Origin of the sequence: Pseudomonas sp. NY15435 (assembly GCF_048068295.1) — a bacterium.
Classification (GTDB): domain Bacteria; phylum Pseudomonadota; class Gammaproteobacteria; order Pseudomonadales; family Pseudomonadaceae; genus Pseudomonas.
The window spans coordinates 284,211-341,881 of the sequence record NZ_JBLUQA010000006.1 but is presented as its reverse complement, the minus strand read 5'-3'; the positions used below and the strand labels follow the sequence as shown (position 1 = coordinate 341,881).

Below are 57,671 nucleotides of genomic sequence, written 5' to 3'. Positions count from 1 at the left end.
GGCGCAACTGCTCGAAGTCGCCCGAGACAGCAGCGACACCTCGCTGGTGGAAAAGCTCAGCGACGCCCAGAACCGTCCCTGCCTGGAAACCACCGAATGGCTCTCGCGCCACGACCAGGCCGCGGCGTTGCAGAAACTTCAGCAGTGCAAACCTGCTGACGACCCGAAGACCTGGCTGGTATTGGCCCAGCGCCTGGACGCCACCGACCTGCTGGAAAACACCCGGCTGCCCGAACCCTGGGATACCGCCCGGCGTGACCAATTGGTGGACTCCTGGCGCCGCCAGGGCCGCAGCGACCTGGCGCTGGCCTGGCTGTCGCGCCAGCCGCAGACACCCGACACCGTGCGCCAGCGCGCCGAACTGCTGCAGGCCCGTGGCCGCACCGGTGAGGCGGCGGCGCTGTGGGAGCAGCGCTACCGCCAGACCGGCGACCTCAAGGCGCTGGACCAGGCCAGCTACCTCGCCCTCAATGCCGGGCGCACCGAGCGCGCCAAGCAGTTGCTGGAGAGTGCCTACGACCGCCGCGGCGGCAATCTGCCGCCTGCCCTGCTGCAGCGCCTCGCCAGCATCCACGCGCGCAGCGACACGCCGCTGGATGTCGCGCGCATCGAAGCCCTGCTGCCCAAAGCCGACCCGGTCTCGCGCGGCTACCTGCTTGGCCGCCTGGCCGAGGCCGGGCGCTGCGACGCCCTGCAGCGCTACCTCAGCCCGGACTCCAACACCCCCGGCGAATTGCGCGCCCTCGGGCGTTGCGCCATGCCCGCGCGCCCCGGCGAAGCAGTGGTCTACTACCAGGCCGCCATCGCCCACGGCGACAAGGACAGCCAGTTGCCGCTGGCCTATGCCCTGGAAGCTGCTGGCGATCCTGCCGGCGCGCTGAGCATCTTCAACGCCCTACCCGCCGGTGAACTCAACGACAACGCCCGCCTCACCGCCAGCCGCGCCGCGCTGCTCACCGGCGACAACGCCGCTGCCGAGCGCTACTGGCAGCAGGCGAAGAAAGGCAGCGCGGACGACTGGGCACTGGGCGCCAACATCGCCGATGCCCGTGGCGACTATCCTCTTGCCCTTACCCGGCACCGCGAGGCCCTCCAGCACGAACCCAACGGCCAGCACTTCTACAACGCCGCCGGCAGCGCACAAAAGGCCGGCGACAAACAGCAGAGCAAGCTCTGGCTGGCCGAGGCAGTCCGGCGCGAACCCAACAACCCGCGCTTCCGTGCCGACTACGGCATGCGCCTGGCCGGCACCGACACGCCGCAAGAGCGCCGCACCGCGATCCCCTATCTGGAACGCGCCACCCGCGACTACCCCGAGGACTTCCGCCTGGGCGAAACCCTGGCCTGGCGCTACGACGAAGCCGAGGACAGCTTCGCCGCCCGCCGCGAACTGCGCCGGGTGATCGACCTGGAACAGGACCCGGTGGCAGCCGACGACGAGTACGGCAGCCTCGAAGCCCGCCGCTACCGTCAGCGCCGCGCGCACCAGGTGCTGTCCCAGCGCGACAACCTGACCATCGCCAGCACCTGGTCCCCCGCGGGCGTGACCACCGTGCCGATACTCAATGGTGACAACCACACCGGCGACCGCCGCCGCGCCCAGTCGCAGAACCTGCAGACCTTCATCTGGGACCACGCCCTGGGCGAGGAACCGACCCGCAACGGCAGCACCCTCTCGGTCTATGGCCGGGCAATCGCCGGCAACGAAGGGCGCAAGCAGTACACCCAGACCCTCGCCGCCGGTTTCGGCCTGCGCTACAAGCCCTTTGGCGACTACAACCTCAATCTCTACAGCGAGCTGTACAAACAGAACACCGTGAACGACGACGGCGACTCCGACTACGCCTTCGACGGCATTCGCCTGCACGAGATCGGCACACCCGAGAAGTTCGAACGCTACGTGCGCCAGCGCGACAAGTACGGCCAGACCTCCACCGACTTCCTGCTGCGCGCCACCGCGTCCTTCCTCGACCAGGGCGAATACCGCAACGACTGGCGCGTGGACGAGAGCGACTGGGACGAGCGCTTCCTCTACACCGACTTCGCCTGGTGGACCCACGCTGGCGATCACCAGTGGGTCTCGCGCTACCAGCAGGGCCACACCTGGAAGCTGCCGGTGGACTCGCCGCAGACGATCATGCCGTACGGCTTCGCCGAGTTCTCCGCGCAGGACCCGAGCAACGACTGGCGCCAGGACCTGCGCAGCGGCGTCGGCCTGCGCTGGCAGTACTGGTACGGCGAGGACCGCTACAACGCCTACCGCGCCCACGTCACCGTGCGCACCGAGTACCAACTGGGCATGGCGGGCAATCTCTATGAACAGGCCAACGGCTGGCTGGTGGGACTCGAGGTGAACTTCTGATGCGCCGTCTGATGTTCGCCCTCGCCCTGCTCTTCTCTGCTGTCGTGGCGCACGCCGATGACCGCCTGTTCTATCAGCCGCTGAATGTCGACGCCTCGCTGAGCGACGCGCAGTGGCAACAGCTCTGGCGCGCCAGTGCGGCCCAGGGCGCGAAAACCCTGATCGTGCAATGGACTGCCTACGGCGACTCCGACTTCGGCGGCGCCAGTGGCTGGCTCGCGCGCTCCCTGAAAAGCGCCCACGACAGCGGCCTGCAACTGGTGCTCGGTCTGTACATGGACCCGGCCTACTACCAGCGCCAGAGCGAGCTGGACACGCCCGGCCTGGAAGCCTACTGGCAGCACCAGTTGGGCCGCTCCCTGGCGCAGCAGCGGCAGGTGAGCGAGCAGTGGAAACTGCCGGTCGCCGCCTGGTATCTGCCGATGGAATTGGACGACTGGAACTTCCAGGCCGTCGAACGCCGTCAGGCCCTGCAACATCAGCTCAAGGACTTTGCCGGGCAACTGAAGGCGCCGCTGCAACTGAGCGCCTTCTCTGGCGGCAAGCTTTCGCCCCAGGTGTATGGCAACTGGCTGGGACAGATCGCCGGGCTGGGCGTACAGGTCTGGTGGCAGGACGGCGCGGGTACCGGCGCGCTGCCTGAGCGCGTGCGCCAGGCTTACGCCGCCGCCCTGCCCTGCTCGGTCGGCATCGTCCGCGAAGCTTTCCGCCAGACCAGCGCCGCCGGCCAGCCCTTCCACGCCGAGCCTGCCGCGCCTTCCAGCGCGTCCACCGGCTGCCACCCCAGTGCCGTCTTCGAGGTGCGCTACCGGCCCTGGGGCAAGCCCTTGCTGGATAACCAGCAGGCACGGGCCGGCATCTCCCTCCACCCTTGATACCAACCCCCGCGCGCAACCTGCCGATGGCCGCGCGGGGGTATGAGAGTTCGTCTATGCTCGCGCGAGCGATCCCGCCCCCGTACAGGACCGTTCATGTTCAAGACCATCGAATCGGAAGTCGTGAAACAGCACGTTTCACCTGAACTGCGCGCCGAGTTTCTGCAACATGATTTCGAGCGGCTAAAAGGCTTCAGTCTGCTGGTATTCGGCATCAGCATCGGTATCTGGCTTCTCTTCGACCTGATCGTCAGCTTCCAGACCGGCCAGGGTTTCAGCTACATCTCGCTGCTGTTCCTCGCCGCCTTCCTCGTCCTCTTCGCCCTCGCCGCAGTGGCCCGCCGCGCCCTGCACTTCTACCTGATCAACTTTGCCTTCGTCGTGACTTTCGCCTGGGGAGCTCGCCTGCTGATCGAGGGCATACCCAGCGACGTTCGCCAGGCCTGGCTGGTGATCTGCGCCTCCACCGTGCTTTACAGCGCGACGGTACTGCCGCTGAACCGCCCGGCCTTCTTCGCGGTATTGCTCGTCACCTGGGTACTGCTCAACCCGTTCCTGGGAAACGTGCCCGAGTTCAACGTGCGCCACAGCATGCTGATCTGCTACCCGGTCTTCATCAGCGCGCTCACGGTGTACATCTTCCACCACCTCAGCCAGGCCAAGCTGCATAACTACGCCATGGCCCGCCTGCTGCTGGACCAGGCCTACATCGATACCCTCACCGGAATTCCCAACCGCCGCTCCTTCATGGCCCGCGTGGGCAAGCGCCTGGAGGAGGACGGCGAGCAACGCTACCTGGCGATGATCGACATCGACCATTTCAAGCGGGTCAACGACACCTACGGCCACGACATCGGCGACGAAGTGCTGACCCGCGTCGCGCTGGCGATCAAGCATCAGATGGGTGACTTCGAATTCGCCCGGCTGGGAGGCGAGGAGTTCGGCCTGTACCTCTGGGGCCTGAACGCCGACCAGGCGCAGGCGCGGGTCGAGCAATTGCGCCAGGCCACCGCGGACCTGCCCGGCCACCCCAACGTCACCATCAGCCTCGGTCTCGCCCACCTGAGCCTGGAGGGCAGTCTCAGCGATGCGCTGATCAAGGCTGACAAGGCGCTCTACAGCTCCAAGCACAATGGCCGCAATCAAACGACCTATTCGCCCTGAGTGAAACGAAAAAGGCCCGCGAATGCGGGCCTCTTCATGCTGGTGTCCCGGAGAGGGGTCGAACCTCCAACCTTCCCCTTAGGAGGGGGACGCTCTATCCAATTGAGCTACCGGGACAATCGGGTCGGCATGTTAACCACCGACGGGCGTTTTGTCATGCCGCCGCCACCAGCCCGGTCCATAATTTCGTCGTCAGCCGGAGAAACACCATGACCACAGACGACGGTGCCCTGCCCGATTCCCCGTTCGCCACCTTCGATGTGCGCGTCGCCACGGCCGATGATGCGGCGGCCCTCGCTCCGCTGCTGCAGCAGTTGGGCACGCACGATCCGCTGCCCGATATTGCACTGCTCGCGCTTGCTCTAGACAACCAGCAGCCATCGCGGGTGACACTGATCGCCGAGCGCGATGGCGTATTGCTGGGTACTTGCACCCTGCACCTGATCGAGCACATCGCCCACGGCTTTGCGCGCTCGGCGATTCTCGAAGACATGGTGGTGGACAGCCGTGCACGCGGTCAGGGCATTGGCCAGGCGTTGATCGGCCGGGCCGTGGAATGGGCGCGGGACTGGAAGTGCTACAAGCTGGCGCTCTCCAGCCACCAGGACCGGGAAATGGCCCACCGTTTCTATGCGGCGATGGGCTTCGCGCCCCACGGCGTCAGCCTCTCGCTGAGCCTGGACTGACCTCAGCTGGCCTGGGCGTCCGGCGGGGCGAGCAGATCCAGCAGGTGGCCCACAGTGACATCCAGCGACACCGAGTTGTCCAGCTCCACCAGCGGCCCAGGCAGGCCATCGGCGAAGTGCGCATTGCGCGCCAGGCGCTCCTCGATTTCCGCCGGCGTCTCGCGACCGCGCTTGAGCAGGCGCTGGCGCAGTACCTCGGTTTCGACCTTAAGCAACACAGCAATCAGCTGCGGATAACGACGGCGCGCCTCGGGCAGGTACTTGCGTGAGCCATTGACCAGCACGTCATGGCCTGCGGCGAGCCAGTCATCGATCTCTCGCCCAATGCCGTAATGCAGACCATTGGCGCGCCAGCTCATGGCGAAGGCGCCGGCGTGTTCCAGGCGAATAAACTCCTCGACGCTCACCGAATGGGCTTCTTCCCCGCGCGCTTCGGCGGAACGGGTGATCACGCGCCGGACTATCCGGCAATCCATCGCGGCCAGGGGAGCGCTGGCGGCCTGCAACACGCTGTCCTTGCCAGAACCCGAAGGGCCCATCAGGAAAATCAGTCTGCCTGGGGTCATAAGACTCTCGGTGCACCCGCGGCTCGGCGCTACTTCAATTTTGATCCGCGGGGCGGATAATACCCTTTGGCTTGTGCGATATCAGTGAAATCGCAGGGCGACACACCCCGCACGCACCCGTCGCTGCCTCGCTGCCTCGCTGCCAGACGCTGTGCCATCATGGATATCCGCGACGAAGTGCCTGCATCAGGCTGCTCAACGGCAGGCAGGAGCCCAGCACATATCGACTACGCTGAGGGAAACCGGCAAATCGCCAGCTTTCTCTGCAGATCCAATCCAAAGAAGGGTCTGCCTAGACGGTCTCATTTCGGACGATTGGTGCTGGCATTTAGCCTTCACCCGAGACACAATATGCCGAAGGTTTGACGTCAAGTTATTGGATATTTTTTCAAAAGCTTTGACGACGCGCTGAACGGCCATTGGAAATCGCTGTCAAAGGGCCTGAACGAACGCTGACCCATGGCATCGGCCTCCCTGACTTACAGGTTTAAAGTATGCGCCCATTGAAACAGGCAACCCCCACCTACTCCAGCCGTACTGCTGACAAATTCGTCGTACGTCTGCCCGAAGGCATGCGTGAGCGTATCGCCGACGTCGCCCGCAGCCACCACCGCAGCATGAACTCCGAGATCATTGCGCGTCTCGAACAGAGCCTGCTGCAGGAAGGCGCCCTGCAGGACAACCTGGGCATCCGCCTGGACAGCCCGGAGCTCAGCTTGCACGAGCGCGAACTGCTGCAGCGTTTCCGTCAGCTGACCCATCGTCAGCAGAACGCCCTGATCGCCCTGATCGCGCACGATGCCGAGATGGCTCAGAACGACGCCTGACTCATTCGCGATACCAGAAACAGCCGGCCCCGAGCCGGCTTTTTCATACCTGCGATTTGCCCAAGCACATGATCACGGCCACAAAAAAGCCGCCTCATGGGCGGCTTTTTCGGCGCAGCTGGCGCTACATCAGGAACAGCGTGGCCAGTCCGAGGAAGATGAAGAAGCCGCCGCTATCGGTCATGGCGGTGATCATCACGCTGGAGCCCATGGCCGGGTCGCGCCCCAGACGCAGCAGCGTCATCGGGATCAATACCCCCATCAGCGCGGCAAGCAGCAGGTTCAGCGTCATGGCGCCGGTCATGACAGCACCCAGCTCCCAGTTGCCATACAGGTAGAAGGCGACCAGGCCGATCACCCCACCCCACACCAGGCCATTCACCAGTGCCACGCCCAGCTCCTTGCGCAGCAGGCGGTTGGCGCTGCTGGTCTGGATCTGGTCCAGGGCCATGGCACGGACGATCATGGTGATGGTCTGGTTGCCGGAGTTGCCACCGATGCCGGCTACGATGGGCATCAGTGCCGCCAGCGCCACCAGCTTCTCGATGGAACCCTCGAACAGGCCGATCACCCGCGAGGCGATGAAGGCGGTCACCAGGTTGGTGGCCAGCCAGGCCCAACGGTTGCCGACCGATTTCCAGACCGAGGCGAAGATGTCTTCCTCTTCGCGCAGACCGGCCATGTTCAGCACTTCGCTTTCGCTTTCCTCACGGATCAGGTCGACCATCTCGTCGATGGTCAGACGGCCGATCAGTTTGCCGTTCTTGTCCACCACGGGAGCGGAAATCAGGTCGTAACGCTCGAACGCCTGGGCGGCGTCGTAGCCGTCCTCGTCGGGGCTGAAGGTCACCGGATCAGTGGCCATGACTTCCGCCACGTCCTTGTCGGGATCGTTCACCAGCAGACGCTTGATCGGCAGCACGCCCTTGAGCACGCCGTCATAGTCGACCACGAAGAGCTTGTCGGTGTGGCCAGGCAGTTCCTTCAGGCGGCGCAAGTAGCGCAGCACCACTTCCAGGCTGACGTCGTCGCGGATAGTGACCATCTCGAAGTCCATCAGCGCGCCGACCTGGTCTTCCTCGTAGGACAGCGCCGAACGCACACGCTCGCGCTGCTGCTGATCGAGGGTTTCCATGAGCTCGTGAACGACATCGCGCGGCAGTTCCGGCGCGAGGTCCGCGAGTTCGTCGGCGTCCATGTCCCTGGCCGCGGCGAGGATCTCGTGATCGTCCATGTCGGCGATCAGAGTCTCCCGAACGGAGTCGGAAACTTCGAGGAGGATGTCGCCGTCGCGCTCGGCCTTGACCAACTGCCAGACCGTCAGGCGGTCATCCAGCGGCAGGGACTCGAGGATGTGGGCGATGTCGGCCGGGTGCAGTTCTTCCAGCTTGCGCTGGAGTTCCGCCAGGTTCTGGCGGTGCACGAGGTTTTCGACGCGGTCTTGATGCTGGCCTTCCTGACGGTGCGTCAGGTCTTCCACCAGCTTGTGCTTGTGCAGCAGATCGACCACCTGATTGAGGCGGTCCTGCAGGCTTTCCTGCGGCTTCTTGGCTTCTACTTCGGTCATAGCACGCTCCACCCCCAGTGGCAGAACGGGCCAGAGGGGATCAATACATCAGGTCGTGTGTACGCAATCGGGGTTCTGAGTAACTACTGGGTAAGTCCATGGTGGTGTCCCATGCGCCCATCGAGGGCAGATGCGGGAAATGATAACACTCCGGGGTGTATTAGGCGTTACAAAATGGCGGCCAGAACAATCGCTTGCGGGCGAAAGTTCACTGCCGAATCACTGCCCGGTTCGACGCCCGAAAGCTCCCACAGGACACCCGGCCCCGACTGACAAATTCCACTCCTAGGCTGCTGGCAGGCCCGCCCTCAAGGAACAAACCATGCGCCTGCCTGCCCTGCTCATTTCACTCCTGACCCTATGGCTACCGACCAGCGAGGCGGCCTCGGTGTTCCGCTGTACGGCTGCCGATGGCAGCGTGCTCTTCAGTCAGTATGGCTGCCCTGTGGAACGACAGCAGGAAATCCAGGAAGCCAGCAATCCCACACCGGGCAGCGGCAAGCCGGTACCGATGGCGCGAACACAGGAAGCCACCCCACAGAAGCCTGCGGCGCGCAGCAGAGGCCAGAGCAAGGATGCCGAGCACGAAGCCGTGGTGATCGTTGGCGAGCAACAGAACGGCTGCGGCAACCGTGTCACAGGCAGCGCACGGCGCAAGGCAATCATCGCGGGGAGGATCAGGACAGGCATGACGCGCAGTGACGTGGAGAGCGCCCTGGGGCGACCCGACAGGGTCAGCCAGCACAACGAGACGCTGCGCTATCACTACGAGGCGGACAAGAAGCACGGCTCGCGCACCGTGACCTTCGATGAGGATGGCTGCGTGATGGGCAAGGCAAAACGCTGAGTGCGCCGCTCAAGTTCTTCGAAAGCAGTGCTTTTCGAAGAGAAAGTTTTCCGAAGACGAGATTTTTCGAGCACAAAGAAAAAGGGCCTGCATTTCTGCAGGCCCTTTTGTATATGGCGCACTCAGGAGGATTCGAACCTCCGACCGCTCGGTTCGTAGCCGAGTACTCTATCCAGCTGAGCTATGAGTGCGCTGATGAGGGCGCAAATTCTAGTGAGATTCTTCTGACCTGTCAACAAGATTTTTCAATCTTTTCAGTCACTTACGTAACCGGACAACTCATCGCACCAGAGGATGCAATGGCGGAGAGGGGGGGATTCGAACCCCCGACACCCTTTTGAGGTGTACTCCCTTAGCAGGGGAGCGCCTTCGGCCACTCGGCCACCTCTCCGCAACACGGGGCGCATGATATCCATGTTTTCCCCGTTTGCAAAGAAAAATTTTAGAAAAATTAATGGTTTGGTTCTTGGTCTTTCTCTTTCTGGATGCGCTGGTAGATTTCCTCACGGTGCACAGCAACTTCCTTCGGCGCATTCACACCGATACGCACCTGATTACCTTTGACGCCCAGTACAGTCACGGTGACGTCATCACCGACCATCAGGGTCTCTCCGACCCGGCGTGTCAGAATCAGCATTCCTTTCTCCTTACGTGTTACGGGATAAGCAGTCTGCAAAAAAAGAAATGGTGGCAGATTCGTATAGATCAAGTGCGCGAATCCTTCACCCAAGTATTGACCAGTCCTGCCGGAAAGAAAGTTCCTGTCAGACAGTCAAAAACGACAAAAGGCGCGGGGTAGCCGCGCCTTTCTGTATATCCCGCCTTACTCGCCCTGTCGGGCCGGGGCGTCGAGTTCAAAAGCGGTGTGCAGGGCACGGACCGCCAACTCGAGGTACTTCTCTTCGATGACCACGGACACCTTGATCTCGGAGGTGGAGATCATCTGGATGTTGATGGTTTCCTTGGCCAGGGCTTCGAACATGCGGCTGGCAACACCGGCGTGGGAGCGCATGCCGACGCCGACGATGGAAACCTTGGCGATGTTGGTGTCGCCGGTGGCTTCGCGCGCACCAATGGTGATGGCGGTCTGCTTGAGGATTTCCAGGGCGGCCTGGTAGTCGTTGCGGTGCACGGTGAAGGTGAAGTCGGTGGTGTTATCGTGCGCGACGTTCTGCACGATCATATCGACTTCGACATTGGCGGCACTGATCGGGCCGAGAATCTTGAAAGCAACGCCGGGGGTATCCGGTACGCCACGGATGGTCAGCTTGGCTTCGTCGCGGTTGAAGGCGATGCCGGAGATGATCGGCTGTTCCATGGATTCCTCTTCATCAAGGGTAATGAGGGTGCCCGGACCCTCCTGGAAGCTGTGCAGCACGCGCAGCGGGACGTTGTACTTGCCGGCGAATTCCACCGAGCGGATCTGCAGCACCTTGGAGCCGAGGCTGGCCATTTCCAGCATCTCTTCGAAGGTGATCTTGTCCAGGCGGCGCGCCTGCGGCACGACACGCGGATCGGTGGTGTAGACGCCGTCGACATCGGTGTAGATCTGGCACTCGTCGGCCTTCAGTGCCGCCGCCAGGGCCACGCCGGTGGTGTCGGAACCGCCACGACCGAGGGTAGTGATGTTGCCCTGCTCGTCCACACCCTGGAAGCCAGCGACAACGACTACGCGGCCAGCTTTCAGATCTGCGCGAATGTTCGCATCGTCGATGCTCAGGATACGCGCCTTGGTGTGGGAACTGTCGGTCAGGATACGGACCTGATTACCGGTGTAGGAAACCGCCGGCACGCCGCGCTTCATCAGCGCCATGCTCAACAGGGCAATGGTCACCTGTTCGCCGGTGGAGACCATCACGTCCAGCTCGCGCGGAATCGGCTGGTCCATGATCTGTTTCGCCAGACCAATCAGGCGGTTGGTTTCACCGCTCATGGCGGAAACCACCACGACGATGTCGTCACCCGCTTCACGGAATTTCTTCACCTTCTCGGCTACCTGCTCGATTCTCTCGACGGTGCCGACGGAGGTCCCTCCAAACTTCTGTACGATCAAAGCCATTTCAAAAGCCGCCTGATTCCTGAAGGGCGCCCATTAAACATGCATCACCGCATGCTGCCAAGGCCCGCCGGACGCGCTGCGGGCCCCGTATTTCAGGGCCTTTAGAGGCCCTGTTGAACAAACTTGACTGCCAGCGCCAGAGCTTCGTCCAGCTTGCCGGCATCGACACCACCGCCCTGGGCCATGTCCGGGCGACCACCGCCCTTCCCGCCCACCGCAGCCGCGGCCTGCTTCATCAGATCGCCAGCTTTCAGCTTGGCGGTCAGGTCCTGGGTCACGCCGGCCACCAGCACGACCTTCTCTTCGAACACACCGCCCAGCAGGATCACGCCGCTGCCCAGCTTGTTCTTCAACTGGTCGACCAGCGCCAGCAGCGCCTTGCCGTCCAGGCCGTCGAGACGCGAGGACAGCACCTTCACACCGCCGACTTCCACGGCGGATCCCGCCAGGTCGTCACCGGCCGCGCTGGCGGCCTTGGCCTTGAGCTGTTCCAGCTCTTTTTCCAGCTGACGGTTGCGCTCGATCAGACCGGAGAGCTTGTCCAGCAGGTTGTCACGGCTGCCCTTGACCAGGCCCGCTGCTTCCTTGAGCTGCTCTTCGGCGCCATTGAGGTAGGCCAGCGCAGCGCCGCCGGTAACCGCTTCGATACGGCGCACGCCGGAAGCCACACCGCCTTCGCTGGTGATCTTGAACAGGCCAATGTCGCCGGTGCGGGACACGTGGGTACCGCCGCACAGCTCGACGGAGAAGCTGCCGCCCATGCTCAGCACGCGAACCTGGTCACCGTACTTCTCGCCGAACAGCGCCATGGCGCCCTTGTTCTTGGCGGACTCGATGTCGGTCTCTTCGGTCTCGACCTCGGAATTCTTGCGAATTTCGCGGTTGACGATGTCTTCCAGCTGCTTCAACTGCTCGGGCTTGATCGCCTCGAAGTGGCTGAAGTCAAAGCGCAGGCGCTGGCTATCGACCAGCGAGCCCTTCTGCTGGACGTGATCGCCCAGCACCTGGCGCAGCGCGGCGTGCAGCAGGTGGGTCGCGGAGTGGTTCAGCGCGGTGGCCTGGCGCACGGAAGCGTCGACCTCGGCCTTCACCGCTGCGCCCACGCTCAGGCTGCCCTGGGCAACCACACCGTGGTGCAGGTGCGCGCCGCCAGCCTTGGTGGTGTCGCGCACATCGAAGCGCACGCCGGCACCTTGCAGGTAACCGCTGTCACCGATCTGGCCACCGGACTCGGCGTAGAACGGGGTCTGGTCGAGGACGACTACGCCCTCCTCGCCTTCGCTCAGTTGCTCGACGGCCTTGCCGTCCTTGAACAGGGCGATGATCTGGCCAGCGCCGGAAACGCCCTGGTAGCCGAGGAAGCGGGTATCGCCATCCACTTTTACCAGGCTGTTGTAGTCCATGCCGAAGGCACTGGCGGAGCGGGCACGCTCACGCTGGGCTTCCATCTCGCGCTCGAAGCCTTCCTCATCAAGAGTCAGGCTGCGCTCGCGGGCGATGTCGTTGGTCAGGTCCACCGGGAAGCCATAGGTGTCGTAGAGCTTGAACACCACGTTGCCGGGGATGACGCTGCCCTTGAGCTCGGACAGGTCCTGCTCGAGGATCTTCAGGCCCTGCTCGAGGGTCTTGGCGAACTGCTCTTCCTCGGTCTTCAGCACGCGCTCGATGTGCGCCTGCTGCTGCTTGAGCTCGGGGAAGGCTTCGCCCATCTCGCCGACCAGCGCGGCAACGATCTTGTGGAAGAAAGTGCCCTTGGCGCCCAGCTTGTTACCGTGGCGGCAGGCGCGACGGATGATGCGGCGCAGCACATAGCCACGGCCTTCGTTGGACGGCAGGACGCCGTCGGCGATCAGGAAGCCGCAGGAACGGATATGGTCGGCGACCACTTTCAGCGACGGTGCGTCGTCGTTGGCGCAGCCGATGGCATCGGCCGAAGCCTTGAGCAGGCTCTGGAACAGGTCGATCTCGTAGTTCGAGTGAACGTGCTGCAACACGGCGCTGATGCGCTCCAGGCCCATGCCGGTGTCCACGCTCGGCGCCGGCAGCGCGTGCATGACGCCGTCCGCGGTGCGGTTGAACTGCATGAAGACGTTGTTCCAGATCTCGATGTAGCGGTCGCCGTCTTCTTCCGGGGAGCCAGGCGGGCCGCCCCAGATGTCGGCGCCGTGGTCGAAGAATATCTCGGTGCACGGGCCGCACGGACCGGTGTCACCCATCGCCCAGAAGTTGTCCGACGCGTAGGGAGCGCCCTTGTTGTCGCCGATGCGAACCATGCGCTCGGCCGGGATGCCGACTTCCTGGGTCCAGATGTCGTAGGCCTCGTCATCGGTGGCGTAGACGGTGACCCACAGCTTGTCCTTGGGCAGGTTCAGCCATTTGTCCGAGGTCAGGAATTCCCAGGCGTAGGTGATGGCATCGCGCTTGAAATAGTCGCCGAAGCTGAAGTTGCCCAGCATCTCGAAGAAGGTGTGGTGGCGCGCGGTGTAACCGACGTTTTCCAGGTCGTTGTGCTTGCCGCCGGCACGCACGCACTTCTGGCTGGTGGTGGCGCGGGTGTAGGCGCGCTTTTCCAGGCCCAGGAAGCAGTCCTTGAACTGGTTCATGCCTGCGTTGGTGAACAGCAGGGTCGGGTCGTTCGCGGGAATCAGCGAACTGGACGCTACGCGGGTGTGCCCCTTCTCTTCGAAGAAGCGGAGGAAGGCTTCACGGATTTCAGCGCTTTTCATAGGTTCTTCCACGGAAAAATGCGGCCACGAATCGCCGGCAAAGGGCCGCATTATATCGGCCCCGCATCAAGGTTGTAGTGTCTTTGCGCGATAGTTAACCCCTATCGCGCAATAATTTCTGTCAGGAACGACGAAAGGCGGCAAAAGCTTCGACAATACGTGGGATATCGGCGCTTTTCACATCGAGGTGGGTGACCAGGCGCAGGCGCGCCGCCGGGCTGACGCGGATACCGCGTTCGGCCAGATGCGCCCCCAGCGCGCCGGCCTGCTCACCGATGCCGACGTAGACCATGTTGGTCTGTACCGGCTCGATGCTGTAGCCCAGCTCAGAGAGGCTGCGGCCCAGCGATTCGGCATTGGCGTGGTCTTCGGCCAGGCGCTCGACCTGGTGATCCAGCGCATACAGCGCCGCCGCAGCCAGCCCGCCGGCCTGGCGCATGCCGCCGCCGACCATCTTGCGCAGACGGCGAGCGCGGCCGATCAGTTCGGCATCGCCGCAGAGCACAGAACCTACCGGCGCACCAAGGCCCTTGGACAGGCACACCGAGACGGAGTCGAAGTGGCGGGTGATCTCGCGGGCGTCCACGCCCAGCTTGACCGCCGCGTTGTACAGGCGCGCGCCGTCCAGATGCAGCGCCAGGCCACGGCGCCGGGTCATCTCACGGGCAGCGGCGAGATAACTCAGGGGCAGGACCTTGCCCTGCATGGTGTTTTCCAGCGCCAGCAGACGGGTGCGGGCGAAGTGGAAGTCGTCCTGCTTGATCGCCGCCTCGACCTTGGCCAGGTCCAGCGAGCCATCGGGTTCACCATCGATGGGCTGCGGCTGGATCGAGCCGAGCACGGCGGCGCCACCGCCTTCATATTTATAAGTGTGCGCCTGCTGACCGACGATGTACTCGTCGCCCCGGCCGCAGTGGGCCATCAGGCCGAGCAGATTGCTCATGGTGCCGGTGGGCACGAACAATGCGGCGGCGAAGCCCAGGCGCTCGGCGAGGGTGGCTTCCAGGCGGTTCACCGTCGGGTCTTCGCCGTACACGTCATCGCCCAGCTCGGCCCGCGCCATCGCCTCGCGCATACCGGCGGTGGGCAGGGTCACGGTGTCGCTACGAAGGTCGATGATGGACATGGCAAGGCTCCTCGGGCATCAGGCGGAAAGGGCCGATGCTAAGCGCTCGCCAGAGGAGGAACAAGGGTGGGAAGACTGTAGGATCGAGGGGGGGCGCCCAGCCCTTGCTCGCGAATGCATCTTTCCGGCGACTTCAGCGTCGGGCGATTCGCGAGCAAGCTCGCTCCTACAAAAGTTCAGAGTTCGGTGGGCACCACGAGGATGCCAGCGCGCAAGCCATTCTTCACCCGCGGGTTGGGGAAGATGATCCGTGCGCCCTGCTCCTCCACGATCCAGCGGGTGCCGCCGATGTCTTCGGCAAGCAGGAAGCCGTGGTCCAGTTCGGTGAAGTTGTCCACCGCATCATCCAGGTGCAGGCGGAAGTGGTCGCTGTGCTTGATCACTTCGCGGGAGACTGCGAACAGCTGCAGACCATCGAGCTGCGCACCGTCTGCCTCCTGGCCGCTGATTACGCCTTCGAGCATGGTTTCCAGGCGATCCAGGTTCACCGACTGGTTCTGCCCGAATGGCCGCGCCTTGCCCAGCTCCAGGGTAAAGGCCTCGGCGCCCAGGTGGCTGTAGGTGTAGGCGCTGAAGGTGATGCCCGGCTTGCTCTGCAGCAGCACGGCGTCGATGCCGGCACTACGCAGGCGCGCCAGCTCTTCGCGGGAATGTTCGCGGCCGCTGGCCCAGGGATAGAGCGCGAACTGCTCGATCTTCGAGCCGCGGATAGCGGTGTGCAGGTCGTAGTGCAGGCGCGGGCGGCCTTCGCGGGCGAAGAACGCGGCGGCCAGGCGCTCGAGCTCGGCCGCCCGCAGGGCCTCGTTGCCGCTGCCCTCTTCATGGCGACCGCAGAACAGGCGGTTGATGTCCTGTTCCAGGTAGCGCTCGCCACGGCGCATGGCCTCGGGGTTGCCGAGCAGGAACAGCACTCGCGCCGCCGGCTTCAGTTCACCACGGGCAATGCGGTGCACCAGGCGGTCGAGCAGTTCGATGGGAGCTGTCTCGTTGCCGTGAATGCCGGCCGAGAGCAGCAGGTCGTGGCCATTGTCCCGCGCCACCGGCGGGGTGATTTCGAGAGCGCCTTCGGCCAGCCAGTGCAGACGGGTGCCGTCCGAGGTGAGCTGAATCTTTTCCGTCGGCTCACGGCCGGCGAGGGTCAGTTCGAGCAGTTTGCCCAAAGCTAGCATGCGGACGCCTCCATCATTCCCCGCGGCCGGAGCGGCCACGGACTCCGCGATCAGTGGTGATGGTCACATCCACAGTCTGGACCATGTTCGTGGACTTCGGCGGCTTCCAGCTCCAGGCTCAGGCCCAACTGGTTCACAGCCTGCGGGCGCACCACCAGCAGAGGGATCTCCGCATCATCCTCATGGGAGTCGGCGTAGATCACCAGGCCGCCCTTGCCGTCGGCCTCCAGCCACAGCTCGCGGCCTTCCAGGCGGATGGCCAGGCGCGCAGTGTGGGTCTCGCGGCGCTCGCCCTTGTTGTCTTCGAGAATCAGCGGGAGGCTTTCGGTCATGTCGGTCACTCAAATCTGCTGGAAGGGATAAACCGAGCCCAGTTTAAGTATCTGGCTCAATTCATCCAACGCCGTCCGGCACTCGACGAGCAGTTGCGGGTCGGCCAGGTCGGTTTCCGCCAGGCGATCGCGGTAGTGTTTGTCGACCCAGGTAACCAGAGTGTCATGCAAGGTCGGGGTCATGATCACCCCGGGGTTGACCGCCGCCAGTTCGGCGTCGTTCAGTGCCACGCGCAGGCGCAGGCAGGCTGGGCCGCCGCCGTTCTGCATGCTCTGCTTGAGGTCGAACACCTTCACCTCGCGGATTGGGCCGTCCTCGGCGGTCAGGCGCGACAGGTAGTTCCACACGCGCTCGTTCTTGCGGCATTCCTCCGGGACGATCAGCAGCATGTTGCCGTCGGCGCGGGTGAGCAACTGGCTGTTGAACAGGTAGGACTTCACCGCATCCTCGACGGTGACCTGGTCGCGCGGCACGCACACGGCGCGGAAGCGACCGCCACGGCGGCCCAGCTTGTCGTGCAGCTCGGCGAGCACGCGCTCGGTATCGAGGAAGGCGTCTTCGTGGTGGAACAGCACTTCGCCATTACCAACCGCGATGACGTCGTTGTGGAACACGCCCTGGTCGATCACTGCCGGGTTCTGCTGGGCGTAGACCACGCCGTCATCGCTCAGGCCGTGCAGGCGGGCCACCGCCTGGCAGGCTTCCAGAGTCTGCCGCGCCGGGTAGCGCTGCGGTGCCGGGAAGCGGCTATCGAAGGCGCTGCGACCGAACACGAAGAACTCCACGCCGGCTTCGCCGTAGGATTTGCAGAAGCGCGTATGGTTGGCCGCGCCCTCGTCGCCGAACTGGGCGACTGCCGGCAAAGCGGCGTGGTGGGCGAAGCGCTGCTCGTCATTGAACATCGCCGCGAGGATGCGACTGGTCTGCGGATGCTCGATGGAACGATGGAACTTGCAGTTCAGGTTGGCGGCGGTGAAGTGCACGCGGCCATCCGCGGTGTCGCCACTGGGGCTGACGGTGGCGGCGTTGGCCGTCCACATGCAGGACGCCGAGCTGACCGCGGCGAGCAGCGGCATGGCTTCCTTGGCCGCCTTGGCGATGACTTCCGCGTCGGTACCGGAGAAGCCCAAGGCGCGCAATGAGGCAACGGCCGGGCGTTCCTGCGGAGCGAACACGCCCTGCTTGAAGCCCATTTCCATCAGCGCCTTCATCTTCGACAGGCCCTGCTTCGCCGCTTCGCGCGGGTTGGACGCCGCCTGGCTGTTGCTCTGCGAGGCGACGTTGCCGTAGGACAGGCCGCCGTAGTTGTGCGTCGGCCCGACCAGACCGTCAAAGTTCATCTCATAGGCGGTCATCACAGGCTCACTCCCGGAGTCAGGGTTGCAGGCAGGCTCAGGCTGTCGCTTTCCAGCGAAGCGACCGGGTACGCGCAGTAGTCAGCCGCGTAGTAGGCGCTCGGGCGATGGTTGCCGGAGGCGCCGATGCCACCGAACGGCGCGCTGCTGGCGGCACCGGTCAGTTGCTTGTTCCAATTGACGATGCCGGCGCGGCTTTCGATGAGGAAGTCTTCGTAGCGCTCGCGGGAGTCCGACAGCAGGCCGGCGGCGAGGCCGTACTGGGTAGCGTTGGCTTCGCGCACGGCGGCATCGAAGTCGGCGTAGCGGATTACCTGCAGCAGCGGGCCGAAGAACTCTTCGTCAGGGCGCTCGGCCACGGCAGTCACGTCGAGGATGCCCGGAGTCAGCAGTGCGGCACCGGCCAGCGGCTGGGTCATCGCCAGCAGCGGCTTGGCGCCTTTGGCCAACAGTTGCTCCTGGGCCTTGATCAGGTGTTCGGCGGCCGCCAGGGAAATTACCGAGCCCATGAAGGGCGCCGGCTGCTCGTCGAAGCGGCCGACCTTGATGGTCGAGGCCACGGCCACCAGGCGCTCGATCAGCGCGTCACCCCAGGCGCCCTGCGGCACCAGCAGGCGGCGGGCGCAGGTGCAACGCTGGCCAGCGGAAATGAACGCGGACTGGATGATGGTGTAGACGGCGGCATCGACGTCTTTCACTTCATCGACGATCAGCGGGTTGTTGCCGCCCATCTCCAGCGCCAGGATTTTTTGCGGACGACCGCCGAACTGGCTGTGCAGAAGGTTGCCGGTGCGGCTGGAGCCGGTGAAGAACAGGCCGTCGATGTCATCGTTACCCGCCAACGCCACGCCGGTGTCGCGGGCGCCCTGCACCAGGTTGATCACGCCGGCGGGAATGCCCGCCTCGATCCAGGCCTGCAGGGTCAGCTCGGCGACCTTCGGGGTCAGTTCGCTGGGCTTGAACACCACGGCATTGCCTGCCAGCAGGGCCGGCACGATGTGGCCGTTGGGCAGGTGGCCGGGGAAGTTGTACGGGCCGAACACGGCAACTACGCCGTGGGGCTTGTGGCGCAGCACGGCGGTGGCGTCGGCCAGCGGGCCGCTCTTCTCGCCGGTGCGCTCACGGAAGGCCTGGACCGAGATGGCGACCTTGTTGACCATGCTGGTCACTTCGGTGGCGGCTTCCCACAACGGCTTGCCGGTTTCCTCGCCGATGGCGCGGGCCAGTTCATCGGAGCGGCCTTTCAGCGCCGCAGCGAAGCGCTCCAGCACAGCGATGCGCTCTTCCACCGGCCTGCGGGCCCAGGCCGGGAAGGCGCTGCGCGCGGCGGCGACGGCAGCGGCGACCTGTCGCGGCGCGGCAGCCTGGCCGGACCAGACCACCGCCTGGCTCACCGGGCAGAGGGATTCCAGCGGCTCGCCTTCGCCCGCCAGCCACTGGCCGGCAATGTAGTGGGTATTCATCATCAGGCTCCCCTGACGCCAGGCGGCGTCAGTTGCGTTTTCCGGAGAGAGGTACCGCGCGGACCGAAGCCCCGGCGGACAGGCGCAGGCGCTTGGCGGTCTGCGCATCGACCACCAGCGAACCGGCGGCCAGGCGCGCGGGCGCGGCGGTGATGCGGCACTCCTCGCGCTTGCGGTTGTGGATCAGGAAGGGCTCGGCATCGTCGCCCGGCGTGCCGATGGCCAGCACCAGGTTCTGGCTGTCGGCGATGGCGCGGATCTTCTCGGTCGGCGCCTCGATGGCGGGGCCGGCATCGAAGATGTCGACGTAACCCTGGTAGCTGAAACCCTCCGCCTTGAGCATGGCCAGCGCCGGCTCGGTGTCGGGATGGACGCGACCGATCACCTCGCGCGCATCCTCGGAGAGGAAGCAGCTGTAGAGCGGGAACTTGGGCATCAGCTCGGCGATGAAAGCCTTGTTGCCCACACCGGTCAGGTAGTCGGCCTGGCTGAATTCCATCTTGAAGAAGTGCCGACCCAGGCTTTCCCAGAACGGCGAACGGCCAGCCAGATCGGACACGCCGCGCATCTCGGCGATTACCTTGTCGCCGAACAGCTCGCGGAACTCGGCGATGAACAGGAAGCGCGCCTTGGACAGCAGGCGACCGTTGAGGCCGGTGCGGTGGTCGGCATGCAGGAACAGCGAGCACAGCTCGGACTGCCCGGTGAGGTCGTTGGCCAGGAACAGCGTGGGAATCTCGCGATGGATGCCCAGCTCCTGAGAGGCGCTGACGGTCAGGCCGACGCGGTAGTTGTACCAGGGCTCGCGCAGGCCGACGGCGCCGGCCACGGCGGAAATACCCACCACCTTGCCTTCGTCGTTCTCGAGGACGAACAGGTAGTCGGCGTCGGCGCGCTCGGCTTCGCCACGGAAGGCCTTCTCGGCCCAGTTCACGCGATGCTGCAGGCGTTGCTCGTTGGCTGGCAGCGTGGTCAAACCGGTGCCGGTGCTGCGCGCCAGGTCAAAGAGAGCCGGCAAGTCGGCGCTGGTTACGGGACGGACGATCATGCTCTCTCCCCTCAGATCGCAACCAGGCGCACGCTGGCGCCCTCGCCGATGCCCAGGGCTTCGGCAGTTTCCTGGTTCAGGGTGACGGGCTTGCCCGGCACCCAGTCGAGTTCGGCGACGACGGCGCGGAAGTCCTGCAACTGGCCATTGGTGACCAGGTAGCCGCGGTTGCCCTTGCCGCCTTCGCCGATGCGCACCGGCACCTGCCGGCTCTGGGCGATGGAGCGGATGCCCGAAGTGCGCGCGTGCAGCGCCGGGCCACCGTCGAAGATATCGACATAGTTGTCGGACTCGAAACCGTCGCGCATCAGGATGTCGAAGGTGATCTGTGCACGCGGATGAACCTGGCCCATGGCTTCCTGGGCGTCGTCCGGCAGCAGCGGCACGTAGATCGGGTAGTGCGGCATCAGCTCGGCGAGGAAGGTGCGACTCTTCAGCCCGGAGAGCTTCTCGGCCTCGGTGTAGTCGAGGTCGAAGAAGTTGCGCCCGATAGCGTTCCAGAACGGCGACTGGCCCTGCTCATCGCTGTAGCCGACGATCTCCACCACCACCGCATCGGCGAAGCGTTCCGGGTGACTGGCCATGAACAGCAGGCGGCCACGGGAATTGAGCTCGGCGATCGGTGTGTTCACCAGGTCGCGCTCCACGTAGAAGCTGGTCAGCAGGCTGTTGCCGGTAAGGTCGTGGCACAGCGAGAGGACGTGGATCTTGTTGTGGATCTTCAGCTCGCGGGAGGCGTGCACGAAGGTCTCGTTGCGGAAGCTGTAGAACGGCTCGGAGAAACCGGCCGAAGCGACGATGGCCGAGCAGCCGACCAGGCGACCGGTTTCGGTGTCTTCCAGCACGAAGAAATAGCTCTCTTCACCGTTGAAGCTCACTTCGGCGGCGAACGAGGCCTCCGAGGCGAGGATCTTCTCCCGCAGACGTTCCGCGTCGTCCGGCAGCGACGTGACGCCGACCGGGCTGTCCGCGGCGAGACGCTGCACTTGCTGCAGGTCGGCCACTTGGGCGGGGCGCATCACCAGCATGGCGTCACTCCTCTAACCAGACAAAAGTTTCATGATTCGTGGGCACGACACAGCCTGTGCCGCGCTCATCAGGGCATTCGAAAGCACCGGCCGGGACAATCCGGCCGGTCAGGCGGCGAGGCGCGGGCCCCGCCGATTCAGCGTAGCCGGGGGATCAGCCGCGGGTCAGCTTGGCGATGGCGCGCTCGAGGCGATCCAGGCCTTCATCGATGTCCGCGTCCGGGATCACCAGGCTGGGCGCGAAGCGCACCACGTCCGGGCCGGCCTGCAGGACCATCACGCCTTCCTTCTCGGCGGCATTGAGCACGTCCTTGGCCTTGCCCTTGAAGGCATCGTTGAGCACCGCGCCGATCAGCATGCCCATGCCGCGGACCTGGGTGAAGATGCCGTACTCGGCGGCGATCTTCTCCAGGCGGACCTTGAAGCGTTCGTGCTTGGCTTTCACGCCTTCGAGCACTTCCGGGGTGTTGATCACGTCGAAGGCGGCGCCGGCGACGGCGCACGCCAGCGGGTTGCCGCCGTAGGTGGTGCCGTGGGTGCCGACGACCAGGTGCTCGGCGATCTTCGCGGTGGTCAGCATGGCGCCGATCGGGAAGCCGCCGCCCAGGCCCTTGGCGCTGGAAAGGATGTCCGGGTTCACGCCGTAGTACTGGTGGGCGTAGAGGTAACCGATACGACCGAAGCCGCTCTGCACTTCATCGAAGATCAGCAGCGCGTTGTTCTCGTCACACAGCTTGCGCACGCCTTCCAGGTAGGCCTGGTCGGCCGGCAGCACGCCGCTCTCGCCCTGCACCGGCTCGATGATCACAGCGCAGGTCTTGTCGGAGATGGCTGCCTTGAGGGCTTCCAGGTCGTTGAACGGAATGTGGGTGATGCCTTCGACCTTCGGGCCGAAACCATCGGAGTACTTGGCCTGGCCGCCGACGTTGACGGTGAACAGGGTACGGCCGTGGAAGCTGTTGACCATCGAGATGATCTCGTACTTCTCGGGGCCGTAGACGTCATGGGCGTAGCGGCGCGCCAGTTTCAGCGCGGCCTCGTTGGCCTCGGCGCCGGAGTTGGCGAAGAACACGCGCTCGGCGAAGGTGGCGTCGATCAGCTTCTTGGCCAGGCGCAGTGCCGGCTCGTTGGTGAACACGTTGGACACGTGCCAGATCTTGCCCGCCTGCTCGGTCAGCGCCTGCATCAGCGCCGGGTGGGTATGGCCCAGGGAACTGACCGCGATGCCGCCAGCGAAGTCCACCAGCTCTCGGCCGCTCTGATCCCAGACTCGGGAACCCTCGCCACGCACCGGAATGAAGGCAGCCGGCGAATAGTTGGGAACCATGACCTGGTCGAAATCGGAGCGTTGGACCTGAGCTTGCGGAGCGGACATCGGTGTTCTCCTGCCTGGTTGAGGCGGCTATCGATGAATGGATTGTAGGGACGAACTGCGGGCCGTCATTGCCGCCATGCGACAACTTGTTATAGCGCCAACCCGCGAATTGCCGAGGCTTACGGAAATGCGACAGAAAGCGTCGGGAAGGCGCAGTGTAAGGCCTGCGAACTGCTGCGGGTACCAACGAGGGTGGAATTTGTTCGCTCGGCGAACAAGCGAAACGGGAATAAGACGGGAGCAGCTTTCATGTAGGAGCGAGCTTGCTCGCGAACGCTCTTCCCGGCCACATCGGCGTCAGGCGGTTCGCGAGCAAGCTCGCTCCTACATAAAGGCGCATCACAGCTAGAGACCGTACGGTGAGCGGCGGCTAACCTACCCCAGGCTATTCGACCTACAGGGATAAAAAAGTCAGCCGCGCTCGGCGACCACCGCAGCGGCTTCGGCGGCGCCCTGGCCGCGGCGCTGATTACGGTCTTCGCGAGGAGTCACGCCGAAGAAGTTGCGGTAGGCGCTGGAGAAGTGCGGGCCGCTCGAGAAGCCACAGGACAGGCCGATCTGGATGATCGACTTGCTGGTCTGCATGAGCATCTGCCGTGCGCGGTTCAGGCGCAGTTCCAGGTAGTACTGGCTGGGTACGCGGGTCAGGTACTGCTTGAAGATGCGTTCCAGCTGGCGGCGCGAAACGCACACGTGCTGGGCGATCTCGTCGGTGGTCAGCGGCTCCTCGATGTTCGCCTCCATCAGCAGCACCGCCTGGGTGAGCTTCGGATGGCTGGAGCCGAGGCGGTTCTTCAGCGGGATGCGCTGGCGTTCGGAGCCTTCGCGGATGCGCTCCACCACCAGTTCTTCGGACACCGCGCCCGCCAGTTCCGCACCGTGGTCACGGGACAGTACGGCCAGCAGCAGGTCGAGCACCGCCATGCCGCCACAGGCGCTCAGACGATCACGGTCCCACTCGAACAGGTGATTGGTGGCGATGACCTTGGGATAACGCTCGGTGAAGTCGTCGTGCCAGCGCCAGTGCACGGCGGCGCGGTAGCCGTCGAGCAGGCCCAGTTGCGCCAGCGGATAGATGCCGGCGGACAGCGCGCCAATGCTCACGCCGCTGCGCGATAGCTGCTTGAGTACGGCAGCCAGCGGCGTGGAAACCGTCTGCGGGATCTCGTCAGCGACCAGGAAGATGCGCTGGCACTGCTCCAGCACACCGTTCCAGGCCTGCCCCGGCAGGCGCCAGCCATCGGCCTCGGCTACCGTTTCGGCGCTCATGAACACAGGCTCATAAAGCGCTTCGGGGTGCAGCCGGCGGGCGACCCGCAGGGCCTCCTCGGCCAGACCGAGGGTCAGCGCCCGCGTGTGCGGCCAGAGGAGAAATCCGATGCGTTGTGCGGTCATGCGGCTAGATCACCAGGCGACGGTAACAGACAGCTTACTTCAAGCTGCCGGAAAGGAACTGCTTGAGGCGTTCGGATTGCGGATTGGCCAGGACTTCCTTCGGGCAGCCCGCCTCTTCCACCAGCCCCTTGTGCAGGAACACCAATTGGTTGGAGACCTCGCGGGCGAAGCCCATCTCGTGGGTCACCACCACCATGGTGCGGCCTTCCTGGGCCAGGTCCTGCATTACCCGCAGGACTTCACCGACCAGCTCGGGGTCGAGCGCCGAGGTCGGTTCGTCAAACAGCATCACTTCCGGCTCGACCGCCAGGGCACGGGCAATCGCCACGCGTTGCTGCTCGCCGCCACTCATATGCGCGGGGTAGGCATCCTTGCGGTGCGCAACACCGACTTTCGCCAGGTAGTGCTCGGCCTTTTCCAGCGCCTCTTTCTTCGACACGCCCAGTACGTGGACCGGCGCTTCGATGACGTTTTCCAGGGCGCTCATGTGCGACCACAGGTTGAAGTGCTGGAACACCATCGACAGACGCGAGCGCATGCGCTGCAACTGCTTGGCATCGGCGGCCTTGAGCGCACCATCCTTGTTCGGGGTGAGCTTGAGCTCTTCGCCGTTGAGCAGGATCTTGCCGGCGTGGGGCTGCTCCAGCAGGTTGATGCAGCGCAGGAAGGTACTCTTGCCCGAGCCGGACGAGCCGATGATGCTGATCACGTCGCCCGCTTTCGCCGCCATGGAGACGCCCTTGAGCACCTCGTGGGTGCCATAGCGCTTGTGCAGGTCCTGGATTTCCAGTTTGTACATGGTGTCGGTTCTCGAATTCAGTCGTTGATCAGCCGGCCCTTGCGGAACGGCTCACGCCCGGCCACCTTGGCCAGCCAAAGCCCCGGCTGGGCATAGCGCCCACGCTCGATGGCGAACAGCACGCCGGAAGTCCCGGCGCGAACGGTGCTGACCTGGTCGTTCAGCGGGTCGACCACCTCGAACAGCGCGTCGCCCTTCTCCACCCACTCCCCCGCCTTGCGCAGGAAACTCACTACGCCAGCGTGGGGTGCATAGAGGTATTCGGTGCCTTCGAAGGGCATGCCTTCGCAGCACTCGGCCGACGCCGCCGGCCAGTCGCCTGCGATCAGGCCCTGCTCGGCCAGGAAGCCGAGGATGGCTTCGCAATTGTCCTGTGCCTGGTCGACGCGGGTATCGCCCACGCCGCCCAGCTCGACGGTGGTCGCCAGGCACGCCAGCGGAATCGCCGCCTGCGGGAAGGCCTGCGCCAAACGCAGCCAGGGCAGCGAGCAGGATTCATCGAAGGAGCTGCCGCCGGAATCTTCAGCAAGCAGCGCCACGCCAGCCTTGAGGCGCGCGGCCAGGGACTTCCAGCGCGGCCAGTGCTGCGGGATCGCGTAGACGTGGATGGCGGCGTCGAAGTCGCAGTGCAGATCGAGCACCACTTCGGCATCGCAAGCATGGCGCAGCAGTATGCGCTGCATGCCCTGCAGCTCCGACGAGGCCGGCGGCAGGGCATCGAGACCTTCACGCATGGCCTGGCGGATCAGCTCGACGTTGGCGGCCTCATCAGCGCCCAGCTTGTCGCCGATGAGCTCGGCTACCAGAGCGGAGAGCTCGACGAAATCGCGGTTGAAGTTTTTCCCGCTACCGAACTCGAAACGACCCAGGTGGCTTGCCTGCAGGGTCTGGCCCAGGCCGATGGGGTTGGCCACCGGCACCAGTTCGACGACGCAGTTCAGCTGCCCGCGCGACTCAAGGTCGGCCAGGCGTTGCTTGAGTTCCCAGGCGGTGCGCATGCCCGGCAGCTCGTCGGCGTGCAGGCTGGACTGGATGTAGACCTTGCGCGGGCCCTTGCCGTAGCGGAACACGCTCAGGCGGCGTTCGCTGCCAAGGCTGCTCCACGGCAACAGATGATCGATACGTTCCACGGTCTTTTCCTCAGTGCTTGCGCGGCGCGAGATAGGCCAGCCAGCGGCGCTCGGCCAACTTGAACAGGCGCACCAGGGTGAAGGTCATGATCAGGTAGAAGATGCCGGCGGTGATGAACGCCTCGAACGGCAGGTAGTACTGCGAGTACACGGTGCGCGCAGCGCCGGTGATGTCCACCAGGGTCACGATGGACGCAAGGCTGGTGGTCTGCAGCATCATGATCACTTCGTTGCTGTACTGCGGCAGCGCGCGGCGCAGGGCCGAGGGCAGCAGGATGCGGCGGTACATCTTGATCCGCGACATGCCCATGGCCTTGGCGGCTTCGATCTCGCCATGCGGGGTCGCACGGATGCTGCCGGCAAGAATTTCGGCGGTATAGGCACTGGTGTTGATGGCAAACGCCGCGCAGGCACAGAAGGTGGCGTTGGACAGCAGCGGCCACATGGCGCTTTCACGCACGAACTCGAACTGCGCCAGACCGTAGTAGATCAGGAACAGCTGCACCAGCATCGGGGTGCCGCGGATCACGTAGGTGTAGAGCCACGCGGGCAGGTTCACCGCCGGGTTCTTCGAGCAGCGCATCAGCGCCAGCGGCACCGCCGCCAGCAGGCCGAAGAACAGCGAGATCGCCAGCAGCTTGAGGGTCACCAGCAGGCCGCTGAAGTAGAGCGGCAGGCTGTCCCAGATGACGGAAAAATCAAAGATCATTCGAGGGCTCCCGGTCTCAAAGCTCGGCGACTTTCACGCCGACCGAATAGCGGCGTTCGAGCATGCGCAGCAGCACCAGGGAAACGCTGGTGACCACCAGGTACAGCGCCGCCACGGCAAGGAAATAGGTGAAGGGTTCGCGGGTGGCGTCCGAGGCCTGCTTGGCCTTGAACATCATGTCCTGCAGACCGACCACGGAGATCAGCGCGGTAGCCTTGACCAGCACCAGCCAGTTGTTGGTGAAGCCGGGGATGGCCAGGCGGATCATCTGCGGCACCTGGATACGGAAGAACACCTGAAGCGGGCTCATACCGTAGGCGAAGCCGGCCTCGCCCTGCCCTTTCGGGATGGCCATGAAGGCGCCACGGAAGGTCTCGGACAGGTAGGCGCCGAAGATGAAGCCCAGGGTGCCGACGCCGGAGGCGAAGGGGTTGAGGTCGATGTAGTCGTCATAGCCGACCATGGGCGCAACCCAGTTCACGGCGGCCTGGCCGCCGTAGAAGATCAGCAGGATCAGCACGAGGTCCGGTACGCCACGGATCACGGTGGAATAGAGGTCGCCGCACCAGGCCAGCCATTTCACCGGCGACAGGCGGATGGCCGCACCGAGCAGACCCAGCGCGATCGCCAGGGCCATCGACAGCAGGGAGAGCTGAAGCGTCAGCCAGGCACCATCGACGATGGTAGCTCCGTAGCCATTGAGCATAATTTCGTACCTCGTGAAACCGGACGCCGCCCGCAACGACACGGACGCTCAGGGCAAGCGCGACTGCAGGCTCACCCCCAATAAAAAAGTGGCACAAACTTCAGGATCAGGCCTGGGTCTGTGCCACTTCTGGACGTAGATCAGTTCTCGCCGTAGACGTCGAACTTGAAGTACTTGTCCTGTACTTGCTTGTACTTGCCGTTGGCACGGATGCCGGCGATGGCCGTGTTGAATTTCTCGACCAGGGCGGTATCACCCTTGCGCACGGCGATGCCGGCGCCACCACCGAAGTACTTCGGATCATTGTATTCCGGACCTACGAAGGCGTAGCCCTTGCCGGCGTCGGTTTTCAGGAAGCCATCGTCGAGGTTGACCGAGTCGGCCATGGTCGCGTCGATGCGGCCGGAGACCAGGTCCATGTTGGCTTCGTTCTGGGAGTTGTAGCGCACCACTTCGATGCCGGCCGGAGCCAGGACGTCGGTAGCGTAGCGATCATGGGTCGAAGCGCGCAGCACACCGACCTTCTTGCCCTTCAGGTCCGCCAGCGGATCGTTCAGGGTCACGCCTTCCTTCATCACGAAGCGCGCGGGGGTGTGGTAGTACTTGTTGGTGAAGTCGACGGACTTCTTGCGCTCGTCGGTGATGGTCATGGACGAGAGGATGGCGTCGATCTTGCGAACCTTCAGCGCCGGGATCAGGCCGTCGAATTCCTGCTCGACCCAGGTACATTTGACCTTCATCTCTTCGCACAGGGCGTTGCCGATATCCACATCGAAACCGGCGAGCTTGCCGTCGGGAGTCTTGAAGGAGAAAGGCGGATAGCCGGCTTCGATGCCGATGCGGACCGGCTTGTCGTCAGCGTGGGCAACCAGGGAAAGCGCGGACAGGGCCAGCGCACCGAGAAGTGCAAACTTCTTCATCAGTAACTCCTTCGAGGGTAGGACTTCGATTGGCAGGAGAAAGGGGTTGGCCCAGGCTGCCCGTGCAGAAGTGAAGGTTATTGTTCGTCTGCGCATTGCCGGCGCGATTCTTGTGAAAAGCGCGCCTACCGGGGTGAGCGGCATTCTAGCGACAGCCCCTGAGCGGTTATTTCTTCAATGCGACAAGTAATTATAGAAGCGCGGGAGACTAGGCCCCCGCGGCTTGACGGCGCGGAGTTTACGTGATCTGAAAGCGGGTAGTAAAACCCAATTTACCTGCAGTAATTGGGCCACAAAATCAAATCTCCAGGAGCGGCGCGGGGTGCGCGATATTGACTCATTCCGCGCGCGCAGAAAAGACGCACCGAAGCTGTGCGAATTGTTTCCTGGCGCCTCATTTTGTCGCAGGGAAATGTTACCGGTGGGCAGGAAGCACACTGTAGGAACGGACCTTGTCCGCGAGTCCTCCACGGAGGAATTCTTCGCTCTCAGGAACACACCAGTGTGCAGTGCGCAGGGCGGAAACGCTGGCACGTCATCCGCTTCATGGCCTGTTCGCGAGCAAGCTTGCTCCTACGAAACGCACCCTGGTACGAGATCCTGCTGTAGGAGCGAGCTTGCTCGCGCCTACGAACGCACTCTGGTGCGAGATACTGCTGTAGGAGCGAGCTTGCTCGCGAACCGATATAACGCCGCGCCATGCGTTCGCGAGCAAGCTCGCTCCTACGAAAAGCCAAAACGCAGAAAAGAAAAACGCCCCGGCAAGCGGGGCGTTTTTCTTCAGATCGCAGATCAGGCCGCGCGCATGGCCTGGTGCGTGTCGATCAGGTGCTGTACCACACCCGGATCGGCCAGGGTGGAGATGTCACCCAGGGTGTCGTACTCGGCCGTGGCGATCTTGCGCAGGATGCGGCGCATGATCTTGCCCGAGCGGGTCTTCGGCAGGCCGGGCGCCCACTGGATTACGTCCGGGGTGGCGATCGGGCCGATTTCCTTGCGCACCCAGGCACGCAGTTCCTGGCGCAGTTGCTCGTTGGTCTCCTCACCGGCATTCAGGGTGACGTAGACATAGATGCCCTGCCCCTTGATGTCGTGCGGCACGCCAACCACCGCGGCCTCGGCCACTTTCGGGTGAGCCACCAGGGCGCTCTCGATCTCGGCGGTGCCCATGCGGTGGCCGGAGACGTTGAGCACGTCATCGACGCGGCCGGTGATCCAGTAGTAGCCGTCCTCATCGCGACGGGCGCCGTCGCCGGTGAAGTACATGCCCTTGAAGGTCTTGAAGTAGGTGTCCACGTAGCGGTCGTGGTCGCCATACAGGGTACGCGCCTGGCCCGGCCAGGAATCCAGGATCACCAGGTTGCCCTCGGTGGCCCCTTCCAGGATGTTGCCCAGGTTGTCCACCAGCGCCGGCACCACACCGAAGAACGGCTTGGCGGCGGAGCCCGGCTTCAGGCCGTGGGCGCCCGGCAGCGGAGTCATCAGGCAGGCGCCGGTTTCGGTCTGCCACCAGGTGTCGACGATCGGGCAGCGCGACTGGCCGACGGTCTCGTAATACCACTGCCAGGCTTCCGGGTTGATCGGCTCGCCCACCGAACCCAGCAGGCGCAGGCTAGAGCCGTCGGCGCCTTCGACCGCCGCCTTGCCCTCGGCCATCATGGCGCGGATGGCGGTCGGTGCGGTGTAGAGGATGTTGACCTTGTGCTTGTCGACGATCTTGGCGACGCGGGAGATATCCGGATAGTTCGGCACGCCTTCGAACAGCACAGTGGTCGCGCCATTGGCCAGCGGACCGTAGACGACGTAGGTGTGACCGGTGACCCAGCCGATGTCGGCGGTGCACCAGAAGACTTCGCCCGGACGGTAGTCGAACACCCGCTCATGGGTCAGCGAGGCGTAGACCAGGTAGCCGCCGGTGGTGTGCAGCACGCCCTTGGGTTTACCGGTGGAGCCGGAGGTGTAGAGGATGAACAGCGGGTCCTCGGCGCCCATTTCCTTCGGTGCGCAGGTGGAGCCTGCGACCTTCATCAGGTCCTCGAACCACACGTCGCGGTGCTGGTTCCACTTGATGTCCGAACCGGTGCGCTTGCAGACGATGATCTTCTGCACGCTGTTGGTTTCCGGGTTGGTCAGGGCGTCATCGACGTTGGCCTTGAGCGGGGTCTTCTTGCCGCCGCGCAGACCTTCGTCTGCAGTGATCACGACTTTGGAGCGGCAGTCGATGATACGACCGGCCAGCGCTTCGGGGGAGAAGCCGCCGAACACCACGGAGTGGATCGCACCGATGCGGGCACAGGCCAGCATGGCGACCACGGCTTCCGGGATCATCGGCATGTAGATGGTCACCACGTCGCCACGGTGCACGTCCTGGCCGCGCAGGGCGTTGGCGAACTTGCAGACCTGCTCGTGCAGTTCGCGGTAGGTGATTTCCTTGTGCTCGGAAGGATCGTCGCCTTCCCAGATGATGGCGAGCTGGTCGCCGCGCTCGGCCAGGTGGCGGTCGAGGCAGTTGTAGGAGAGGTTCAGGGTGCCGTCGGCGAACCACTTGATGTCCACGTGGTGGTCATCGAAGGAGGTCTGCTTGACCTTGGTGAACGGCTTGATCCAGTCGATGCGCTGGGCCTGTTCGCGCCAGAAGCCGTCGGGGTTGACCACCGACTGCTGGTACAGCTTCTTGTAGGTGGCCTCGTCGGTCAGAGTGGTCGCGGCCACTTCGGGACGCACGGGGTACACGGATGCCGCTGTCATGGCGTTTTACCTCGGTGAAGAGTGTTGTTTTTGTTGCCCTAAGTTGTAACGGCGACACCCTTCCCCGAACCATACGACCATGGTCTTACCAATCCTTAGTCGTAGTGATGGGCCCCATAAGCCGTTGTTTTGGCAACAGGCTCATGGGGCCGCGACAACCTGTCACATACCAAGGGCGTGGGGCAGCGCCAGCGAGATGTAGGGCACGTAGGTCACCAGGATCAGGAACAGCAGCAGGATCATCAGCCACGGCAGCGCCGCGCGGATGGTCGCCCCCAGCGGCAGGCCGGTGACCGCCGAGGTGACGAACAGGTTGAGCCCCACCGGCGGGTGCACCAGGCCGATCTCCATGTTCACCACCATGACTATCCCCAGGTGGATCGGGTCGATACCCAGGCGCATGGCGATGGGGAAGAAGATCGGCGCCAGGATCAGCACGATGGCCGACGGCTCCATGAAGCTGCCGGCCACCAGCAGCACGATGTTCACCATCAGCAGGAAGCCGATAGGCGTCAGCCCCTCCTGCATCACCCACTCGGTGATCTGCTGGGGAATCTGCTCGGTGGTCAGCACATGGGCGAAGAGCATGGCGTTGGCGATGATGAACATCAGCATGATGCTCAGTCGCCCGGACTCCACCAGCACCTTGGGACAATCGCGCAGGCGCATGTCCTTGTAGACGAACAGCGCGACGAAGGCCGAATAGACCGCCGCCACCGCCGCCGCCTCGGTGGGTGTGAACAGGCCCGAGTAGATACCGCCGAGGATGATCACCAGCAGCAACAGCCCCCAACCCGCGCGACGTGCAGCGGACAGCCATTCGCGCAGGCTGGCGCGCGGTTGCGCCGGCAGCTTCTTTACCCGCGCGACGATGTAGATCACCACCATCAGGATCACGCCCAGCAGCAGGCCCGGCACCACACCGGCGACGAATAGCTTGCCCACCGAAGTCTCGGTGGCGGCGGAGTACACCACCATGACGATCGATGGCGGAATCAGGATGCCCAGGGTCCCGGCGTTGCAGATGATCCCGGCGCCGAACTCACGCGGATAGCCCGAACGCACCATGCCGGCCACGGCAATCGAGCCCACGGCCGCCACAGTCGCCGGCGAGGAACCGGACAGCGCAGCGAACAGCATGCACGCCAGCACCGCCGCGATCGCCAGGCCGCCACGGATGTGGCCGACGCAGGCGTTGGCGAAGTCGATCAGCCGGCGGGCCACGCCGCCGGTGGTCATGAACGCGCCGGACAGCAGGAAGAACGGGATCGCCAGCAGCGTGTAGGCCTCGGAAGTCTCGAACAGCTTGATCGCCAGCGAGCGCACCGAATCCGGGCTGAACAAGAGAATCGTCAGCGCGCCGGACAGGCCCAGGGAAATCGCGATGGGCACGCCGATGAACATGAAGACGAACAGCAGGAGGAACAGGATCATCACGGTCATGGACGATTCTCCGCGGCTTCTTCGCCGGCCAGCTTCGAGGCTTCCGCGGCCTCGTCGGCGAGGCCCAGGCCGAGCTGGCGGCCGCGCAACAGGTTGACGAGGATTTCCAGGTAGCGCAGGAGCACCAGGCCAAAGCCGATGGGCACGATCACCGCGATGTAAGCCTGGAGGATGCCGAAGTGGTCGAGGTCTTCGGCGCCAATGCCGGCGATGAACAGGGTCTTCACCCAGTCGAAGCTGGCGACCATGAACAGCCCGGCGTAGCCCAGGCAGCAGAGGCAGGCGAGCACGCCGATGCCGCGCTGTATCGGGCGCGGCGCCAGCTTCACCAGCGCGTCCACCCCCAGGTGGCCGGCGGTGCGCACGCCATAGGCGATGCCGAAGAAAATCAGCCAGCCGAACAGCGCCTTGGTCAGCGCATTGCTCCAGGACATGTCCTGCGCCACGCCGAGTATCGCGTCGCCGATGGCGTAGAACGGCCCCTGCAGCGACGGCAGACGGTCGCCCAGGTCATAGAACAGGGTGAAGACGTTGGTCAGCACCACGTAGACGAAAGTCACCAGCGTCATCGCCGCCAGCAGAAAGGCGATGGCGCCTTCCTCGAAGTGGTTCCAGACGCGCACGAGTCGGTTCATGGAAAAGGCTCCAGAAAGCCCCGCCATCCGGCGGGGCCGGACGGATCAATGGGGACGGTTGGAGGCTTCGGCGGCCTGGAGGAAATCGGCGCCGACGTTGTCGCGGAATTTCTGCCACACCGGCTGCATCGCCTGGCGCCAGTCGGCGCGCTGCTGCGCGGTGAGCGGGTGGATCTCGCTGGTGCCGCTGGCGAGGATGCGCTGGCGGGCATCGCGGTTCAGCCGCTCGGCTTCCTGGTTCACCTTCACGGTGACCTCGGCCATGATCTTCTGCAGCTCGGCGCGCAGGTCCGGCGGCAGGCCGTTCCAGAACTTCGCGTTGGTGATCACCATGTAGTCCACCAGCCCGTGGTTGGACTCGGTGAAGTACTTCTGCACCTCGTTGACCTTCTGGCTCTCGTAGTTCGACCAGGTGTTCTCGGTGCCATTCACCACGCCGGTCTGCAGGCCCTGGTAGACCTCGGCGAAGGACATCTTGCGGGAGATCGCGCGCAACGTGCGGAACTGCTCGTTGAGCACATCCGAGGCCTGCACGCGAAACTTCAGTCCGCGCGCATCGCTGGGTTCCAGCAGCAGGCGGTTGGCCGACAGCTGCTTCATCCCGTTGTGCCAGTAGGCCAGGCCGAGGATGCCCTTGCCCTGCATGCTGGTCAGCAGGCTCTGGCCCTGCGGGCTGCGCTGGAAGTTGTCGACGGCATCGATATCGTCGAAGAGAAACGGCAGGTCGAAGATCTGCACCTTCCTGGTGTACTGCTCGAACTTGGCCAGCGACGGCGCGAGCATCTGCACGTCACCCAGCAGCAGCGCTTCCATCTCCTTGCCGTCGCCGAACAGTGAGGAGTTCGGGTAGACCTCCACACGCACGCGGCCGGGCAGCCGTTCCTCGGCCAGGCGCTTGAACATCAGCGCGCCCTGCCCCTTGGGCGTGTTCTCCGCGACCACGTGGGCGAACTTGATCACTATTGGTTCATTCGAAGTCCGCGGTTCATTGGCAGTCTGCGGGTCATCGGCAGCCTGAATGGCAGTAGCGCAGGCCAACGCCAGGACGGCGAGCAACGCCCGCCCCATGGTTCCAAACATCGCGTCACCCTCAATTTGTTCTTGTGCTTGCGAGGTGAGCCTGGCGACAGGCTCGCTGGGAGACTGACGCAAATGTTTGCGTTCGGAGAATTCATCTTTTCCCAAAGCGGCGTTCGTATGTACCGAACGCCACACAGGAAAAAAACGCCCGGCGAAGGCCGGGCGCGGGAGGACTCAGTGTGGCAGTTGCCTCACACGGGCAGCCGCGTTCGGTGCTCGAGCATCATCCGCTCATGCTCTTCGAGCATGCCGGGTACGCAGTCACGGAGGAATTCCACCCAGGTGCGGATCTTCGCGTCGAGGTACTGGCGCGACGGGTATAGCGCATAGACGTTGAGATGGAACAGGCTGTAATCGGGCAGCACGCGCACCAGGCTGCCATCCTTCAGCCCCTGCACGGCGGAGTACACCGGCAGCGCGCCAATGCCCATGCCGGCGCGCACAGCCTCGGTCATGGCGTCGGCGGTGTTGACCTGGAAATGGGTCTGGTTGATGCCGACCATTTCCTGGCCGTCGGGGCCGTCGAACAGCCACTTGTCCAGGGACATCACCGAGTTCACCAGGCGCAGGCAGCGATGATCGGTCAGCTCCGCGAGCTTCTTCGGCATGCCGTGGCGCGCCACGTACTCGGGCGAAGCACAGAGCACGCTGTAGGTCTTGCCGATGCGCTTGGAAACGAAGCCCGAGTCCGGCAACTCCTGGGCGATCACCACGGAGATGTCGTAGCCCTCGTCAAGGATGTCGGTGATGCGGTTGGCCAGGGTCAGGTCGAAGGTGACCTCCGGGTAGATCTCGCAGTACTGCGAGATCGCGCGGATCAGGTAGTGCTGGCCGATGCCGGTCATGGCATGCACCTTCACCTTGCCGTGAGGCCGGGCGTGGGCGTCGCCGGCCTCGGCCTCGGCTTCCTCGATGTAGCCGAGGATCTGCTGGCAGCGCTGCAGGTAGCGCTGGCCGGCTTCAGTGAGGGCGATGCGGCGGGTAGTACGGTGCAGCAGGCGGGTACGCAGGTGCGCTTCGAGCTTGGCCACCGTCCGCGAGACGTAGGCGGTGGTGAGGTCCATGCGCTGGGCGGCGGCGGTGAAGCTGCCGGTCTCGGCGACACAGACAAAAGCACGCATGTTGTGCAGCAGGTCCATCATTTCTCCTGAGAGCCTGTCCACGCCACGGCGGGCGGCCTCTGCAACGGCGCTCGAACGGGCAACGCCTTGTTACAGATTCATGACAGGCGGCGAATTGTCGCATACCTGTCGCGACGGGATTATTGTCCTTTCAGGCAACAATAATTCATCCAACCGTCAGCTTATCCTGCCCCCCGGCGCACTTCTAGAATCGCCCTCCCCAACGCGGCCCGCCGCGACACCCCAGGATTCGCACCCGTGCTCCGCCTTTCGTGCAACGTGCTGCCACCCCTTCGCTCCGCCTTAGAACTACAGGGTTATCAAAGCCCGACCCAGCCCGACCACCGCCTGCCGAGATAAGCCCGATGAGCAGTTTGTCCGTGCGCCTGCACAAGGCCGCCGCGGTGCGCTTCGCCCTGTCCGACTGGGCGCACACCGACGGCGTCACCTGGATGTTCATCCTCAAGACGCTGATCACCGCCTTCACCGCCCTGTGGCTGGCGTACCGCCTGGAGCTGCCGCAGCCCAATACCGTGCTGGTCAGCGCCTTCATCGTGCTGCAGCCGCAGAGCGGCCAGGTACTGGCAAAGAGTTTCTACCGTATCCTCGGCACCCTCGCCGGGCTCACGGTGATGGTCACCTTCATCGCCCTGTTCGCCCAGGAGCGGGTGCTGTTCCTGCTCTGCGTGGCGATCTGGGTCGGGCTGTGCACGGCCGGCGCGGCGCGCTACCGGGACTTTCGTGCCTACGCCTGCCTGCTCGCCGGCTACACCGCGGTCATGATCGGCATCCCCGCCACCCTGCATCCTGAAGGCGCCTTCATGCAGGCGCTATGGCGGGTGATCGAGATCACCCTGGGCATCCTGTGCACCGGCGTGGTCAGCGCCATCGTCCTGCCGCAGACCAGCACCGCCGCCCTGCGCAACGCGCTGAACACCCGCTTCGGCGACTTCGCCGGTCTCGCCAGCGCCGGCCTCGACGGCACCCTGGAGCGTGAGCGCTTCGAGCAGGCCAGTGCGCGAATCGCCGCCGAGGTGGTGGGCCTGGAAAGCCTGCGCAACGTCACCGCCTTCGAAGACCCGCACATGCGCCTGCGCAGCGGCCGCCTGGCGCGACTGAACAGCGAGTTCATGCAGCTGACCACACGCTTCCATGCCCTGCAGCGTCTGCTCGATCGCCTACGCGAGCGCCAGGCCAGCAACGTGCTGGAAGTGCTGATGCCGTGCCTAATCGACGTCAGCGAACTGCTCGCCAGTTGGCACGGCCGGCCACTGGCTGAAGCGGACGCCGAGCGCCTGAGCGTGCAGCTCGAACTGTGCAAGCATCACCTGATGCCGCGCATCCGCGAAGCCCGCGCCAGCCTCGGCCACACCTGCCCGCGGGAAGCCGACCAGCTGGATTTCGAGACCGCCGCCGAACTGCTCTTCCGCTTCGTCGACGACATGCACAACTATGCGCAGACCCATGCCTCGCTCGCCGCGCACAAGCACGAACGCGAGCAGTGGAAGGAGCGTTTCACGCCCAAGGCCAATGCGCTTGCCGCAGCCGTCGCGGGCTTCCGCTGCGCGCTGCTGGTGATAGTCGGCGGGGTGTTCTGGATCGAAACGTCCTGGCTCAGCGGCGCCACCTTCGCGCTGACCTCGGTGCTGATCGCCGCGCTGTCCTCCGCGTCGCCCAACCCCAAGCGCCTGTCGCTGCAGCTGACCCTCGGCACGCTGCTCGGCGCCACCCTCGGTTTCATCCTCACCTTCCGCGTGCTGCCGCACATCGATGGCTTCCCGCTGCTGTGCTTCGTGCTCGCGCCGGTGTTCGCCCTCGGCGCCTTCCTGATTACCCGGCCCAAATGGAGCGGTTACGGTGTCGGCCTGCTGGTGTGGTTCTGCATCGCCTCGCTGCCGGCCAACCTGGCGCGCTACGACGCCTACACCTTCATCAATGAATACCTGGCGATGCTGCTGTCGATGGGCATGGCGGTGGTCGCGGCGATTGTCATCCTGCCGCCGAACCGGCCGTGGCTGTGGGAGCGCCTCGAAGCTGAACTGCGCCTGCGCGTGGTGCGGGTGATCAGCGATCCGCTGAAGGGCCTGTCGTCGAATTTCGAAAGCGGCACCCGCGATCTGTTGAACCAGGCATATGGGTTATCCACAGGCCGCCCGGATGTACAGCGTCGGTTGCTGCGCTGGACCTTCCAGGTACAGGAGATCGGGCTGTCGATCATCGAGCTGCGTCGCGAGCAAGAGGCCCTGCCGAAGGAGCCCTGGTACGCCGAGCGCATGCCCTGGCGGCGGGCAATTCGCGCCCTGGGTCGAGCGCTGATCCGGCTGTTCATCCAGCCCAGCGAGAGCAACCGCCAGCGCGCGCTGGCGGCGGTGGAGCACGCGATCCACGCAACCCGCAACACCGATGACCGGCGCCCGCCGCACTTCGATTCCTCGCCCCTGCGGCGGGTGTGCAGCTACCTGCACTTCATCCGCACTTCGCTGCTCGATCCGCAGTCGCCGCTGCGCGACTGAGCTGGGCGGGTTTGCGAGCAAGCTCGCTCCTACAAAAAGCACCTGACGCCCACTGTAGGAGCGAGCTCGCTCACGAACCGCACGGCACAGAATCAGATCGTTTCGTAGGAGCGGACTCTGCCCGCGATTGGCCTCCGGCGCGCCGTGAATCGATCGCGGACGAAGTCCGCTCGTGCGCCCCCTGCAACTGCGTTCCGAAATTGCCAGAACCTGCGACAGCCCGCCGCAAGACCACCCCTGCAACCCGCGCCACATCTGGATTGTTGCCTCTGAGTACGAAGTCTTGTTGGCGCCTGGATATATGACTCAGGTCAGGCAAATCCTATTATTTCCGTGCTGTTACAGCGCGCGCCGCAACACCACCCAAGACCCGTAATCATTCCCCAACGCTTCCCGATGCAGCCATGAGCTGAACGTCACGGACCCGTCACGTCCGGACACCGGGAACAAGGCAGGTAAATTCATGAAAGCTGTAGTCATCCTGGCCATGCTGGGCTTCTCTTCGCTCGCCCTCGCCGAGCAGGTGAACGCCGCCGACCAGGCGCCAAGCGCGGCCGTGGAGCAGTACACCTACGACATGAAAATGGACGTCGCCCACGTGATCTCGACCACCGACGTATCCAACGAATGCGGCATCGTGCCGGCACGCATGACCTACGAAGACTCCCAGGGTCAGCGTCACACCGTCGAATACCAGGTGTGGGGCAACGGCTGCTCCGGCGGCTAAGCGACTTGCGCAGTTACGCCGGGGCCCACGCAGCCCCGGCGTAACTGCCAGCCCTCTTTACGGCTGCAGGGCCGCCTTCGCGATGTTGCGACTGTGCGCGCCGAAGTGCCGGATCAATTGCAGAATCTGCTCATCCAACGCCTCATCGTGGCGGAACGGCTCCGGTGAGTTCCCCGCGCTGAAATCCCCCGCCGGCGCCTTCTCGTTCTCCAGCCAATGGCCGATCGCCGCGTCGAACGCCGCCGCATGGGCATGGGACTCGCTCGCCACCACTTCACGCAGATACTCCGTCGAATACGGTGGATAAGTGCCGTCCGTGCCGACGTCCGCATAGGCCGCCAGCAATGGCGACTGCCCGCCCAGGCGCAGCGTCTCGCGCAGCCAGTCCACCTGGTAACGCTCCACACCGGTATGCCGGTCCGCCACGCGCTGGATTGCCGCCTGCTTGTCGGCATCGAAGCCGGCCATGGACTTGCCCGCCGTCCACAGCATGCTGGCGGTGGTCTCGCCCGGCAGCGGCGTCGAGTGATAGGGCTGGGTCATGTCCTGGATGTAGTGCATGGCCCAGCCGAGGAAGCGGTAGCCCCAGTAGGGATGCCCGCTCTGGAAGGCGAAGCGCGCCAGGCCGAAAAACTGGTAGGCGCGCCACTCCGGCCAGTTGCGCTCCAGGTAGGGCGCGCCGGTGAAGATGATCGCGTCCTCGTGGTAGAAGCCCATGTGGAACGGCGCCTGGGAGCTGAACTCGTAGCGCGGGTCGCCGAATGGCTGGGTGCCGAAGCCATAGCGCTGGCCGGCTTCGCCAGGGTTATCGCTGAACAGGTTGATGTCGTGGCCGAAGTCCGGCTCGTCGGCGGCGCTGGCTAGCACATCGATTGCGGGAATCTTCTCGCCAGCCTGCAACTGCACGAAACGCCACTGGTTCCAGCCGGACAGGTTGCGGAATACCAGCACCTGCGCCGGCTGCAGCGCGACATGATTAGGCAGCTCACCACCGGGCGGCGGCTGCACGGCGGTGGCCAGTTTGATCTCGGGGTTCAGCCGCAGCGCCATGAGGAAGGCCTGGCGCAGGTCATCGCGGCCGTCCTCGGTCAGACGCAGATCGTCCGGGCGCGGCGGGTACTGGCGGAAGTGTTCGCGGGCGTAGGCTTCCTGCTCGTCCAGCAGCTTGACCAGGCCGGCGCGCTGCTGGCTGATGAAGCTCTCCAGCGGCTCTACCTCGACCTCCGGCGCCTGAGCGACAGCGGGCAATTGCTGCAGGGCGATGTAGCTGCCCAGGGTGTGATTGGACCAGGCCCAGAGGCTTTGCGGCAGGACCAGCAGGCCGGCCAGCAGGCAGGTGGAAAGTCGCTTCATCGGCTCTTCGCTCTTATTTGACAGTGCAATACAGAAAATTCCGAAGCAGCCTAACAACACAAAGCTGGCTGGGCACTGTCGAAGCTTGCCAGCGGATGTCTCCGATAACGCCACGCCTGACTATCATCAATGGCGCGAACCGCCTCAGCCACTACACTTGCCCGGCATGGAAAGGCACCGCTGCGAAGCGCGTACCGACCACTCGAAATAAGGGCGTCCCCATGCTGCAGTCCGTTTCACCCAAGCAAGACCTGCCCCTCCAGCCCGATCCAGCCGAATCCCGCAGCGGCGTCCTCGCCCCCTTCAGCATCGCCGCGTTCCGCATCATCTGGATCTGCAACCTGTTCGCCAACCTGGGCACCTGGGCGCAATCGGTCGCCGCCGCCTGGGTGGTCACCGAAGCCCACGCCAGCCCGCTGATGGTGGCGATGATCCAGGTCGCCTCGGCGCTGCCGCTGGTGCTGCTGTCGATCATGTCCGGCGTGCTGGCCGACAACCACGACCGCCGCAAGATCATGCTGGTGGGCCTGACCGTGGAACTCTCCGGCGCCGCGCTGGTGACGGTACTGGCGTTCATGGGTTATCTCGACCCGCTGATGCTGATCGTGTCGATCCTCTGGCTGTCGCTGGGCAGCTCGATCACCATCCCCGCCTGGCAGGCGGCGGTGAACGAGCAGGTGCCACCGCGCATGCTCGGCGATGCGGTGCTGCTCAACAGTGTCAACTACAACGTCGCCCGCGCCGTTGGCCCGGCCATCGGCGGTCTGCTGCTATCGGCCACCGGCGCGTCCTGGGTCTTCCTGTTCAACTGCATCTGCTACGCCGCGCTGATCTGGGCGATCTGGCAATGGCGCCGCGACGTGCCCAAGCGCACTCTGCCGCCTGAGCACATATTCGAAGGCGTGATCGCTGCGCTGCGTTTCACCCAGTACTCCAGCGTCACCCGCCTGGTGATGCTGCGCTCGGCAGTCTTCGGCCTGTCGGCAAGCGCCATCTGGGCCCTGCTGCCGCTGCTGGCACACCGCAACCCGGACGGCAGCGCCTCGGTGTATGGCTACATGCTCGGCGCCCTGGGCCTGGGCGCCATCGTCGCCAGCACCGTGGTGAGCAAGGCGCGGCAGTGGCTGGGCAGCAGCCGGCTGATCAGCTTCGCCGCTGCCACGCTCGCCGTGGTCATGCTCATCCTGGGCTGGGTCGACAACCTCTGGGTGATCTTCCCTGCACTGGTATTGGGTGGCGCCTGCTGGATCGCGGCGGTGGCGACCTACAACTCGGCGGTGCAGATTCTGGTACCCGACTGGGTCAAGGCGCGTGCCCTCGCGCTGTACCAGACAGCCATCTACGGCGGGCTGGCGGCGGGTTCTTTCCTCTGGGGCCACTTTGCCGAGACCATGGGTGTGCAGGGCGCGCTGATCGCCGCCGGTTTCCTGCTGCTGATCTCCGTGGCGCTGCTCTACAACTCGCGCCTGCCGGAGCTGAACTCCGCCAGCATCGCCCGCGCACCGGGCGGTGTGCCCGGGCAACCGACCTTCGTGTTCAACCCCGAGCGCGGCTCGGTAATGGTCTCCATCGAGTACCGGATTCCCGCCGAGCGCACGCGCGACTTCGTCCGCGCCGCCAAGCCGTTGCGCCGCCTGCGCCTGCGCAACGGCGCCGAACGCTGGGCGCTATATCGCGACGTGAGCAACCCGGAAATCTGGCAGGAGCTGTTCCTGGTGGACAACTGGATCGGCCACCTGCGCATGCTCGACCGCCTCACCCTGGAGGACAAGACCATCATCGACAACGTCACCAGCCTGCACGACGGCGACGCGCCGCCGGTGATCCGCCACGGCGTGAGCTACGAATCAGGTAGCTACGAAGCGCCACCGGAGACGCTGGGCTAGCCGCTCACAAACAAAAACGCCTCCCGGTCAGGGAGGCGTTGGGGTGACGCGAAAGACTTATTCCGCTGCAGGCTTCTTGCGCTTGAGCGGCGCCAGACCATCCTGGCTCACGACCTTGGACGGGCCGGACTTCGGCTTCGAAGCGGGTTTCTTCTTCGCCGGCGCCTTGCCGCCGGACTTCTTCGCATCGTCCTTTTTCTTCTTGGTGCCGGCGGCCTTACCCGACGCCTTGACCTTCTTCGGCCCCTTGTACGTGCCCTTCAGTTCCTTGATGGTACGCAGCTCGAAGCGCAGCTTGAGGTAGCGCTCGATGCTCGACATCAGGTTCCAGTCACCATGGCCCACCAGCGAGATCGCCGCGCCCGCAGCGCCTGCACGACCGGTACGGCCAATGCGATGCACGTACTCGTCGCCGCGACGCGGGATGTCAAAGTTGATCACCAGGTCCAGACCATCCACGTCCAAACCACGGGCAGCCACGTCAGTGGCGACGAGAATCTTCACCGCGCCCTGCTTGAGGCGCTCGATGGCCAGCTTGCGGTCCTTCTGGTCCTTCTCGCCGTGCAGCACGAAGACCTTGTGGCCGGCGGCGATCAGGCGACCGGTCAGGCGATCCGCGGCAACGCGGGTATTGGTGAAGACGATGGCCTTCTCATAGGTCTCGTTGGCCAGCAGCCACTGCAGCACGGCTTCCTTGTGGCCGACGTCGTCGGTCAGGATCACCTGCTGGCTGACATCCTCGTTCAGCTCGCTGACGCGGTTGAGCTGCAGGACCTCAGGCTCGCGCAGGACCTTCTCGACCATCTCGTGCAGGCCGCTGCCGCTGGTAGCGGAGAACAGCAGGGTCTGGCGCTCGGCGGGGCACTGCGCGGCCAGCTTGAGCACGTCCTCGGAGAAGCCCATGTCGAGCATGCGGTCGGCTTCGTCGAGAATCAGCACTTCGACATCGCCCAGCGGCAGGTTGCCGGCGTTGAACTGCTCGTTCAGGCGCCCCGGGGTGCCGATGATGATTTCCGGGTTCTTGCGCAGGCGCGCGCCCTGCACCTTGAAGTCTTCGCCGCCGGTGATCAGGCAGGCCTTGATGTAGGTGAACTGGGCGAAGCGCTCCACTTCCTTCAGCGTCTGCTGGGCCAGCTCGCGGGTCGGCAGCAGGATCAGCGCGCGGGCGCCACTCTTGGGCTTCTCTTCGCTGAGCAGGCGATGCAGCAACGGCAGCACAAAGGCCGCCGTCTTGCCGCTGCCGGTCTGCGCCGTCACCCGCAGGTCGCGTCCCTCCAGGGCCTTCGGAATGGCCGCGGCCTGGACCGGGGTCGGCTCGGTGAAGGACAACGAATCGAGCGCCTTGAGCAGGCGTTCGTGGAGGGCGAATTGGGAGAACAAGGCAGACCTCGATATCACGTAAAGACCAAATAGCTGCATAGCTTAATGTTTGCCGAGCCGGCGCGCTGGAAATATTGCCGGCGGTCCCTGTGTGAGTCCCATCGCGTCAATAACCCGACAAACGTACCGGCGCCCGGCCAAAGGCGATGCCATGCTTTGATGGGCCTGACAAAAAGGAGAATGTAGGTGCCATCGACTCTCATTTATTACGTGGCCGCCAGCCTTGACGGCTATATCGCCCGTCCTGACGGCAGCGTGGACTGGCTCGAAGGCTACGGCAGCGGCGCCGACGACCACGGCTACAACGCCTTCTACTCCAGCATCGACGGCCTGCTCATGGGCCGCGCCACCTATCTCTTCTGCCTGAAACAGGGCGAATGGCCCTATCCGGACAAGCCCGCGCTGGTCATGACCCGCTCCAACCATCTGCCCAAGGCCGCACCCCAGGTGGAGTTGGAACACTACACACCGGTGGACGCCCTCGCCTCACTGGAGGCGCGCGGCTGCGAGCGCATCTGGCTGGTGGGCGGCGGGAGTCTGGCCGGCAACTTCCTCGCCGGAGGCTTGCTCGACGAGGTGATCGTGAGCATCATTCCGCACCTGCTCGGCGCTGGCATTCCCCTGTTCAGCATCGGGCTCGAGCAACGCCTGCAACTGCTGGAGCAGCGCAGCTTCCCCAGCGGCATCGTGCAGATGCGCTACCAGGTTCTGAAGGAAACGCCCTCGCCATGACCCTCGCCACCATTCGTATCGCCGCCGCCTGCCTGCTGGATGACGCCGGGCGCTTGCTGCTGGTGCGAAAGCGTGGCACCCAGGCCTTCATGCTGCCCGGCGGCAAGCACGAGCCTGGCGAGACGTCGGTCCAGGCCCTGTTGCGCGAACTCGGTGAAGAGCTCGACCTGCATCTGGAGGCTTCTGCGCTGACCCCGCTCGGCCACTTCCACGCTGACGCCGCCAATGAGCCGGACATGCGCGTGGACGCGCAGGTTTTCATCGGCGCCCTGCCCCGCGCCGTCCAGCCCGCCGCCGAGCTGGAAGAACTGGCCTGGATGGACCCGGCCGGCGCCTACCCGCACAACCTCGCGCCACTGCTGCGCGAGCAGGTTCTTCCCGCTCTGCTTGCCCATCTGCACTGATTCGTTCAGCTCAAATACCTGCATTCCGTCGGGTTTTTCCTTAAGAACTCCTTTCGTTCTGGCTTTTCGCCAGCAATTTGCGCGCAGCTGCCTTCTGCGCCGAAACGCCCGGTTTATAGGGCTTCAGGCTATAAGGTCAGGCCGTGACTGATGCGTCAGAGCACATGTCACGCAGCGCCCTGCAAGTCACAAGGGAAAACTCAGAATCGACAGACGGTACGAACTGTCATGAAAAGTCGTTCAGAATGCGTGGAATTTTTGAGCGGACCAAAGGAAACCACGCCGACAACAATGGCGATCCAGCGGAGTCTGGGCGATATCAACCAGCAAGAAGACATGCCGAATGCGAAGTACCCTTTTGACATGCCTTTCCATAGGCTTGGCGACTTTTTTAGCCGCCACTGAGGCAACCGCCTCCTCCAAGATCACGCGCACTTTTCAACCGGCACCGGTTGATCTCCGTGTCCCGGTCCAGGGCAGCGCCCTGCTGACCTTCAACGCCAAGCCGGTCAAGCAGACCAAGACCGAGGCGCACCAGGTTACCCAGCGTGCCTACAGCATGATCGGTACGCCTTACCGCTGGGGCGGCACTTCGCCCAAGCGTGGCTTCGATTGCAGCGGCCTGGTGAACTACGTGTTCCAGAACGTCGACGAGGTCGACCTGCCGCGCACCGCGCAGCAGATGTACAGCATGCGCGGCAACTCGAAAGTGGCGCGTGGTGACCTGCAGCCCGGCGACCTGGTGTTCTTCCGCATCCACAATCGCCGCAATGTCGACCACGTTGGCATCTACGTCGGCGACAACCAGTTCGTCCACGCGCCGCGCCGCGGCCAGAAGGTCCGCGTCTCCGACCTCGGCGGCGACTACTGGAAGAAGCACTACACCGCTGCCCGCCGCATCCTGCCGGAAACCCTGGCCAAGGCTGACGTCGGCGGTCGCTACGACTGATACTGAGCGCTCTCCCCTTGCGGGAGAGCGCCTGCCCCTCATCTACAAGCCGCGACGCGCCTGCCGGCGCAACAGTCGCGCGCTATCCCAACCGGTCAGCAGTACAGCGATCCAGATCGGCCCGTAGGTCCAGATCTGCGCCGGGTTGAACGCCTCGCCCAGGAACAGCACGGCTATGGCGAATAGCAGCACCGGTTCGACGTAACTCAGAATCCCGAACAGTCCCATGGGCAACAGCCGGCTCGCCGCCATCATCGCGCCAAAAGCCAGCGCACTGATCAGGCCCAGCAGCGGCAGCAACGCCCACAGGCGCGGCACTTCCTCGAGCACCCTGCCGCTATCGGTTATCCACAGGGCCGCCAGGGCGAACGGCAGCAGCACGATCATCTCGAAGACGAAGCCCGACAGCGAATCCACCGCCATCTTGCGTCGCAGCATGAAGTACGGCGGATAGCCCAGCGCGGTGATCAGGGTGAACCAGGAGAACGCGCGGGTCAGCCACAGTTCGTGCAGCACGCCAGCCAGCGCGAAAGCGACGGCGATACCCTGCAGAGTGGTCAGTCGCTCGCCATAGAACACTCGGCCACACAGCACCATGGTCAGCGGCAGCAGGAAGTAGCCCAGCGATAGCTCCAGTGTGCGTCCGACCATGGGCGCCCAGATGAACACGCCCCACTGGATCAGCATCATCGCCGCCGTCAGCGGGAAGCACGCCAGCAGCCATGGCTCGCGCAGCAGCCTCCGCCCCGCATCGCGCAGCACGCCGCCCTGACGGGTGAAGAGCACCAGCAGCAGGACCATGGGAATCGACCAGACCACCCGGTGGGCAATCACCTGGATGCTGGTCAGTGGCTCCAGCGAATGGATGTAACCCGGCAGGGTCACGAACAGCACGGAAGACGCCAGGGAAAGCGCTACGCCCCGTCCGGAGATGTTCATGCGCAGCGCTCCTTCTGACGGCGCAGGCCGAAACGGTTGACGCTCAAAGACGCCACGATCACCGCACCACCCAGCGCCAGCCGCGGCAGGTCGGCGGCCTCGTTCCAGATCAGCAGGTTGATCAGCAGGCCCACCGGCACGTGCAGGTTGTTCATCACCGCCAGGGTGCCCGCATCCACCATTGTGCCGCCTTTGTTCCACCAGAACTGACCCAGCGCGGTGGCCAGCAGGCCCATCCACACCAGCACGCCCCATTGCAGGTCGGTGGTCGGCAGCTTCTGGGGATTGCCGAACAGCAGCCAGCCGGGCAGCGCAATCAGCAGCGCACCGACGAAAAAGTAGCCGAAGCGGCGAAATTGCGGGATATCCGAGGGATAACGCTGCACCAGGTGCTTGTAGAACACCTGCCCGGCCGCGAAGGTCGCATTGGCCAACTGCAGCAGCAGGAAGCCCTGGATGTAATCGCCACTGACGCCGTCATAACGAATGATCCCGGCACCCAGCACCGCCACGGCGGCAGCCAACAGCGCCCAGGCGTTAAAGCGGCGGTTCAGCGCGTCATCGATGAGCGCGACGTGCAGCGGCGTCAGCACAGTGAACAACAGCACTTCCGGCACCGTCAGCACGCGGAAGCTCTGGTAGAGACAGACGTAGGTAATGCCGAACTGCAGCGCGCCTGCCAGCATCACGCCAGCGATAAAGCGCGGCTCGACGCCGCGCCAGCGGGTCAGCGGCAGGAACACCAGGCCGGCCAGCACCACGCGGGTCAACACGGCGAAATAGCTGTCGACCTGCCCGGCGAGATATTCGCCAATCAGGCTGAAGGAGAACGCCCAGAGGACGGTGACGAAAAGCAGATATGGCATGGAGATAGCGACCGGAACGGGGCGGGCACCATAGCGCCAGTCTCGGCTTGGAGAAAGCGCTGCGCGCCCGCGCCAGCGATAGGCAGAAACGAAAAAGGGCGACCGAAGTCGCCCTTTTCCTTGGATGGTGAATCAGGGATTAGCCCTGGTTCTCCATCTGAGCACGGATCAGATCACCGATGGTGGTCGGACCAGTAGCTTCTACGTCTTGCTTGTGACGCAGTTCTTTCATCGCATCTTTCTCGTCATCAACGTCTTTCGACTTGATGGAGAGGGAGATAACGCGGCTCTTACGGTCGATGCTGATGATCTTGGCTTCGACTTCTTCGCCTTCTTTCAGAACGTTGCGAGCGTCTTCAACGCGGTCACGGCTGATTTCGGAGGCTTTCAGGATGCCTTCGATTTCGCCGCCCAGGCTGATGACAGCGCCTTTGGCGTCAACTTCTTTCACGGTACCGCGAACGATGGTGCCTTTCTCGTTGAGCGATGCGTAGTTGGAGAACGGATCGTCTTCCAGCTGCTTGATGCCCAGGGAGATGCGCTCACGCTCCGGATCAACGGAGAGGATGACGGTTTCCAGCTCGTCGCCCTTCTTGAAGCGGCGAACGGCTTCTTCGCCAACTTCGTTCCAGGAGATGTCGGACAGGTGAACCAGACCGTCGATGCCGCCTTCCAGGCCGATGAAGATACCGAAATCGGTGATCGACTTGATGGTGCCGGAGATCTTGTCGCCCTTGTTGAAGCGGCTGGAGAAGTCTTCCCACGGGTTGGACTTGCACTGCTTGATGCCCAGGGAGATACGACGACGCTCTTCGTCGATGTCCAGAACCTGAACTTCCACTTCGTCGCCAACCTGAACGACTTTCGACGGGTGGATGTTCTTGTTGGTCCAGTCCATTTCGGAGACGTGTACCAGGCCTTCCACGCCCTCTTCCAGCTCGGCGAAGCAGCCGTAGTCGGTGAGGTTGGTGACGCGCGCGGTAACGCGGGTGCCTTCCGGGTAACGGGCTTTGATGGCAACCCATGGGTCTTCGCCCAGTTGCTTCAGGCCCAGGGATACGCGGTTGCGCTCGCGGTCGAACTTCAGAACCTTGACATCGATCTCGTCGCCAACGTTGACGATTTCCGACGGATGCTTGATACGCTTCCAGGCCATGTCGGTGATGTGCAGCAGACCATCGACGCCGCCCAGGTCAACGAACGCACCGTAGTCGGTGAGGTTCTTGACGATACCTTTGACCTGCTGGCCTTCCTGCAGGGATTCCAGCAGAGCTTCGCGCTCGGCGCTGTTCTCGGCTTCCAGCACGCTGCGGCGGGAAACGACAACGTTGTTGCGCTTCTGGTCCAGCTTGATGACCTTGAACTCGAGCTCTTTGCCTTCCAGGTGAGTGGTGTCACGCACCGGACGCACGTCGACCAGCGAACCCGGCAGGAACGCGCGGATGCCGTTGACGTCGACGGTGAAGCCACCCTTGACCTTGCCGTTGATAACGCCTTTGACCACTTCGTCGGCAGAGAAAGCAGCTTCCAGAACGATCCAGCTCTCGGCACGCTTGGCTTTTTCGCGGGACAGCTTGGTTTCACCAAAGCCGTCTTCTACCGCGTCCAGCGCAACGTGGACTTCGTCACCCACATTGATGGTCAGCTCGCCCTGTTCGTTGTAGAACTGCTCGACCGGGATGACGCCCTCGGATTTCAGACCGGCATGGACGGTGACCCAGTCACCATCGATGTCGACCACGATGCCGGTGATGATTGCACCCGGCTGCATGTCGAGGGATTTAAGACTTTCTTCAAAGAGTTCTGCGAAGCTTTCGCTCATGTCTATACCTGTAGTCAAAGGCTTGTAAGCCCGATTCCGCGCCACCAGCGAACACGGTCAAGTGATGAAAAAGAAGCCAGCAGGATCAAGACTGGTATCCTGCCGGCCCCCTGTTGCACCCGCCGAAACGGATGCTCCACATTCAGATTTTGAGGGAACGCTTCGCTCCGTAGACGCGAAACCCTCCCGATATAAGGTCTGGAATGGTAGCAATGGATGCGCATTGCGTCAATCAGCACCCCGGCCTCCGACGCCCTTCGCGATTCCAACCTCACTCCTGTATTTTCGCCCAGCCTCGGAAGATGAGGGAGCCGCCTGTCAGATGCATCCTCAGGACCGCCCCACCCCAAAAGAAAAATCCCCGACATAGCCGGGGATCGTCGTTTACCGATCGATTAGTCAGCCAGCCCCAGTCGGGCCACTTCGGCGAGGATGCTCTCTACCACTTCGTCGATGCTCATCGAAGTGGAATCCACCAGGATTGCACCCTCGGCGGGCTTGAGCGGAGCGACGGCACGCTGGCTGTCGCGCTCGTCGCGGGCGCTGATTTCCTCGGCCAACTGCGCCTGGTCACTGTCGATGCCCTTGCCCTTGAGCTGCAGATAGCGGCGACGGGCGCGTTCATCGGCCGAAGCGGTGAGGAATATCTTCAGCGGGGCGCTGGGGAAGACGACGGTACCCATGTCACGGCCATCGGCCACCAGGCCGGGGGCTTCGAGAAAGGCGCGCTGGCGCTGCAGCAGGGCATCGCGTACCGCCGGCAGTGCAGCGACTTGCGAGGCGCCTGCGCCGACCTGCTCGGTGCGGATGGTATCGGTGACATCTTCGCCTTCGAGGATGATGTGCTGGCCCTGGCCGCCCTTGGCATGGGTGAACTGCACGTCCAGGTGAGCGGCCAGGACCTTGAGGGCTTCCTCGTTGGTCAGGTCGATGCCGTGGTTACCGGCGGCGAACGCCAGCAGGCGATACAGCGCACCGGAGTCCAGCAGGTTCCAGCCCAGACGCTTGGCCAACAGACCGGCGACGGTGCCCTTGCCCGAGCCGCTGGGGCCGTCGATGGCGACTACCGGCCATTCGCCGTTCATCAGTTCTTCTCCTCAGCGACGCGGATGCCCGCGCCGGACGCCAGCCCGAGGAAGTTCGGGAAGGAAGTCGCGACGTTGGCGCAGTCGTGGATACGGATCGGCGCACCTGCACGCAGGGAAGCCACGCTGAAGGACATGGCGATACGGTGGTCGCCGTGGCTCCAGACCTCACCGCCGCCGTAGCTGCCGCCGTCGATGATGATGCCGTCCGGGGTCGGCTCGCACTTCACGCCCAGGGCCAGCAGGCCGTCAGCCATGACCTGGATACGGTCGGACTCTTTCACCCGCAGCTCCTCTGCACCGCGCAGGACTGTGCGGCCGGAGGCGTTGGCGGCAGCGACGAAGAGCACCGGGAACTCGTCGATAGCCAGCGGCACGAGGTCCTCGGGGATGTCGATGCCTTTCAGCTGGGCCGAGCGCACGCGGATGTCGGCGACCGGCTCGCCGCCCACTTCACGCTGGTTTTCCAGGGTGATGTCGGCGCCCATGAGCTTGAGGATGTCGATGACGCCGGTGCGGGTCGGGTTGATGCCGACGTGCTCCAGGGTCAGGTCGGAACCTTCGGCGATGCTCGCGGCGACCAGGAAGAAGGCGGCGGAGGAAATGTCAGCCGGGACTTCGATGGACGTGGCGGTGAGCTTGTGGCCGGACTCGACTCGGGCAGTGGCGCCTTCGACGTCGACCGGATAGCCGAAGCCGCGCAGCATGCGCTCGGTGTGGTCACGGGTCGGGGCCGGCTCGGTGGTGGAGGTTTCACCAGCGGCGTAGAGGCCGGCGAGCAGCAGGCAGGACTTCACCTGGGCGCTGGCCATGGGCATGTCGTAGTGCATACCGGTGAGTTTCTGGCCACCACGGATGGTCAGCGGCGGACGGCCTTCGGGGCCGGTCTCGATCACCGCGCCCATCTCGCGCAACGGCTTGGCGACGCGGTTCATCGGGCGCTTGGACAGCGAGGCGTCGCCGGTGAGGGTAGTGTCGAACGGCTGGGCGGCGAGCAGGCCGCTGAGCAGGCGCATGGAGGTGCCGGAGTTGCCCAGGTAGATCGGGCCGGGCGGGGTCTTCAGGCCGTGCAGGCCGACGCCGTGAACGGTCACGCGACCGTGGTGCGGGCCTTCGATGACCACGCCCATGTCGCGGAACGCCTGGATGGTGGCGAGGGCATCTTCACCCTCGAGGAAACCTTGCACCTCGGTCGTGCCTTCGGCCAAGGAGCCGAGCATGATCGAGCGGTGGGAAATGGACTTGTCGCCCGGTACGCGAACACGTCCGGAGAGGCGGCCACCCGGCTGGGCCAGGAAAATCAGGTCATTGTTGTGCATGGCGTCCACATAGGCCCGGCGGGCCAGGATTTTGCTGAAATGCTCGCGGGCAACCCGGGCGCGGGTGAAGACGCCCATCAATTGTTGCCCGTCCCCTTGATCGACGGCCTCGCGCAAGTCGTCGAGATCGTCACGGAATACATCGAGGATGCGCAGCACCGCCTCGCGGTTGGCGAGGAAGATGTCGTGCCACATCACCGGGTCGCTGCCGGCGATCCGCGTAAAGTCGCGGAAGCCACCGGCGGCATAGCGGAAGATTTCCAGATTCTCGCTGCGTTTGGCCAGCGAGTCGACCAGCGTGAAGGCCAGCAGGTGCGGCAGGTGGCTGGTCGCCGCGAGGACTTCATCGTGGTGTTCGACGGCCATCTGCTCGACATCTGCACCCAGCTCGCGCCAGAGGCTCTCGACGCACTGGATCGCGTCCGCGTCGGCATTATCCAGCGGCGTGAGGATGACTTTATGACGGCGGAACAATTTCGCGTTGGCCGCCTCCACCCCGCTCTGCTCGGAGCCGGCAATGGGATGACCGGGAATGAAGCGCGCCGGCATGCCGCCGAACACGGCTTTCGCCGCACGCACCACATTGCCCTTGGCGCTGCCGACGTCGGTGAGGATGGCGTTGCCGATGTCCAGCGTGGCGAGTTCGCCGAGGACTTTCTCCATGGCCAGGATCGGCACGGCGAGCTGGATCACGTCGGCCTCGCGACAGCCGGCGGCGAGGGTCTCCTCGCAGCGGTCGACCACGCCCAGCTTCACCGCCAGATCACGGGTCTGCGGATCGCGGTCGACGCCGACCACTTCCTCGAACAGGCCCTTCTCGCGGATACCCTTGGCGAAGGAGCCGCCGATCAGGCCGAGCCCCACCACCACCAGGCGTTTGCGCTGAACAACATCAGGCACGGGCGAGCACCTTGGCCAGCGCCTCGAGGAAGCGCGCGTTCTCGCTCGGCAGGCCGATGGAGATGCGCAGGTGCTGCGGCATACCGTAACCGCCGACCGGGCGGACGATCACGCCCTCGGCGAGCAGGGCCTGGTAGACCGGTCCGGCGTCGCGCTGGAGATCCACGGCGATGAAGTTGCCCTTGGAGGGAATCCACTGCAGGTCCAGTGCGCGCAGACCGCTTTCCAGCTGGGCCATGCCTTCGTCGTTGATGCGCTTGCCTTCGGCCAGGTAATCGGCGTCATCCACCGCGGCACAGGCAGCTGCCAGGGCCAGGCTGTTGACGTTGAACGGCTGGCGTACGCGGTTGAGCACGTCGGCAACCTGCGCCGAGGAGATCGCGTAGCCGACCCGCAGCGACGCCAGGCCATAGGCCTTGGAGAAGGTGCGCGAGACCAGCAGGTTCGGGTAGCGGGCCAGGTATTTCAGGCCGTCCGGCAGCTCTTCGCCTTCGGCGTACTCGATGTACGCCTCGTCGAGCACCACCAGAACGCTTTCTGGGACTTGCGACAGGAAGTGCTCCAGCGCGTCCGGGCCGAACCAGGTGCCGGTGGGGTTGTTCGGGTTGGCAATGAAGACCACGCGAGTGTTGGCGTCGATGGCCGCCAGCATGGCTTCCAGGTCATGTCCCCAGTCCTTGGCCGGCACGACCTTGCCCTGGGCGCCGACGGCCTGGGTAGAGATCGGGTAGACGGCAAAGGCGTACTGGCTGAACACGGCGTTCAGGCCGGGCGCCAGGTAGGCGCGAGCAACCAGGTCGAGAATGTCGTTGGAGCCGTTGCCCAGGGTGACCTGCGCGGTCTCGACGCTACAGCGGGCGGCCAGGCGGCTCTTCAGCTCGAAGCCGTTGCCGTCGGGGTAACGGGTCAGTTCGGCCAGTTCGGCGCGGATGGCATCAAGGACCTTAGGGCTCGGGCCCAGCGGGTTCTCGTTGCTGGCCAGCTTGACGATGCCGGCGGGATCGAGCTTCAGCTCGCGGGCCAGTTCATCGACCGGCTTGCCGGGCACGTAGGGGGACAGCTTCTGCACGCCCGGCTGGGCCAGGGCAAGGAAATCACACGACATCGCTAAAAGCCTCAAGCTATGGGCCGCAAGCCATCAACCATCCACCGGCGTACCGGCGTCTTGCGGCCCTGGCTTGCGGCTCGCGGATTCAGAGAACCGCTTTGGGGTACGAGCCCAGCACCTTCAGGGCAACGGCTTCGCTGTTGATCTTTTCCAGCACATCCTTGATCAGCGGGTCCTTGTAGTGGCCGACGAAGTCGATGAAGAACACGTAGGTCCACTTGCCGCTGCGCGACGGACGGGTCTCGATGCGGGTCAGGTCGATGCCGTTGGTGTGGAACGGCACGAGCAGCTCGTGCAGCGCGCCGGGCTTGTTGCGCATGGAGACGATAATGGAAGTCTTGTCGTCGCCGGTGGGCGGCACTTCCTGGTTGCCGATCATGAGGAAGCGCGTGGAGTTGTCCGGGCGGTCCTCGATCTTCTCATGCAGCTTGTCCAGGCCGTACAGGCTGGCCGCCATGTCGCCGGCAATCGCCGCACTGTTCCACTCGCTCTTCACCCGCTTGGCGGCGTCGGCGTTGCTGGAAACCGCCACGCGCTCGACGTTCGGGTAGTGCGCGTCCAGCCATTTGCGGCACTGGGCCAGGGACTGGGCGTGGGAGTAAATGCGGGTGATGTTGTTGGTCTTGGTGTTCTCGCCCACCAGCAGGTGGTGGTGGATACGCAGCTCCACCTCGCCGCAGATCACCAGGTCGTGCTCGAGGAAGCTGTCGAGGGTGTGGTTGACCGCCCCCTCGGTGGAGTTCTCCACCGGCACCACGCCGAAGTTCACCGCACCGGCGGCGACTTCGCGAAACACTTCGTCGATGGCCGCCATCGGCGTGCTGATCACCGCGTGGCCGAAGTGCTTGAGCGCCGCGGCCTGGGTAAAGGTGCCTTCCGGGCCGAGGTAGGCCACTTTCAGCGGCTGCTCCAGGGCCAGGCAGGAGGACATGATCTCGCGGAACAGACGAGCGACTTCCTCGTTGTCCAGCGGGCCCTTGTTCAGCTCCATGATGTGCTTGAGCACCCAGGCCTCTCGCTCGGGCCGGTAGAACACCGGCTTCTCGCCTTCGGGCAGGGAGGCCAACTTCACGCGCGCCACGTCGGTGGCGCAGCGGGCGCGTTCGCTGATCAGCTCGAGGATCTTTTCGTCGAGGCTGTCGATGCGTACGCGCAAAGCCTTGAGCTGGTCAGCGTCGCTCATCAGCCGTGCTCCTTCTCGAACTCGGCCATGTAGCCGACCAGGGCTTCGATGGCGTCCAGGCCCAGAGCGTTATAGATGGAGGCACGCATGCCGCCCACCGAACGGTGGCCCTTCAGGTTGAGCAGGCCACGTGCGTCGGCGCCGTCGAGGAAGGCCTTGTCGAGCTTCTCGTCAGCCAAGCGGAACGGTACGTTCATCCAGGAGCGAGCGCTGGGTTGGATCGGGTTGGTGTAGAAGTCGCTGCTATCGATGAAGCCGTACAGCATGTCCTTCTTCGCGCGGTTGCGCTGCTCCATGGCGTCGACGCCGCCCTGCTCCTTCAGCCACTGGAACACCAGGCCGGAGAGGTACCAGGAGTAGGTGGCGGGCGTGTTGTACATGGAGCCGTTATCGGCGGCGACCTTGTAGTTGAGCATGGTCGGGCAGATGCTGCGGGCACGGCCCAGCAGGTCTTCGCGAACGATGACGACCACAAGGCCGGACGGGCCGATGTTCTTCTGCGCGCCGGCGTAGATCAGGCCGAACTTCGACACATCGGTCGGGCGGGAAAGGATGTCCGAGGACATGTCCACCACCAGCGGGACGTCACCGACTTCCGGAATCCAGTCGAACTCCAGGCCACCGATGGTCTCGTTGGACGCGTAGTGCAGGTAGGCCGCGTCCTTGGTCAGGTTCCACTCGTTCTGACCAGGGATGGCGAAGTAGTCGTACTTGGATGCGCTGGCAGCGACATTGACGTTGCCGTAGCGACGAGCCTCTTCGATGGCCTTCTTCGACCAGATACCGGTTTCCACGTAGTCCGCCACGCCGTCTTCGGGCAGCAGGTTCAGCGGAATCTCGGCAAACTGCTGGCTGGCGCCGCCCTGCAGGAACAGCACCTTGTAGTTCGACGGCACGCCCATCAGGTCGCGCAGGTCCTGTTCGGCCTTCTCGGCGATGGCCACGTAGTCGTCGCTACGATGGCTCATCTCCATGACCGACAGGCCCTTGCCCTGCCAATCCAGCAGTTCGGCGCGGGCGCGCTCCAGCACCTCGGTGGGAAGCGCCGCGGGACCGGCGCAGAAGTTAAAGGCTCGCTTGCTCACATCCACTCTCGCTATCAGTCTTCGCTGGCTTGCGGGGCTTCTTCAGCCGCGGCTTCGCCTGCTTCTTGGTTCTCGTCCAGTACTTCACCGTCGACGATCTCGCCTTCGATCGCTTCGCCGTCGATCTCGTCGTCTTCAACAACGGTAGGCTCCTGCACCCGCTCCAGGCCCACGACGGTCTCGTCGGCAGCCAGCTTGATGAGGATCACGCCCTGGGTGTTACGGCCAGCGCCGCGGACTTCGTCGACACGGGTACGCACCAGGGTGCCCTGGTCGGAGATCAGCATGATCTCCTCGCCGTCCAGCACCTGCACGGCGCCTACCAGGTTGCCGTTACGTTCGTTGATCACCATGGCGATGACGCCCTGGCCACCACGGCCGCGGCGCGGATAGTCGGCCAGCGGGGTGCGCTTGCCATAACCACGTTCGGAGGCGCTGAGAATCTGCGCTTCGCGGGATTCGGGGATCAGCATGGAAATGATGCGCTGACCTTCGACCAGGCGCATGCCGCGCACACCACGGGCGTTACGACCCATGATGCGCACCTTGCTTTCCTTGAAGCGGATCACCTTGCCGGCGTTGGAGAACATCATCACGTCCTTCGAACCGTCGGTGATGGCGGCGGCGATCAGCGAGTCGCCCTCTTCCAGCTTCAGCGCGATCAGGCCGTTGGAGCGCGGCTTGGTGAACTGGATCAACGGGGTCTTCTTCACGGTGCCTTTCATGGTGGCCATGAAGATGTAGGCGCCGGTCGGCTCGTCCTGGCTGAAGTCAGCATCGTCGCCCTCTTCACCCTCTTCGGCTTCCACCACTTCGGCGACCTGCTCGGCAACCACGTCGTCGTCATCGCCTTCTTCACCGGCAAACTGGGCACGCACGGCTTCGAGGTCGATCTGCAGCATCGCGGTGATGCGCTCGCCTTCGTCCAGCGGCAGCAGGTTCACCAGCGGACGGCCACGGGCAGTACGCGAGGCTTCCGGAATCTCGAAGGTGCGCAGCCAGTAAACCTTGCCCTTGCTGGAGAACAGCAGGAGGGTGGCATGGCTGTTGGCGACCAGAAGGTGCTCGATATAGTCCTCGTCCTTCACGCCACTGGCGGACTTGCCCTTGCCACCGCGACGCTGGGCCTCGTAGGCGGCCAGCGGCTGGGACTTGGCGTAGCCGCCGTGGGAGATGGTCACCACGCGCTCTTCTTCGGTGATCAGGTCGGCGATGGTCAGGTCCATCTGCGACGCGACGATCTCGGTACGGCGGGCATCGCCGAACTCGGCCTTGACCTTCTCCAGTTCCTCGCGGATGACTTCCATCAGGCGCTCGGGGTTGGTCAGGATGCGGATCAGCTCGCCGATCAGGGTGAGGATTTCCTGGTACTCGGACAGGAGCTTCTCGTGCTCCAGGCCGGTCAGGCGGTGCAGGCGCAGTTCCAGAATGGCCTGGGCCTGTTCCGGCGACAGGTAGTACTTGCCTTCGCGCAGACCATACTGCTCGTCCAGGTCTTCCGGACGGCAGGAGTCGGCACCGGCGCGCTCGACCATGGCTTCCACGGCGCTGGATTCCCAGGCGGTGGCGATCAGGCGCTCCTTGGCCTCGGCCGGAGTCGGCGAGGTCTTGATCAGCTCGATCACCGGGTCGATGTTCGACAGGGCGACGGCCTGGCCTTCGAGGATGTGGCCGCGCTCGCGAGCCTTGCGCAGCTCGTAGACGGTGCGGCGGGTCACCACTTCACGGCGGTGACGGATGAAGACCTCAAGCATGTCCTTGAGGTTCATCGTACGCGGCTGGCCGTCAACCAGGGCCACCACGTTGATGCCGAAGACGCTCTGCAACTGGGTCTGGGCGTAGAGGTTGTTCAGCACGACCTCGCCCACTTCGCCGCGGCGCAGCTCGATGACCACGCGCATGCCGTCCTTGTCGGACTCGTCGCGCAGCTCGGTGATGCCTTCGATCTTCTTCTCTTTCACCAGCTCGGCGATCTTCTCGATCAGGCGGGCCTTGTTCAGCTGGTAGGGCAGCTCGGTGATGATGATCTGCTGGCGATTGCCGCCCTTCTCCATGTCCTCGATGGTGGCGCGGGCACGGATATAAATGCGGCCACGACCGGTGCGATAGGCTTCGATGATGCCCGCACGGCCGTTGATGATGCCCGCAGTCGGGAAGT

47 protein-coding genes and 3 tRNA genes (2 of these 50 cut by a window edge) are annotated in these 57,671 nt (G+C 64.2%); 12 read left to right on the top strand and 38 right to left on the bottom strand.

What is annotated here, in order from left to right:
* The 3 genes from ACNFH5_RS16950 to ACNFH5_RS16940 all read left to right on the top strand — a co-directional run.
* Positions 1-2,362, top strand: the 3' portion of a protein-coding gene (locus ACNFH5_RS16950; RefSeq protein WP_416747847.1) for an NfrA family protein. It extends 824 nt beyond the left edge of the window; only the last 2,362 of its 3,186 coding nucleotides appear in the window; the start codon falls outside the window, past its left edge; it ends in the stop codon at positions 2,360-2,362.
* Positions 2,362-3,237, top strand: coding sequence for a DUF4434 family protein (locus ACNFH5_RS16945; protein ID WP_416747845.1), 876 nt, complete (start codon positions 2,362-2,364; stop codon positions 3,235-3,237). Before ACNFH5_RS16950 ends, ACNFH5_RS16945 begins: the two co-directional genes overlap by 1 nt.
* 96 nt (positions 3,238-3,333) lie before the next feature.
* On the top strand, positions 3,334-4,401 hold the full coding sequence (locus ACNFH5_RS16940; protein ID WP_416747843.1) for a GGDEF domain-containing protein: 1,068 nt from the start codon (positions 3,334-3,336) through the stop codon (positions 4,399-4,401).
* A gap of 40 nt (positions 4,402-4,441) precedes the next feature.
* Here the strand turns inward: ACNFH5_RS16940 and ACNFH5_RS16935 are convergent.
* Positions 4,442-4,518 (bottom strand) — tRNA-Arg (locus ACNFH5_RS16935).
* A 92-nt stretch (positions 4,519-4,610) separates the two neighbouring features.
* Here ACNFH5_RS16935 and ACNFH5_RS16930 point away from each other — a divergent pair.
* The gene (locus ACNFH5_RS16930) at positions 4,611-5,087 is read left to right on the top strand and encodes a GNAT family N-acetyltransferase (protein WP_416747841.1); all 477 of its coding nucleotides are present in this window, start codon (positions 4,611-4,613) and stop codon (positions 5,085-5,087) included.
* 2 nt (positions 5,088-5,089) lie between these two features.
* On the opposite strand, the gene phnN is transcribed toward ACNFH5_RS16930, so the two are convergent.
* Complete coding sequence (phnN, locus tag ACNFH5_RS16925) at positions 5,090-5,653, bottom strand: phosphonate metabolism protein/1,5-bisphosphokinase (PRPP-forming) PhnN (protein ID WP_416747839.1); 564 nt, start codon at positions 5,651-5,653, stop codon at positions 5,090-5,092.
* Between the two features lie 494 nt (positions 5,654-6,147).
* On the opposite strand from phnN, the gene amrZ reads away from it, so the two are divergent.
* On the top strand, positions 6,148-6,480 hold the full coding sequence (gene amrZ / locus ACNFH5_RS16920; protein ID WP_017517196.1) for a transcriptional regulator AmrZ: 333 nt from the start codon (positions 6,148-6,150) through the stop codon (positions 6,478-6,480).
* A gap of 124 nt (positions 6,481-6,604) precedes the next feature.
* Here amrZ and mgtE read toward each other — a convergent pair whose 3' ends face one another.
* A complete protein-coding gene (mgtE, locus tag ACNFH5_RS16915; protein WP_416747836.1) occupies positions 6,605-8,047 on the bottom strand; it encodes a magnesium transporter in 1,443 nt (480 codons plus the stop codon).
* A gap of 322 nt (positions 8,048-8,369) precedes the next feature.
* Here mgtE and bamE point away from each other — a divergent pair, with 322 nt between their 5' ends.
* On the top strand, positions 8,370-8,894 hold the full coding sequence (bamE, locus tag ACNFH5_RS16910) for an outer membrane protein assembly factor BamE domain-containing protein (protein ID WP_416747834.1): 525 nt from the start codon (positions 8,370-8,372) through the stop codon (positions 8,892-8,894).
* 114 nt (positions 8,895-9,008) lie between these two features.
* Here bamE and ACNFH5_RS16905 read toward each other — a convergent pair.
* The 24 genes from ACNFH5_RS16905 to ACNFH5_RS16790 form a co-directional block, all read right to left on the bottom strand.
* Positions 9,009-9,085 (bottom strand) — tRNA-Arg (locus ACNFH5_RS16905).
* Positions 9,086-9,194: 109 nt separating this feature from the next.
* A tRNA-Ser gene (locus ACNFH5_RS16900) sits at positions 9,195-9,285 on the bottom strand.
* A gap of 60 nt (positions 9,286-9,345) precedes the next feature.
* Positions 9,346-9,531: a carbon storage regulator CsrA gene (gene csrA, locus ACNFH5_RS16895; RefSeq protein ID WP_003085981.1), complete on the bottom strand. Its 186-nt coding sequence runs from the start codon at positions 9,529-9,531 to the stop codon at positions 9,346-9,348.
* A gap of 186 nt (positions 9,532-9,717) precedes the next feature.
* Positions 9,718-10,953, bottom strand: a complete 1,236-nt coding sequence (locus ACNFH5_RS16890) for an aspartate kinase (RefSeq protein WP_416747831.1) — start codon at positions 10,951-10,953, stop codon at positions 9,718-9,720.
* Between the two features lie 101 nt (positions 10,954-11,054).
* Positions 11,055-13,679 (bottom strand): alanine--tRNA ligase, encoded by a 2,625-nt coding sequence (alaS, locus tag ACNFH5_RS16885; RefSeq protein WP_416747829.1) that lies wholly within the window; start codon positions 13,677-13,679, stop codon positions 11,055-11,057.
* Between the two features lie 121 nt (positions 13,680-13,800).
* Positions 13,801-14,805 carry a low-specificity L-threonine aldolase gene (gene ltaE / locus ACNFH5_RS16880; protein WP_416747827.1) on the bottom strand — a complete coding sequence of 335 codons (1,005 nt, stop codon included), beginning with the start codon at positions 14,803-14,805 and terminating at the stop codon, positions 13,801-13,803.
* 176 nt (positions 14,806-14,981) lie between these two features.
* Positions 14,982-15,974 (bottom strand): succinylglutamate desuccinylase, encoded by a 993-nt coding sequence (gene astE / locus ACNFH5_RS16875; protein WP_416747825.1) that lies wholly within the window; start codon positions 15,972-15,974, stop codon positions 14,982-14,984.
* 50 nt (positions 15,975-16,024) lie between these two features.
* A complete protein-coding gene (locus tag ACNFH5_RS16870) occupies positions 16,025-16,306 on the bottom strand; it encodes a hypothetical protein (RefSeq protein ID WP_054907334.1) in 282 nt (93 codons plus the stop codon).
* 9 nt (positions 16,307-16,315) lie between these two features.
* Positions 16,316-17,662, bottom strand: a complete 1,347-nt coding sequence (gene astB / locus ACNFH5_RS16865) for an N-succinylarginine dihydrolase (protein WP_416747823.1) — start codon at positions 17,660-17,662, stop codon at positions 16,316-16,318.
* On the bottom strand, positions 17,662-19,128 hold the full coding sequence (gene astD, locus ACNFH5_RS16860) for a succinylglutamate-semialdehyde dehydrogenase (RefSeq protein ID WP_416747821.1): 1,467 nt from the start codon (positions 19,126-19,128) through the stop codon (positions 17,662-17,664). Before astD ends, astB begins: the two co-directional genes overlap by 1 nt.
* A 25-nt stretch (positions 19,129-19,153) precedes the next feature.
* On the bottom strand, positions 19,154-20,173 hold the full coding sequence (gene astA / locus ACNFH5_RS16855; RefSeq protein ID WP_416747819.1) for an arginine N-succinyltransferase: 1,020 nt from the start codon (positions 20,171-20,173) through the stop codon (positions 19,154-19,156).
* 11 nt (positions 20,174-20,184) lie between these two features.
* Positions 20,185-21,201, bottom strand: a complete 1,017-nt coding sequence (gene aruF, locus ACNFH5_RS16850) for an arginine/ornithine succinyltransferase subunit alpha (protein ID WP_416747817.1) — start codon at positions 21,199-21,201, stop codon at positions 20,185-20,187.
* Positions 21,202-21,355: 154 nt separating this feature from the next.
* Positions 21,356-22,576 (bottom strand): aspartate aminotransferase family protein, encoded by a 1,221-nt coding sequence (locus ACNFH5_RS16845; RefSeq protein ID WP_081517971.1) that lies wholly within the window; start codon positions 22,574-22,576, stop codon positions 21,356-21,358.
* 411 nt (positions 22,577-22,987) lie between these two features.
* A complete protein-coding gene (argR, locus tag ACNFH5_RS16840) occupies positions 22,988-23,971 on the bottom strand; it encodes a transcriptional regulator ArgR (protein ID WP_416747814.1) in 984 nt (327 codons plus the stop codon).
* A 34-nt stretch (positions 23,972-24,005) separates the two neighbouring features.
* Positions 24,006-24,770 (bottom strand): arginine/ornithine transport ATP-binding protein AotP, encoded by a 765-nt coding sequence (gene aotP / locus ACNFH5_RS16835; RefSeq protein WP_416747812.1) that lies wholly within the window; start codon positions 24,768-24,770, stop codon positions 24,006-24,008.
* Positions 24,771-24,787: 17 nt separating this feature from the next.
* Positions 24,788-25,900 carry a succinylglutamate desuccinylase/aspartoacylase family protein gene (locus ACNFH5_RS16830; RefSeq protein ID WP_416747810.1) on the bottom strand — a complete coding sequence of 371 codons (1,113 nt, stop codon included), beginning with the start codon at positions 25,898-25,900 and terminating at the stop codon, positions 24,788-24,790.
* A 10-nt stretch (positions 25,901-25,910) separates the two neighbouring features.
* Positions 25,911-26,609: an ABC transporter permease gene (locus tag ACNFH5_RS16825; protein ID WP_413348757.1), complete on the bottom strand. Its 699-nt coding sequence runs from the start codon at positions 26,607-26,609 to the stop codon at positions 25,911-25,913.
* A gap of 16 nt (positions 26,610-26,625) precedes the next feature.
* Positions 26,626-27,315 carry an ABC transporter permease gene (locus ACNFH5_RS16820; protein WP_348587058.1) on the bottom strand — a complete coding sequence of 230 codons (690 nt, stop codon included), beginning with the start codon at positions 27,313-27,315 and terminating at the stop codon, positions 26,626-26,628.
* Positions 27,316-27,455: 140 nt separating this feature from the next.
* Positions 27,456-28,235, bottom strand: coding sequence for an ABC transporter substrate-binding protein (locus ACNFH5_RS16815; protein ID WP_416747807.1), 780 nt, complete (start codon positions 28,233-28,235; stop codon positions 27,456-27,458).
* A 792-nt stretch (positions 28,236-29,027) separates the two neighbouring features.
* Positions 29,028-30,983, bottom strand: coding sequence for an acetate--CoA ligase (gene acs, locus ACNFH5_RS16810; RefSeq protein WP_054907236.1), 1,956 nt, complete (start codon positions 30,981-30,983; stop codon positions 29,028-29,030).
* Positions 30,984-31,145: 162 nt separating this feature from the next.
* A complete protein-coding gene (dctM, locus tag ACNFH5_RS16805; protein WP_416747805.1) occupies positions 31,146-32,426 on the bottom strand; it encodes a C4-dicarboxylate TRAP transporter large permease protein DctM in 1,281 nt (426 codons plus the stop codon).
* Positions 32,423-33,061 carry a TRAP transporter small permease gene (locus tag ACNFH5_RS16800; protein ID WP_416747803.1) on the bottom strand — a complete coding sequence of 213 codons (639 nt, stop codon included), beginning with the start codon at positions 33,059-33,061 and terminating at the stop codon, positions 32,423-32,425. Before ACNFH5_RS16800 ends, dctM begins: the two co-directional genes overlap by 4 nt.
* A 45-nt stretch (positions 33,062-33,106) precedes the next feature.
* Positions 33,107-34,141: a TRAP transporter substrate-binding protein gene (locus ACNFH5_RS16795; RefSeq protein WP_416747801.1), complete on the bottom strand. Its 1,035-nt coding sequence runs from the start codon at positions 34,139-34,141 to the stop codon at positions 33,107-33,109.
* Positions 34,142-34,332: 191 nt separating this feature from the next.
* Complete coding sequence (locus ACNFH5_RS16790) at positions 34,333-35,280, bottom strand: LysR family transcriptional regulator (RefSeq protein WP_416747799.1); 948 nt, start codon at positions 35,278-35,280, stop codon at positions 34,333-34,335.
* A 347-nt stretch (positions 35,281-35,627) separates the two neighbouring features.
* On the opposite strand from ACNFH5_RS16790, the gene ACNFH5_RS16785 reads away from it, so the two are divergent.
* Positions 35,628-37,775, top strand: a complete 2,148-nt coding sequence (locus tag ACNFH5_RS16785) for an FUSC family protein (protein WP_416747797.1) — start codon at positions 35,628-35,630, stop codon at positions 37,773-37,775.
* A gap of 463 nt (positions 37,776-38,238) precedes the next feature.
* Positions 38,239-38,502, top strand: coding sequence for a DUF2790 domain-containing protein (locus ACNFH5_RS16780; RefSeq protein WP_138522579.1), 264 nt, complete (start codon positions 38,239-38,241; stop codon positions 38,500-38,502).
* Positions 38,503-38,559: 57 nt separating this feature from the next.
* On the opposite strand, the gene ACNFH5_RS16775 is transcribed toward ACNFH5_RS16780, so the two are convergent.
* Positions 38,560-39,855, bottom strand: a complete 1,296-nt coding sequence (locus tag ACNFH5_RS16775; protein WP_416747794.1) for a phospholipase — start codon at positions 39,853-39,855, stop codon at positions 38,560-38,562.
* Positions 39,856-40,076: 221 nt separating this feature from the next.
* On the opposite strand from ACNFH5_RS16775, the gene ACNFH5_RS16770 reads away from it, so the two are divergent.
* Positions 40,077-41,741, top strand: coding sequence for an MFS transporter (locus ACNFH5_RS16770; protein WP_416747792.1), 1,665 nt, complete (start codon positions 40,077-40,079; stop codon positions 41,739-41,741).
* A gap of 57 nt (positions 41,742-41,798) precedes the next feature.
* On the opposite strand, the gene ACNFH5_RS16765 is transcribed toward ACNFH5_RS16770, so the two are convergent.
* Positions 41,799-43,136 (bottom strand): DEAD/DEAH box helicase, encoded by a 1,338-nt coding sequence (locus tag ACNFH5_RS16765; RefSeq protein ID WP_416748082.1) that lies wholly within the window; start codon positions 43,134-43,136, stop codon positions 41,799-41,801.
* Positions 43,137-43,307: 171 nt separating this feature from the next.
* Here ACNFH5_RS16765 and ACNFH5_RS16760 point away from each other — a divergent pair, with 171 nt between their 5' ends.
* The 3 genes from ACNFH5_RS16760 (at position 43,308) to ACNFH5_RS16750 (ending at position 45,206) form a co-directional block, all read left to right on the top strand.
* Positions 43,308-43,853 (top strand): dihydrofolate reductase family protein, encoded by a 546-nt coding sequence (locus ACNFH5_RS16760; protein ID WP_416747790.1) that lies wholly within the window; start codon positions 43,308-43,310, stop codon positions 43,851-43,853.
* Positions 43,850-44,257, top strand: a complete 408-nt coding sequence (locus ACNFH5_RS16755; RefSeq protein WP_416747788.1) for an NUDIX hydrolase — start codon at positions 43,850-43,852, stop codon at positions 44,255-44,257. Before ACNFH5_RS16760 ends, ACNFH5_RS16755 begins: the two co-directional genes overlap by 4 nt.
* A gap of 379 nt (positions 44,258-44,636) precedes the next feature.
* Positions 44,637-45,206 carry a C40 family peptidase gene (locus tag ACNFH5_RS16750; RefSeq protein ID WP_416747786.1) on the top strand — a complete coding sequence of 190 codons (570 nt, stop codon included), beginning with the start codon at positions 44,637-44,639 and terminating at the stop codon, positions 45,204-45,206.
* Between the two features lie 42 nt (positions 45,207-45,248).
* Here the strand turns inward: ACNFH5_RS16750 and rarD are convergent, their stop codons facing one another.
* The 9 genes from rarD to gyrA form a co-directional block, all read right to left on the bottom strand.
* Positions 45,249-46,145, bottom strand: coding sequence for an EamA family transporter RarD (rarD, locus tag ACNFH5_RS16745; RefSeq protein ID WP_416747784.1), 897 nt, complete (start codon positions 46,143-46,145; stop codon positions 45,249-45,251).
* On the bottom strand, positions 46,142-47,011 hold the full coding sequence (locus ACNFH5_RS16740; protein ID WP_416747782.1) for a carboxylate/amino acid/amine transporter: 870 nt from the start codon (positions 47,009-47,011) through the stop codon (positions 46,142-46,144). The genes rarD and ACNFH5_RS16740 overlap by 4 nt, the downstream gene beginning before the upstream one ends.
* A gap of 139 nt (positions 47,012-47,150) precedes the next feature.
* A complete protein-coding gene (gene rpsA / locus ACNFH5_RS16735) occupies positions 47,151-48,833 on the bottom strand; it encodes a 30S ribosomal protein S1 (RefSeq protein ID WP_038803317.1) in 1,683 nt (560 codons plus the stop codon).
* Between the two features lie 395 nt (positions 48,834-49,228).
* A complete protein-coding gene (cmk, locus tag ACNFH5_RS16730) occupies positions 49,229-49,918 on the bottom strand; it encodes a (d)CMP kinase (protein ID WP_416747780.1) in 690 nt (229 codons plus the stop codon).
* On the bottom strand, positions 49,918-52,137 hold the full coding sequence (locus ACNFH5_RS16725; protein ID WP_416747778.1) for a bifunctional prephenate dehydrogenase/3-phosphoshikimate 1-carboxyvinyltransferase: 2,220 nt from the start codon (positions 52,135-52,137) through the stop codon (positions 49,918-49,920). Before ACNFH5_RS16725 ends, cmk begins: the two co-directional genes overlap by 1 nt.
* Positions 52,130-53,242 carry a histidinol-phosphate transaminase gene (hisC, locus tag ACNFH5_RS16720; protein ID WP_416747776.1) on the bottom strand — a complete coding sequence of 371 codons (1,113 nt, stop codon included), beginning with the start codon at positions 53,240-53,242 and terminating at the stop codon, positions 52,130-52,132. The genes ACNFH5_RS16725 and hisC overlap by 8 nt, the downstream gene beginning before the upstream one ends.
* Positions 53,243-53,330: 88 nt before the next feature.
* On the bottom strand, positions 53,331-54,428 hold the full coding sequence (gene pheA / locus ACNFH5_RS16715; RefSeq protein ID WP_416747774.1) for a prephenate dehydratase: 1,098 nt from the start codon (positions 54,426-54,428) through the stop codon (positions 53,331-53,333).
* Complete coding sequence (gene serC / locus ACNFH5_RS16710; protein ID WP_416747772.1) at positions 54,428-55,513, bottom strand: 3-phosphoserine/phosphohydroxythreonine transaminase; 1,086 nt, start codon at positions 55,511-55,513, stop codon at positions 54,428-54,430. The genes pheA and serC overlap by 1 nt, the downstream gene beginning before the upstream one ends.
* A gap of 14 nt (positions 55,514-55,527) precedes the next feature.
* Positions 55,528-57,671, bottom strand: partial view of a DNA gyrase subunit A gene (gene gyrA, locus ACNFH5_RS16705; protein ID WP_416747770.1) — the 3' portion only. 646 nt of this gene lie beyond the right edge of the window; 2,144 of the gene's 2,790 nt are visible here — the last part of the coding sequence; its start codon lies off the right edge, out of view; its stop codon occupies positions 55,528-55,530.

Coding starts and splice junctions, on each gene's coding strand:
- ACNFH5_RS16945 (WP_416747845.1), top strand. CDS start 2,362: ATGCGCCGTCTGATGTTCGCCCTCGCCCTGCTCTTCTCTGCTGTCGTG.
- acs (WP_054907236.1), bottom strand. CDS start 30,983: ATGACAGCGGCATCCGTGTACCCCGTGCGTCCCGAAGTGGCCGCGACC.
- argR (WP_416747814.1), bottom strand. CDS start 23,971: ATGACCGCACAACGCATCGGATTTCTCCTCTGGCCGCACACGCGGGCG.
- ACNFH5_RS16780 (WP_138522579.1), top strand. CDS start 38,239: ATGAAAGCTGTAGTCATCCTGGCCATGCTGGGCTTCTCTTCGCTCGCC.
- ACNFH5_RS16755 (WP_416747788.1), top strand. CDS start 43,850: ATGACCCTCGCCACCATTCGTATCGCCGCCGCCTGCCTGCTGGATGAC.
- bamE (WP_416747834.1), top strand. CDS start 8,370: ATGCGCCTGCCTGCCCTGCTCATTTCACTCCTGACCCTATGGCTACCG.
- mgtE (WP_416747836.1), bottom strand. CDS start 8,047: ATGACCGAAGTAGAAGCCAAGAAGCCGCAGGAAAGCCTGCAGGACCGC.
- ACNFH5_RS16930 (WP_416747841.1), top strand. CDS start 4,611: ATGACCACAGACGACGGTGCCCTGCCCGATTCCCCGTTCGCCACCTTC.
- ACNFH5_RS16815 (WP_416747807.1), bottom strand. CDS start 28,235: ATGAAGAAGTTTGCACTTCTCGGTGCGCTGGCCCTGTCCGCGCTTTCC.
- ACNFH5_RS16790 (WP_416747799.1), bottom strand. CDS start 35,280: ATGGACCTGCTGCACAACATGCGTGCTTTTGTCTGTGTCGCCGAGACC.
- ACNFH5_RS16890 (WP_416747831.1), bottom strand. CDS start 10,953: ATGGCTTTGATCGTACAGAAGTTTGGAGGGACCTCCGTCGGCACCGTC.
- amrZ (WP_017517196.1), top strand. CDS start 6,148: ATGCGCCCATTGAAACAGGCAACCCCCACCTACTCCAGCCGTACTGCT.
- ltaE (WP_416747827.1), bottom strand. CDS start 14,805: ATGTCCATCATCGACCTTCGTAGCGACACCGTGACCCTGCCCACCGCC.
- ACNFH5_RS16825 (WP_413348757.1), bottom strand. CDS start 26,609: ATGATCTTTGATTTTTCCGTCATCTGGGACAGCCTGCCGCTCTACTTC.
- phnN (WP_416747839.1), bottom strand. CDS start 5,653: ATGACCCCAGGCAGACTGATTTTCCTGATGGGCCCTTCGGGTTCTGGC.
- ACNFH5_RS16795 (WP_416747801.1), bottom strand. CDS start 34,141: ATGTTTGGAACCATGGGGCGGGCGTTGCTCGCCGTCCTGGCGTTGGCC.
- astB (WP_416747823.1), bottom strand. CDS start 17,662: ATGACCGCCTATGAGATGAACTTTGACGGTCTGGTCGGGCCGACGCAC.
- rarD (WP_416747784.1), bottom strand. CDS start 46,145: ATGAACATCTCCGGACGGGGCGTAGCGCTTTCCCTGGCGTCTTCCGTG.
- csrA (WP_003085981.1), bottom strand. CDS start 9,531: ATGCTGATTCTGACACGCCGGGTCGGAGAGACCCTGATGGTCGGTGAT.
- ACNFH5_RS16740 (WP_416747782.1), bottom strand. CDS start 47,011: ATGCCATATCTGCTTTTCGTCACCGTCCTCTGGGCGTTCTCCTTCAGC.
- dctM (WP_416747805.1), bottom strand. CDS start 32,426: ATGACCGTGATGATCCTGTTCCTCCTGCTGTTCGTCTTCATGTTCATC.
- rpsA (WP_038803317.1), bottom strand. CDS start 48,833: ATGAGCGAAAGCTTCGCAGAACTCTTTGAAGAAAGTCTTAAATCCCTC.
- ACNFH5_RS16820 (WP_348587058.1), bottom strand. CDS start 27,315: ATGCTCAATGGCTACGGAGCTACCATCGTCGATGGTGCCTGGCTGACG.
- ACNFH5_RS16940 (WP_416747843.1), top strand. CDS start 3,334: ATGTTCAAGACCATCGAATCGGAAGTCGTGAAACAGCACGTTTCACCT.
- ACNFH5_RS16770 (WP_416747792.1), top strand. CDS start 40,077: ATGCTGCAGTCCGTTTCACCCAAGCAAGACCTGCCCCTCCAGCCCGAT.
- ACNFH5_RS16800 (WP_416747803.1), bottom strand. CDS start 33,061: ATGAACCGACTCGTGCGCGTCTGGAACCACTTCGAGGAAGGCGCCATC.
- hisC (WP_416747776.1), bottom strand. CDS start 53,242: ATGTCGTGTGATTTCCTTGCCCTGGCCCAGCCGGGCGTGCAGAAGCTG.
- ACNFH5_RS16870 (WP_054907334.1), bottom strand. CDS start 16,306: ATGACCGAAAGCCTCCCGCTGATTCTCGAAGACAACAAGGGCGAGCGC.
- aotP (WP_416747812.1), bottom strand. CDS start 24,770: ATGTACAAACTGGAAATCCAGGACCTGCACAAGCGCTATGGCACCCAC.
- ACNFH5_RS16845 (WP_081517971.1), bottom strand. CDS start 22,576: ATGTCCGCTCCGCAAGCTCAGGTCCAACGCTCCGATTTCGACCAGGTC.
- pheA (WP_416747774.1), bottom strand. CDS start 54,428: ATGAGCGACGCTGACCAGCTCAAGGCTTTGCGCGTACGCATCGACAGC.
- astA (WP_416747819.1), bottom strand. CDS start 20,173: ATGATCGTCCGTCCCGTAACCAGCGCCGACTTGCCGGCTCTCTTTGAC.
- alaS (WP_416747829.1), bottom strand. CDS start 13,679: ATGAAAAGCGCTGAAATCCGTGAAGCCTTCCTCCGCTTCTTCGAAGAG.
- aruF (WP_416747817.1), bottom strand. CDS start 21,201: ATGCTGGTGATGCGCCCCGCCCAAGTGGCCGACCTGCAGCAAGTGCAG.
- ACNFH5_RS16785 (WP_416747797.1), top strand. CDS start 35,628: ATGAGCAGTTTGTCCGTGCGCCTGCACAAGGCCGCCGCGGTGCGCTTC.
- astD (WP_416747821.1), bottom strand. CDS start 19,128: ATGATGAATACCCACTACATTGCCGGCCAGTGGCTGGCGGGCGAAGGC.
- astE (WP_416747825.1), bottom strand. CDS start 15,974: ATGCTAGCTTTGGGCAAACTGCTCGAACTGACCCTCGCCGGCCGTGAG.
- ACNFH5_RS16775 (WP_416747794.1), bottom strand. CDS start 39,855: ATGAAGCGACTTTCCACCTGCCTGCTGGCCGGCCTGCTGGTCCTGCCG.
- cmk (WP_416747780.1), bottom strand. CDS start 49,918: ATGAACGGCGAATGGCCGGTAGTCGCCATCGACGGCCCCAGCGGCTCG.